This is a genomic window from Alteromonas ponticola (assembly GCF_012911815.1).
GTDB lineage: Bacteria > Pseudomonadota > Gammaproteobacteria > Enterobacterales > Alteromonadaceae > Alteromonas > Alteromonas ponticola.
In genome coordinates this window covers 57,672-115,342 of the sequence record NZ_JAATNW010000009.1, presented here as the reverse complement: position 1 = coordinate 115,342, position 57,671 = coordinate 57,672, and the positions used below count along the sequence as shown (strand labels likewise).

The 57,671-nt window shown below is 45.4% G+C and carries 55 protein-coding genes (2 of these 55 cut by a window edge); 25 read left to right on the top strand and 30 right to left on the bottom strand.

Translation table 11 applies throughout. The features are described 5' to 3' along the window. On the bottom strand, positions 1 to 524 hold the 5' portion of the coding sequence (fabR, locus tag HCJ96_RS15705) for an HTH-type transcriptional repressor FabR (RefSeq protein WP_169212044.1). 73 nt of this gene lie to the left of the window's left edge; the window shows 524 of its 597 coding nt (coding positions 1–524); it begins with the start codon at positions 522 to 524; its stop codon lies beyond the left edge, outside the window. A 179-nt stretch (positions 525 to 703) separates the two neighbouring features. Between fabR and HCJ96_RS15700 the strand changes: the two genes are divergently transcribed. The 3 genes from HCJ96_RS15700 (at position 704) to HCJ96_RS15690 (ending at position 4,041) form a co-directional block, all read left to right on the top strand. Beyond that, on the top strand, positions 704 to 1,831 hold the full coding sequence (locus HCJ96_RS15700) for an acyl-CoA desaturase (protein WP_169212036.1): 1,128 nt from the start codon (positions 704 to 706) through the stop codon (positions 1,829 to 1,831). Between the two features lie 169 nt (positions 1,832 to 2,000). After that, a complete protein-coding gene (sthA, locus tag HCJ96_RS15695; RefSeq protein ID WP_169212035.1) occupies positions 2,001 to 3,428 on the top strand; it encodes a Si-specific NAD(P)(+) transhydrogenase in 1,428 nt (475 codons plus the stop codon). Between the two features lie 34 nt (positions 3,429 to 3,462). Continuing rightward, positions 3,463 to 4,041, top strand: coding sequence for a uracil-DNA glycosylase family protein (locus HCJ96_RS15690; RefSeq protein WP_169212034.1), 579 nt, complete (start codon positions 3,463 to 3,465; stop codon positions 4,039 to 4,041). A gap of 28 nt (positions 4,042 to 4,069) precedes the next feature. Here the strand turns inward: HCJ96_RS15690 and HCJ96_RS15685 are convergent, their stop codons facing one another. Continuing rightward, complete coding sequence (locus tag HCJ96_RS15685) at positions 4,070 to 6,313, bottom strand: bifunctional diguanylate cyclase/phosphodiesterase (protein ID WP_169212033.1); 2,244 nt, start codon at positions 6,311 to 6,313, stop codon at positions 4,070 to 4,072. Positions 6,314 to 6,471: 158 nt separating this feature from the next. Between HCJ96_RS15685 and HCJ96_RS15680 the strand changes: the two genes are divergently transcribed. Continuing rightward, positions 6,472 to 7,368, top strand: a complete 897-nt coding sequence (locus HCJ96_RS15680; RefSeq protein WP_169212032.1) for a TIGR03899 family protein — start codon at positions 6,472 to 6,474, stop codon at positions 7,366 to 7,368. A gap of 45 nt (positions 7,369 to 7,413) precedes the next feature. On the opposite strand, the gene HCJ96_RS15675 is transcribed toward HCJ96_RS15680, so the two are convergent. The 10 genes from HCJ96_RS15675 to dusA all read right to left on the bottom strand — a co-directional run bounded on the left by HCJ96_RS15675 (position 7,414) and on the right by dusA (position 16,788). Further along, a complete protein-coding gene (locus HCJ96_RS15675) occupies positions 7,414 to 8,160 on the bottom strand; it encodes a phosphoadenylyl-sulfate reductase (protein ID WP_169212031.1) in 747 nt (248 codons plus the stop codon). Beyond that, positions 8,153 to 9,871 (bottom strand): assimilatory sulfite reductase (NADPH) hemoprotein subunit, encoded by a 1,719-nt coding sequence (gene cysI / locus HCJ96_RS15670; protein WP_169212030.1) that lies wholly within the window; start codon positions 9,869 to 9,871, stop codon positions 8,153 to 8,155. The genes HCJ96_RS15675 and cysI overlap by 8 nt, the downstream gene beginning before the upstream one ends. Next, complete coding sequence (locus HCJ96_RS15665; protein ID WP_169212029.1) at positions 9,871 to 11,679, bottom strand: assimilatory sulfite reductase (NADPH) flavoprotein subunit; 1,809 nt, start codon at positions 11,677 to 11,679, stop codon at positions 9,871 to 9,873. The genes cysI and HCJ96_RS15665 overlap by 1 nt, the downstream gene beginning before the upstream one ends. 109 nt (positions 11,680 to 11,788) lie before the next feature. Further along, positions 11,789 to 12,553 carry a TIGR04219 family outer membrane beta-barrel protein gene (locus tag HCJ96_RS15660; protein ID WP_169212028.1) on the bottom strand — a complete coding sequence of 255 codons (765 nt, stop codon included), beginning with the start codon at positions 12,551 to 12,553 and terminating at the stop codon, positions 11,789 to 11,791. A 4-nt stretch (positions 12,554 to 12,557) separates the two neighbouring features. Further along, the gene (locus HCJ96_RS15655) at positions 12,558 to 13,547 is read right to left on the bottom strand and encodes a DUF2333 family protein (protein WP_169212027.1); all 990 of its coding nucleotides are present in this window, start codon (positions 13,545 to 13,547) and stop codon (positions 12,558 to 12,560) included. A gap of 146 nt (positions 13,548 to 13,693) precedes the next feature. Then, positions 13,694 to 14,026 (bottom strand): hypothetical protein, encoded by a 333-nt coding sequence (locus tag HCJ96_RS15650; RefSeq protein WP_169212026.1) that lies wholly within the window; start codon positions 14,024 to 14,026, stop codon positions 13,694 to 13,696. Then, positions 14,023 to 14,229: a PspC domain-containing protein gene (locus HCJ96_RS15645; protein ID WP_169212025.1), complete on the bottom strand. Its 207-nt coding sequence runs from the start codon at positions 14,227 to 14,229 to the stop codon at positions 14,023 to 14,025. The genes HCJ96_RS15650 and HCJ96_RS15645 overlap by 4 nt, the downstream gene beginning before the upstream one ends. 59 nt (positions 14,230 to 14,288) lie before the next feature. Further along, positions 14,289 to 14,963 carry a phage shock protein PspA gene (gene pspA, locus HCJ96_RS15640; RefSeq protein ID WP_169212024.1) on the bottom strand — a complete coding sequence of 225 codons (675 nt, stop codon included), beginning with the start codon at positions 14,961 to 14,963 and terminating at the stop codon, positions 14,289 to 14,291. A gap of 385 nt (positions 14,964 to 15,348) precedes the next feature. Continuing rightward, positions 15,349 to 15,627: a hypothetical protein gene (locus HCJ96_RS15635; protein ID WP_169212023.1), complete on the bottom strand. Its 279-nt coding sequence runs from the start codon at positions 15,625 to 15,627 to the stop codon at positions 15,349 to 15,351. Positions 15,628 to 15,822: 195 nt separating this feature from the next. Then, positions 15,823 to 16,788: a tRNA dihydrouridine(20/20a) synthase DusA gene (gene dusA, locus HCJ96_RS15630; protein ID WP_246261481.1), complete on the bottom strand. Its 966-nt coding sequence runs from the start codon at positions 16,786 to 16,788 to the stop codon at positions 15,823 to 15,825. 536 nt (positions 16,789 to 17,324) lie between these two features. Between dusA and HCJ96_RS15625 the strand changes: the two genes are divergently transcribed. Together HCJ96_RS15625 and HCJ96_RS15620 are read left to right on the top strand one after the other, a co-directional pair. Beyond that, the gene (locus HCJ96_RS15625) at positions 17,325 to 17,867 is read left to right on the top strand and encodes a hypothetical protein (protein WP_169212021.1); all 543 of its coding nucleotides are present in this window, start codon (positions 17,325 to 17,327) and stop codon (positions 17,865 to 17,867) included. A 357-nt stretch (positions 17,868 to 18,224) separates the two neighbouring features. Continuing rightward, a complete protein-coding gene (locus HCJ96_RS15620; RefSeq protein ID WP_169212020.1) occupies positions 18,225 to 19,868 on the top strand; it encodes an ATP-binding protein in 1,644 nt (547 codons plus the stop codon). 60 nt (positions 19,869 to 19,928) lie between these two features. On the opposite strand, the gene HCJ96_RS15615 is transcribed toward HCJ96_RS15620, so the two are convergent. The 5 genes from HCJ96_RS15615 to HCJ96_RS15595 form a co-directional block, all read right to left on the bottom strand. Then, positions 19,929 to 21,512: a PH domain-containing protein gene (locus tag HCJ96_RS15615; RefSeq protein WP_246261469.1), complete on the bottom strand. Its 1,584-nt coding sequence runs from the start codon at positions 21,510 to 21,512 to the stop codon at positions 19,929 to 19,931. Beyond that, entirely contained in the window at positions 21,509 to 22,048 is a 540-nt protein-coding gene (locus tag HCJ96_RS15610; protein WP_169212019.1) for a PH domain-containing protein, read from the bottom strand. The genes HCJ96_RS15615 and HCJ96_RS15610 overlap by 4 nt, the downstream gene beginning before the upstream one ends. Before the next feature lie 99 nt (positions 22,049 to 22,147). Then, on the bottom strand, positions 22,148 to 22,684 hold the full coding sequence (locus HCJ96_RS15605) for a DUF3750 domain-containing protein (RefSeq protein ID WP_169212018.1): 537 nt from the start codon (positions 22,682 to 22,684) through the stop codon (positions 22,148 to 22,150). A 135-nt stretch (positions 22,685 to 22,819) separates the two neighbouring features. Continuing rightward, positions 22,820 to 23,662 (bottom strand): S-formylglutathione hydrolase, encoded by an 843-nt coding sequence (gene fghA / locus HCJ96_RS15600; protein WP_169212017.1) that lies wholly within the window; start codon positions 23,660 to 23,662, stop codon positions 22,820 to 22,822. 9 nt (positions 23,663 to 23,671) lie between these two features. Beyond that, positions 23,672 to 24,799, bottom strand: a complete 1,128-nt coding sequence (locus HCJ96_RS15595; protein WP_169212016.1) for an S-(hydroxymethyl)glutathione dehydrogenase/class III alcohol dehydrogenase — start codon at positions 24,797 to 24,799, stop codon at positions 23,672 to 23,674. Between the two features lie 98 nt (positions 24,800 to 24,897). On the opposite strand from HCJ96_RS15595, the gene HCJ96_RS15590 reads away from it, so the two are divergent. From HCJ96_RS15590 to HCJ96_RS15580, 3 genes are read left to right on the top strand one after another with little or no spacing between them, the layout of a single operon-like run. Then, positions 24,898 to 25,812 carry an acyltransferase gene (locus tag HCJ96_RS15590; protein ID WP_169212015.1) on the top strand — a complete coding sequence of 305 codons (915 nt, stop codon included), beginning with the start codon at positions 24,898 to 24,900 and terminating at the stop codon, positions 25,810 to 25,812. Next, positions 25,809 to 26,696 (top strand): acyltransferase, encoded by an 888-nt coding sequence (locus HCJ96_RS15585; protein ID WP_169212014.1) that lies wholly within the window; start codon positions 25,809 to 25,811, stop codon positions 26,694 to 26,696. Before HCJ96_RS15590 ends, HCJ96_RS15585 begins: the two co-directional genes overlap by 4 nt. Positions 26,697 to 26,699: 3 nt before the next feature. Beyond that, positions 26,700 to 28,007: a mechanosensitive ion channel family protein gene (locus HCJ96_RS15580; protein WP_169212013.1), complete on the top strand. Its 1,308-nt coding sequence runs from the start codon at positions 26,700 to 26,702 to the stop codon at positions 28,005 to 28,007. A gap of 41 nt (positions 28,008 to 28,048) precedes the next feature. Here HCJ96_RS15580 and HCJ96_RS15575 read toward each other — a convergent pair whose 3' ends face one another. After that, entirely contained in the window at positions 28,049 to 28,240 is a 192-nt protein-coding gene (locus tag HCJ96_RS15575) for a hypothetical protein (protein WP_169212012.1), read from the bottom strand. Between the two features lie 351 nt (positions 28,241 to 28,591). On the opposite strand from HCJ96_RS15575, the gene HCJ96_RS15570 reads away from it, so the two are divergent. Both HCJ96_RS15570 and HCJ96_RS15565 read left to right on the top strand, forming a co-directional pair. Then, positions 28,592 to 29,368 carry a DUF2884 family protein gene (locus tag HCJ96_RS15570; RefSeq protein ID WP_169212011.1) on the top strand — a complete coding sequence of 259 codons (777 nt, stop codon included), beginning with the start codon at positions 28,592 to 28,594 and terminating at the stop codon, positions 29,366 to 29,368. 168 nt (positions 29,369 to 29,536) lie between these two features. Further along, on the top strand, positions 29,537 to 30,346 hold the full coding sequence (locus HCJ96_RS15565) for an NAD-dependent epimerase/dehydratase family protein (RefSeq protein ID WP_169212010.1): 810 nt from the start codon (positions 29,537 to 29,539) through the stop codon (positions 30,344 to 30,346). Here the strand turns inward: HCJ96_RS15565 and HCJ96_RS15560 are convergent. Continuing rightward, on the bottom strand, positions 30,343 to 31,764 hold the full coding sequence (locus HCJ96_RS15560) for a sodium-dependent transporter (protein ID WP_169212009.1): 1,422 nt from the start codon (positions 31,762 to 31,764) through the stop codon (positions 30,343 to 30,345). The genes HCJ96_RS15565 and HCJ96_RS15560 overlap by 4 nt on opposite strands. Before the next feature lie 202 nt (positions 31,765 to 31,966). Then, positions 31,967 to 32,695 carry an SDR family NAD(P)-dependent oxidoreductase gene (locus HCJ96_RS15555; RefSeq protein WP_169212008.1) on the bottom strand — a complete coding sequence of 243 codons (729 nt, stop codon included), beginning with the start codon at positions 32,693 to 32,695 and terminating at the stop codon, positions 31,967 to 31,969. Between the two features lie 117 nt (positions 32,696 to 32,812). Between HCJ96_RS15555 and msrA the strand changes: the two genes are divergently transcribed. Continuing rightward, positions 32,813 to 33,349: a peptide-methionine (S)-S-oxide reductase MsrA gene (gene msrA, locus HCJ96_RS15550; protein ID WP_169212007.1), complete on the top strand. Its 537-nt coding sequence runs from the start codon at positions 32,813 to 32,815 to the stop codon at positions 33,347 to 33,349. A gap of 80 nt (positions 33,350 to 33,429) precedes the next feature. On the opposite strand, the gene HCJ96_RS15545 is transcribed toward msrA, so the two are convergent. Next, positions 33,430 to 34,578 (bottom strand): esterase-like activity of phytase family protein, encoded by a 1,149-nt coding sequence (locus tag HCJ96_RS15545; RefSeq protein ID WP_169212006.1) that lies wholly within the window; start codon positions 34,576 to 34,578, stop codon positions 33,430 to 33,432. A gap of 167 nt (positions 34,579 to 34,745) precedes the next feature. Here HCJ96_RS15545 and HCJ96_RS15540 point away from each other — a divergent pair, with 167 nt between their 5' ends. From HCJ96_RS15540 to HCJ96_RS15520, 5 genes are all read left to right on the top strand, one after another. Further along, positions 34,746 to 36,668, top strand: coding sequence for a metallophosphoesterase family protein (locus HCJ96_RS15540; protein WP_169212005.1), 1,923 nt, complete (start codon positions 34,746 to 34,748; stop codon positions 36,666 to 36,668). A 3-nt stretch (positions 36,669 to 36,671) separates the two neighbouring features. Beyond that, complete coding sequence (fldB, locus tag HCJ96_RS15535) at positions 36,672 to 37,202, top strand: flavodoxin FldB (RefSeq protein WP_169212004.1); 531 nt, start codon at positions 36,672 to 36,674, stop codon at positions 37,200 to 37,202. Between the two features lie 6 nt (positions 37,203 to 37,208). Continuing rightward, on the top strand, positions 37,209 to 38,015 hold the full coding sequence (locus HCJ96_RS15530) for a CLCA_X family protein (RefSeq protein WP_169212003.1): 807 nt from the start codon (positions 37,209 to 37,211) through the stop codon (positions 38,013 to 38,015). 138 nt (positions 38,016 to 38,153) lie between these two features. Then, complete coding sequence (locus tag HCJ96_RS15525) at positions 38,154 to 38,555, top strand: ExbD/TolR family protein (protein WP_169212002.1); 402 nt, start codon at positions 38,154 to 38,156, stop codon at positions 38,553 to 38,555. A 131-nt stretch (positions 38,556 to 38,686) separates the two neighbouring features. Then, the gene (locus HCJ96_RS15520) at positions 38,687 to 39,808 is read left to right on the top strand and encodes a flavohemoglobin expression-modulating QEGLA motif protein (protein WP_169212001.1); all 1,122 of its coding nucleotides are present in this window, start codon (positions 38,687 to 38,689) and stop codon (positions 39,806 to 39,808) included. Between the two features lie 75 nt (positions 39,809 to 39,883). Here the strand turns inward: HCJ96_RS15520 and HCJ96_RS15515 are convergent, their stop codons facing one another. Together HCJ96_RS15515 and HCJ96_RS15510 are read right to left on the bottom strand one after the other, a co-directional pair. Next, positions 39,884 to 41,401 carry a hypothetical protein gene (locus HCJ96_RS15515; protein ID WP_169212000.1) on the bottom strand — a complete coding sequence of 506 codons (1,518 nt, stop codon included), beginning with the start codon at positions 41,399 to 41,401 and terminating at the stop codon, positions 39,884 to 39,886. A gap of 142 nt (positions 41,402 to 41,543) precedes the next feature. Next, positions 41,544 to 42,329: a hypothetical protein gene (locus tag HCJ96_RS15510; protein WP_169211999.1), complete on the bottom strand. Its 786-nt coding sequence runs from the start codon at positions 42,327 to 42,329 to the stop codon at positions 41,544 to 41,546. Between the two features lie 255 nt (positions 42,330 to 42,584). On the opposite strand from HCJ96_RS15510, the gene HCJ96_RS15505 reads away from it, so the two are divergent. From HCJ96_RS15505 to HCJ96_RS15490, 4 genes are read left to right on the top strand one after another with little or no spacing between them, the layout of a single operon-like run. Then, complete coding sequence (locus tag HCJ96_RS15505) at positions 42,585 to 44,525, top strand: hypothetical protein (protein ID WP_169211998.1); 1,941 nt, start codon at positions 42,585 to 42,587, stop codon at positions 44,523 to 44,525. Continuing rightward, positions 44,522 to 45,520 (top strand): HlyD family secretion protein, encoded by a 999-nt coding sequence (locus tag HCJ96_RS15500; RefSeq protein WP_169211997.1) that lies wholly within the window; start codon positions 44,522 to 44,524, stop codon positions 45,518 to 45,520. Before HCJ96_RS15505 ends, HCJ96_RS15500 begins: the two co-directional genes overlap by 4 nt. Before the next feature lies 1 nt (position 45,521). Further along, positions 45,522 to 46,934 carry a TackOD1 domain-containing metal-binding protein gene (locus tag HCJ96_RS15495; RefSeq protein WP_169211996.1) on the top strand — a complete coding sequence of 471 codons (1,413 nt, stop codon included), beginning with the start codon at positions 45,522 to 45,524 and terminating at the stop codon, positions 46,932 to 46,934. Further along, on the top strand, positions 46,931 to 48,238 hold the full coding sequence (locus HCJ96_RS15490; protein ID WP_169211995.1) for a glycosyltransferase family 2 protein: 1,308 nt from the start codon (positions 46,931 to 46,933) through the stop codon (positions 48,236 to 48,238). Before HCJ96_RS15495 ends, HCJ96_RS15490 begins: the two co-directional genes overlap by 4 nt. Positions 48,239 to 48,278: 40 nt before the next feature. On the opposite strand, the gene HCJ96_RS15485 is transcribed toward HCJ96_RS15490, so the two are convergent. Genes HCJ96_RS15485 through HCJ96_RS15470 form a run of 4 tightly spaced genes read right to left on the bottom strand, consistent with a single transcriptional unit; the run spans position 48,279 to position 50,585 of the window. Further along, a complete protein-coding gene (locus HCJ96_RS15485; RefSeq protein WP_169211994.1) occupies positions 48,279 to 48,791 on the bottom strand; it encodes a YgjV family protein in 513 nt (170 codons plus the stop codon). 33 nt (positions 48,792 to 48,824) lie between these two features. Further along, on the bottom strand, positions 48,825 to 49,178 hold the full coding sequence (locus HCJ96_RS15480; protein ID WP_169211993.1) for a hypothetical protein: 354 nt from the start codon (positions 49,176 to 49,178) through the stop codon (positions 48,825 to 48,827). A gap of 29 nt (positions 49,179 to 49,207) precedes the next feature. Next, positions 49,208 to 49,957, bottom strand: a complete 750-nt coding sequence (locus HCJ96_RS15475; RefSeq protein WP_169211992.1) for a tRNA1(Val) (adenine(37)-N6)-methyltransferase — start codon at positions 49,955 to 49,957, stop codon at positions 49,208 to 49,210. Next, complete coding sequence (locus HCJ96_RS15470) at positions 49,947 to 50,585, bottom strand: NAD-dependent epimerase/dehydratase family protein (RefSeq protein ID WP_169211991.1); 639 nt, start codon at positions 50,583 to 50,585, stop codon at positions 49,947 to 49,949. The genes HCJ96_RS15475 and HCJ96_RS15470 overlap by 11 nt, the downstream gene beginning before the upstream one ends. 182 nt (positions 50,586 to 50,767) lie before the next feature. On the opposite strand from HCJ96_RS15470, the gene HCJ96_RS15465 reads away from it, so the two are divergent. Beyond that, positions 50,768 to 52,975, top strand: coding sequence for a S9 family peptidase (locus HCJ96_RS15465; protein WP_169211990.1), 2,208 nt, complete (start codon positions 50,768 to 50,770; stop codon positions 52,973 to 52,975). A 37-nt stretch (positions 52,976 to 53,012) separates the two neighbouring features. On the opposite strand, the gene HCJ96_RS15460 is transcribed toward HCJ96_RS15465, so the two are convergent. Beyond that, a complete protein-coding gene (locus tag HCJ96_RS15460; protein WP_169211989.1) occupies positions 53,013 to 53,387 on the bottom strand; it encodes a PH domain-containing protein in 375 nt (124 codons plus the stop codon). 82 nt (positions 53,388 to 53,469) lie between these two features. On the opposite strand from HCJ96_RS15460, the gene HCJ96_RS15455 reads away from it, so the two are divergent. The 3 genes from HCJ96_RS15455 (at position 53,470) to HCJ96_RS15445 (ending at position 56,842) form a co-directional block, all read left to right on the top strand. Beyond that, on the top strand, positions 53,470 to 54,471 hold the full coding sequence (locus HCJ96_RS15455; RefSeq protein ID WP_169211988.1) for a serine/threonine dehydratase: 1,002 nt from the start codon (positions 53,470 to 53,472) through the stop codon (positions 54,469 to 54,471). 4 nt (positions 54,472 to 54,475) lie between these two features. Then, the gene (locus tag HCJ96_RS15450; protein WP_169211987.1) at positions 54,476 to 56,119 is read left to right on the top strand and encodes an amidohydrolase; all 1,644 of its coding nucleotides are present in this window, start codon (positions 54,476 to 54,478) and stop codon (positions 56,117 to 56,119) included. Positions 56,120 to 56,278: 159 nt separating this feature from the next. Then, complete coding sequence (locus HCJ96_RS15445) at positions 56,279 to 56,842, top strand: hypothetical protein (protein ID WP_169211986.1); 564 nt, start codon at positions 56,279 to 56,281, stop codon at positions 56,840 to 56,842. A gap of 86 nt (positions 56,843 to 56,928) precedes the next feature. On the opposite strand, the gene HCJ96_RS15440 is transcribed toward HCJ96_RS15445, so the two are convergent. Both HCJ96_RS15440 and HCJ96_RS15435 read right to left on the bottom strand, forming a co-directional pair. Next, complete coding sequence (locus tag HCJ96_RS15440; RefSeq protein WP_169211985.1) at positions 56,929 to 57,468, bottom strand: hypothetical protein; 540 nt, start codon at positions 57,466 to 57,468, stop codon at positions 56,929 to 56,931. Between the two features lie 192 nt (positions 57,469 to 57,660). Then, on the bottom strand, positions 57,661 to 57,671 hold the final stretch of the coding sequence (locus HCJ96_RS15435; protein WP_169211984.1) for an MBL fold metallo-hydrolase. Its footprint extends 841 nt past the window's final position; the window shows 11 of its 852 coding nt (coding positions 842–852); its start codon lies beyond the right edge, outside the window; it ends in the stop codon at positions 57,661 to 57,663.

The window sequence follows — 57,671 nt, the reverse complement described above, 5'->3', positions numbered from 1 at the left end:
CGCAATGGCACATCAGCTTCAAGTGCTTCCGCTCCTGCGCTAAATACCAGTCTGACCATAGCTTCTGCTTGCAGGCTCGCCAATTGGTGATCAACGTTTTGCTGTTCAATAATGTAGTCGGTTAACTCTTCAATAAAGTGCTGAATTTCGCGCAATACCGCCATACGGTAAGCCGCTGACGTACCCGTATGTTCACGCAACAACAAACGAAACACGTTGGTATTTGCCGTGATAAATTCCATAAAGGTGTCAACCGAAGTATCTATGACCCCGCCGCCAGTTTCGATGCGACGCCTTGCTTGCCGCATTAATTGCCGTAAAGCCAGGCCAGCCTCATCTACTAATGTCAGACCGAGCTCATCAATATCTTTAAAGTGGCGATAAAAGGAGGTGGGCGCGATACCAGCGGCGCGTGAGACCTCCCGTAAACTTATTGCAGACAGGCTGCGGTTTTCATCCAGTAAGGTGAAGGCGGCATTAATAATATTTTGTCTGGTTTTAAGTTTTTGTTCCTGACGGCTCACTGTTGGCACTGCTCCTTAATAAATCAATGCAGATGATAACCTAAAAAATTGAATTCGTAAGGCAATTGTAGGTTTGACCCATTTCGCTAACTTAATTTAATAAATAATTAATTCGATAACCTTGCCTAACGCGCACGAAAACGTTAAATTAGCGTACAGTTGTAAGCTGAGATTTATACATGCAAAGACCTCCTTTAATTTTGACTAATGCTATCGTTTTTATCGTCACGGCCCTGATCGCCTTTGTCGGCGTCCCTGTTTGGGCGTTCGCGTATGGAATCGATACCGCAGAAATCGTTGCAGCTGTAGTGCTGTTTTTCTTTACCGGCATGTCGATTACCGCTGGCTACCACAGACTTTGGTCGCATAAAACTTATGATGCCAATATTATTGTCAGAGCTGTATTGGCGGTGGGTGGTGCGATGGCGCTGCAGAACAGTATTCTTCACTGGTCGTCAGACCACCGTGTTCATCATCGCCATGTTGATGATATTGATGACGATCCCTACTCGGCTAAGCGCGGCCTGTGGTTTGCCCATATAGGCTGGATGCTGCGTGAGTACCAGACCAAGCGCTATTCCGATTACAGTAATTGTCGAGACCTGCAAAGAGATCCGGTAGTGATGTGGCAACACAAGTACTACTTGCCTATTGTGCTGGCTGCAAATTTTGGTATTACCGGTTTTCTAGGCTGGTTGAACGGCGATATTCTGGGCATGATTCTGGTAGCTGGGGTACTACGTTTGGTACTGGTGCATCACGTCACGTTCTTCATAAATTCATTAGCCCACTTTTGGGGCAAGCAACCGTTTACTGACACCAATACCGCAAAAGACAATGGCATTATTGCACTGTTCACATTTGGTGAGGGTTACCATAATTTTCATCATATTTTTGAATACGACTATAGAAACGGTATCAAGTGGTGGCAGTATGATCCAACCAAATGGTTAATCCGTGGCTTGTCATTTGTTGGCCTAACAACAAACCTGCGTCGCTGCCCGGAAGAACGTATAGAAAAAGCCAAATTACAAATGAAATTGAAAAATGCCAATGATAAGTTGTCGCATCTACCCAATGCTCAGGAGATCCTGACCAAAGTTCACGAAGAGTATGATTTACTGATTGAACGAATGACTGAGTATTACACCACCAAGAAGCGTTTGGTAGCAATTAAACAAAAATGTCTGCAACGCAGCGTTGAGCGCCTCGAACTTGATTTTAAATACAAAGAATTAAAGCAGTCGCTGCAATTGCAAAAGCAGAAGTGGTTGCAACTGCATGATCTATCTTTAAGTATTGCGTAATTGCAATTTTATTCGCTGTTGAAGCCTGGCTACTTGCCAGGCTTTTTTTATTCTATTTTTCCGCTTACGAAAAAGTTGTGTTGTCTCAATAGCTTGATAAACTTCTCTCTAATCTCTATTGGAGGTCAATTCGTAGCAACCCTGTGAGTAAGTAAAGGTAAACGACGCCATGACTAAGAAAACCGCTGTCTCTAAAAAGCCCTATGACTTTGATGCCATCGTAATAGGAACAGGCCCGGGGGGCGAAGGCGTTGCTATGCAATTAGCAAAAGCTGGCAAAAATGTGGCTATTATTGAGCGCTACAAGTCGGTTGGCGGTGGTTGCACTCATTGGGGCACGATCCCTTCTAAAGCGCTGCGACATTCAGTAAATCGTTTGATTGAATACAATACCACGCCATTGTTTTCTGATAACCATACTAATCATACGCTGACTTTCTCTGAGGTAATGCGGCAGGCCAGTGGCGTCATCAAAAATCAGGTCCGTTTGCGCTCCTCTTTTTATGATCGCAATCGGGTATCGCTTTATCATGGCGAAGCCAGCTTTGTAGATAAAAATACGCTTAAAGTAGTACGTGCAGATGGCTCCGAAGACACACTGACCTCTAAACAGTTTGCCATTGCCACAGGCTCGCGGCCCTATTGCCCTGAAGACATTGATTTTAGTCATCCACGTATTTACAACTCCGACACCATCTTGTCCCTTGATCATGATCCGAAGTCCATCATCATTTATGGTGCAGGAGTAATTGGTTCCGAATATGCCAGTATATTCCGTGGTATGGGTGTTAAGGTCGATCTGGTCAATATGCGCGATCGCTTACTGTCTTTTTTGGATGCAGAGATTTCTGATGCATTAAGTTACCACTTGTGGAACAACGGCGTGGTCATTCGCCATACTGAAGCCTATAAATCAGTTGAAGGACGGGATGATTGCGTTATTTTAAATTTAGAATCCGGTAAGCGAATGCGTGCCGATTGTTTACTCTTTGCTAATGGACGCACCGGCAATACTGACATGCTGAACTTAAGTAACGTCGGCCTTGAGGCGGACTCTCGCGGTCAGTTAAAAGTGAATAAAAATTATCAAACTGAGGTGGATAATATATTTGCGGTCGGCGACGTTATCGGCTACCCGAGTCTGGCCTCAGCGGCATACAATCAAGGCCGTTTCGCGGCTGAAGCCATGTTGGAGGGGGCGACGGATGATCGCATGGTGGAAGATATTCCCACCGGTATTTACACCATTCCTGAAATCAGTTCGGTGGGTAAGACCGAGCAGGAACTTACAGCCCACAAAATTCCTTATGAAGTCGGCCGCGCCCAATTTAAGCATCTTGCGAGAGCACAAATAGCTTCAACCAAGGTGGGAAGCTTAAAAATCCTGTTTCACCGCGAGACCAAAGAGATTTTAGGGATCCATTGTTTTGGTGAACGCGCTTCAGAGATTGTGCATATCGGGCAAGCCATAATGCAACAAAAAAATGGAGGCAATACGTTGGATTATTTTGTGAATACAACGTTCAACTACCCAACAATGGCAGAGGCATATCGCGTGGCAGCCTTAAATGGTTTGAATCGAATTTTTAATGACTGAATCACTAAAAGCGTAAGGCTTGATAACCCACACGATGCCCAAAGAACCATTTCAAAACCTGATTAATCGCGCCAGACAATGTACGGTATGCGAAGCTGAGCTGCCACAACCGCCACGTCCAATATTCTCAGCCTCTGAGACAGCCAAGATCGTAATTGTTGGCCAGGCGCCGGGAATTAAAGCCCACGATTCATCCACGCCCTGGAATGATGCCAGTGGCGACAGATTGCGAGAATGGACGGGGCTTGATAGAAACCTGTTTTACGATGTCCGGCATGTGGCTTTAATACCCATGGGATTCTGCTTTCCCGGCTACAAAAATGGGGCTGATGCGCCGCCCCGAAAAGAATGCGCCCCAATTTGGCACGCACAGCTGCTATCCAGAATTGCACCAAAATTGATAATCCTCGCCGGGCGCTACGCACAGAACTATTACTTACCTCAATACCGAACCCTCACTGAGGCGGTGGCGCAACATAACCAGACCCATAGCAATATAATGGTTGTTCCTCATCCATCAGGAAGAAATAACCGCTGGCTAACCAGAAATCCCTGGTTTGCAGAAACTGTCTTACCGCGTTTAAAAGCGGTTGTAGCAGAAACATTGCGTTAACAAACAATTACAGAGTATAGGCCGCTGCTTAAGGCGACCCTTGTTCCCCCGTCCGCTCTTTTAGAAATGGCATCAGTTCAGAAAATGGCATGGGTTTGGCGAACAAATAACCCTGAGCTTCATCACAACCCAGTTTTAGCATATAACTGGCCTGTTCCCTTTTTTCTACGCCTTCCGCGATCGTCAGTAAGCCTAGCTTATTACCCAATGTCACAATCGTTTCGGCAATAACGGCACTTTTACCGGGGGTGATGTCATTCACGAATGAGCGGTCTACCTTTAACCGATCCAAAGGCAATTTTTGCAAATAACTCATGGACGAAAACCCCGTTCCAAAATCGTCTATCGCAATCGCTACCCCAAACTCTTTCAGCGAACGTAACGCATCAATTACAATTTGCGGTTCATCCATCACTACGCTTTCAGTAATTTCAAGTTCAAGCTTGCTGGGATCACAATCAAAACGCTTGATCACTGCCTTAACCTTGTCAATAAACTGCCTGTCTCTAAACTGCAAAATAGAAATGTTTACCGCGACGCGAAGGTGGCCAAAACCGGCATTTTTAAGCTCCTGAATACGCCGACACGATTCTTCCAGCACCCATTCGCCTATATCCACAATAAGCCCGGAATATTCTGCTAGCGGAACGAATACTGCAGGTGAGATATAACCACTTTCGGTGTCAGGCCAACGTAACAGCCCTTCCATGCCCACAACATTTTCAGAGACCAGATCGACCTGAGGTTGAAACCAAAGCTCTAATTTACGATCGGCAAAATCATTGCGTAACCGCCTGATCATATTTAACTGCCAGGTGGTTTTTTCTTCAATTTCCGGCGCAAAATATTCGAAATTTTCTGCGATATTCTTTTTTGCCCGGTTTAGTGCAATGTTGATGCGTTTGAGTACTTCAATACCACTTTGTCGCTCTCTACCCAGTTTATACAGGCCAATGGTGACATTAATTGGAATAGTGTGATCGCCTGCGCTGAACGAGGAGCGAAATACCTGATTCAAGCGTTTTGGGCTAAGTTCTTTTTCATCGCCAATTAAGCCAAATACATCACCCCCAATGCGACTTTTTTTAACTTTCTCATCGAATTCACTTTCTAATCGTTGCGCTACCGCTTTTAACAGTTCGTTACCCGCCTCCTGGCCTAAACCATCGTTGATGTCTGAAAAATGATTAATATCAACTAACACCGCGCAGGCATTTTCGGTGTCATACAGATGAGGTTTATCAAGCATATTGATAAACTCATTGCGATTTGGCAGGCGTGTCAGCCAGTCACGAAACGCGGCATTACGTAATTCATGAAATAAATAAACGTTTTCATACCCTACAGAAATACTGGACAAAAAGACTTCAAGCAGCTGCTTATCCATCTTGCTCAATTCACGGCTCATATTCACATACACTGCCGCTTCGAAACCCGAACTATTGATGTAAAGCACCGAGCAGGAAGGTTCGAAGATGTGATTTTTTACTCTTAGACACCGATTCACGTGCTCAACAATGTCTTCATTGTGTATTTTAGAAATAGGCTCGTTAATAAAGCTAGCGAAATCACCCGCCGCACCGAGCACGTAAACGCCGTCATCATCTCTATCCAGTACTGAGCCCGCACGGGCGCAGACCAAGCCTTCTGCGTCCAGTCCCATTAAGGAACTGATCTGAGTGACCACACCTTCGCAGAAACCTTTTACAGAATGTTCTTCGAGCAAGTTCGACGCCGAAGAAATGATTTTTTGCAGTCCTAGACGACTTTGATTGATGGTTAAAATCTGTTGATAAGAGCGAATTGATGAAATTATTGCGGTCAGTAACTTGCCACGGGTCAGCTCTGTCTTGGTTTTGTAATCGTTTATGTCATACGCTTTAATGATATGTTCTTCTGGCGCATAGCCAGGCTGACCGGTGCGCAAAATAATACGAGGCTCTGAAAGATCCATTTCTTCGCGAAGAAACTTCACCACATGCAGTCCAGCATCATCGGTTTCCATTACGACGTCCAGCAGGATAATGGCAATCTCGCGACCGTATTCATTAAGTATTGCTTTTGCTTGCTCGGCGGAATAAGCGTGCAGGAAATTCAGTTTTCTATCGTGAACGATTAAATCTGAGAGGGCCAGACGAGTTACGGTGTGAATTTCTTCATCATCATCAACGATTAAGATATTCCATACTTTGTATACTTTGGTATCTAATTCGCTGTGACTATCCTCATCGAGGAAAACCAGCTCATCATTTTCGTAATCAGTTTGCGACATCGTGTCTGAAACCCTCATTACCACTGTTAATCCATCCTACTCTTATGGGAGGTAATTGCAAAGTTTATACGCCAGTGCGATAGTGTAAAGTGTTAGTAGCAATACCTACTTAATACGTTGCTTTCCCGTTTTTCTGACTTAGTTTCGTTGACTTAAATATGAAGATAATTAGTAGCCCCAATTCGTCGCCATTAAATCAGGTAACTACTGAAAAAATAGACAAACCAGTTGAAAAGGCAAGTAAACGGGAAGAATCGGTCATTGCACCAGCTAATACAGTGCAGGATAAGATGAAAGCCATGTTTGTCAAAGTGGGAATTAAACCTGCTATGACGATGCATGACTACAAAAGCAGAAAGTCGGTGGTAGACAGAAGACGCGACATATTAGCATCGAATAAAATTGCCAATTTACAAAGCATTCTTAATTTCGCACTGGCAACGTCGGTGACCGAATCAGACACTGACACACTCGATCCGGATTGGTTTTTTGCCTTTACCAGTCTGGCAGAAAATATTTACTCACAGGCTATGCAGGAATTGTGGGGGCGTATTTTCGCGGCTGAAGTTGTTAAACCAGGTAGCTTTTCACTGCGCAGCCTGGAAACTTTAAAAGCGTTAACACAAAGAGATGCACGTCTGTTCACCCGAGCAGTGTCCATGGCGAGTTTGCGCGCGGGGGACCCGGTACCGCGAATTTTGGTCGGCTACCACCAGCGTAGAGGATTAAGCACGTTGTTGCGAAAGGTGCATCCGCATCAATTGAATCTTTCTGCACACGGTCTGTCATACCCCGACTTGCTGGCATTGAATGATATGAAATTACTTTACGCCAGTGAGATTGAGAGCGGCGAGTTGCAACCTGGTAACACGGTGCAGTGGCGATGCGGATCAAGCAGTTTTACCATTACCGCCAACCGTAAAGGTGTGGCGCTGGTGTATTATAAATTTACTGCGGTGGGTGCAGAACTGGCAAAGTTAATTACCAGACAGGATCAACCGCATTATTTAGCCGCAGTAAAGCAAATCCTTATGCCTTTCTTCACTATACAGTGAGTTTTTTCAGTGTGGGGAAAGCTTATAAATAGGTAGGCGGTGACGTTAAATGCCGTCGCCAAACTCATGTAAGCCACACTCTCTTTTCAGCCCAAAGAAGCGCGTATCCTGCTCTTCCATGCCTTCTTCGATGCTTCGAGTGGTATGCCAGTCGCCTATTGACACATACCCTTCTTCCCACAGCGGGTGATAAGGCAGTTCATGTTCTTTCAGATAGTAATGCAGGTCCTTATTGCTCCAATCGATAACGGGATACAATTTAAACTGACCATTTACTTTTTGCAGCACTGGTAACTTTTCTCTGGCATCTGACTGACTTCTGCGCAACCCAGCAAACCAGGTTTTGGCATCTAACTCAGCCAACGCCCGTTGCATGGGTTCAACTTTATTCATCTGATTGTACTTCTCAATCCCATCAACACCTTGTTCCCACAACCTGCCAAACCTGGCCTCCTGCCATGCGGCAGTCATTGGAGAACGATACACTTTTAAATTTAGCTGTAATCGCTCAGTTAACTGATCGGCAAACGCATAGGTTTCAGGAAAAAGGTAGCCGGTATCGGTCAGTACTACCGGGATCGCTGGCGCTGCCTGAGTAAGCAGGTGCAACATGACTGCCGATTGTGCGCCAAAGCTGGTTGATAGCACGTGGTTGGCGGGGAGATTTTTAAGCCCCCACGTTACCCTTTGTTGGGCCGACATGGTCTCCAGCTGTTGGTTTATTTCCACCAGCTCTGATGAAGAAATATCTAATGACAACGAAGCCACGGACGCAAGATTACCTTTACTCATAAAAGTCTCTGGCTGAATCAACTACGGGTTTGACAATATCTTTGCGAATCACAAAATCACCGAATGCTTCATTCGCATTGCGTTCTTGCGCCCAGCGACCAATAAGCTCATCCAGGCTAGCCATAATTTCCTGCTCGCTGATATTTTCGCGGTACATGCGCGGAATACGCGTACCCTCTCGATTGCCTCCAAGATGGAGGTTATACTTGCCCGGGCCTTTACCTACCAGTCCTACTTCAGCTAGCATCGCGCGACCACATCCGTTAGGACAACCTGTAACCCGAAAGATAATACTGTCATTTGCAACATTGTGCTTTGCCAGCAAACTTTCCAGCTCTGTTACTGCATCAGGTAAATAACGTTCGGCTTCTGCCATCGCCAGCGGACACGTCGGTAATGACACACATGCCATTGAGTCTTTCCGTTGTAACGAGGTATCAGCCTGGATCAGTCCATATTGAACTGCCAGTGCTTCGATTTTATCTTTTTGATCCGCGGGTACCCCAGCGATGATCAGATTTTGATTCGCGGTTAAACGAAAATCACCCTGATGCACTTTGGCGATCTCTGCACAACCTGTTTTTAATGGTTTATTGGGAAAATCCAGAATACGTCCATTCTCTATGAATACCGTTAAATGATGCTTGCCGTCGATGCCTTCAACCCAGCCAAAGCGATCGCCCCGTCCGGTAAATTCATAAGGACGGCTTTCTGCAAATGAAACCCCAGCACGTTTTTCGACTTCCGCCTTAAAGGTGTCAACACCCACTCGCTCAAGGGTGTACTTGGTTTTCGCATTTTTGCGATTAACCCTGTTACCCCAATCCCGCTGAGTTGATACGACCGCTTCAGCGACTGCCAACGTGTGTTCCAAAGGAATGAAACCAAAATCATCGGCCTTGCGGGGATAAGTGGTGGTATCGCCGTGGGTCATTGCCAGACCGCCACCTACCAGCACGTTAAATCCAATCAGCTGGCCGTTTTCAGCAATCGCAACGAAGTTGAGATCATTCGCATGTACGTCAACATCATTCTGTGGGGGTATTACTACCGTCGTTTTAAATTTTCTTGGCAGGTAGTTGTCGCCTAAGATCGGCTCCACTTCCTGTTCGGTGCTTTCCACCTTCTCACCATCAAGCCAGATTTCTGCGTAGGCTCGGGTTTTCGGCAACAAATGTTCACTGATTTTCGCGGCCCACTCCCACGCTTGTTGATGCACTTCAGATTCAACCGGATTAGAGGTACACAGAACATTTCGATTAACATCGCCCGCCGTTGCGATCGAATCGATACCCGTTTTATTTAATGTTTGGTGCATCATTTTAATATCAGGCTTTAACACACCGTGAAATTGGAAGGTCTGGCGTGTAGTTAAACGGATACTGCCGTAAATAGAATGCTCCTCGGCAAATTTATCAATAACCAGCCATTGTTCAGGAGTTATAACGCCACCGGGCAAACGGGCGCGCAGCATCACATTTTGCAGCGGTTCTAATTTTTGTTTAGCCCGTTCTGCTCGAAGATCACGGTCATCCTGCTGATACATGCCATGGAATCGAATCAGCTGAAAATTATCGCCGTTAAAGCCACCAGTAAGATCATCTTTAAGATCTTGCTCAATGGTGCCGCGAAGGTGACGACTTTCACGTTTTAAGCGTTCGTTGTCGGATAACTGCCCTTCTACAACATGTGGTGATTTTTCGTTACTCATTAGTAGACATCCTTCTGATATCGTTTCGCTTTGCGCAGTGCTAATACATATTCTTTTGCTTCTTGCTCAGATTTATTTCCGAACTTTTCGACGATATGCAACAAAGCACCTTCAACATCTTTGGCCATGTGCATGGCATCGCCACACACATAAAAATGGGCACCTGCCTCCAGCCATTCAAAGACTTCTTTGCCGTGCTCCATTAATCGATGTTGAACGTAAATTTTTTCTTTCTGATCGCGGGAAAATGCCAAAGTGATATTGGTTAACAGTCCTGACTTTTTGTAACCCTGCCATTCCACCTGATATAAAAAATCCTGGGTAAAATGCGGATTACCAAAGAACAACCAGTTTTTACCTTCTGCTTCTCTGGCATCTCTTTCTTGCATAAACGCTCTGAACGGCGCGATCCCCGTCCCCGGACCTACCATAATAATGGGCGTATCATCACTTTCTGGCAGACTGAAATGGTTATTCTTTTCCACATACACTTTAACTTCCTGGCCTTCCTCTACCCTTTCGCACAAGAAACCGGATGCTCCGCCCTGATGACGCTGCCCAAAGGCCATATAATCCACATGTGCTACGGTTAAATGTACCTCGTCTTCCACCTCAGCCTGGCTGGAAGCGATGGAATACAACCGTGGGGCCAACGGGCGTAACGCGTCAACCAGCTGTTGTGGCGCCAACTTACCTGGATGTTCGCGGACAATATCAATCAGTTGTCGTTCGGAAAGATAAGTTCTGAACGTCGCTGCATCATCCATCAACGATTTTAATGCAGAGGATTGCAGCTGCTCCTGATAGGCTTTGACGAAACCAGGATAACTCAGGGTAAGCTCAAGCTTCTCTGACAGTGCCTGGCGCAGCGACATTGACTCTTCTTTAACGGTAACCTGACTGTCGCCATTAAGTGAAAGTAGTGAGATGAATTCATCCACCAGTGCAGGAGCGTTAGTAAACCATACGCCAAGCGCATCCCCAGGCTTGTAAGTCAGCCCTGAATCTTCCAGACTAATTTCGATATGCCGGATATCTTTCACCGAATCTCTGCCGGTTATTTTTTGCGACTCAATTAAACTGGCCGCGAACGGACGTTGCTTGTCGTATTGGCTTGCGGGTTGTGAAACTGACGCCGACGATTCTGTGGTGACCTGTTGTGACGCGCCTGACAAATCATCTTTTAACTGTGTAATTAATTTATCTGACCAATCTGCTGCCTGCTGCTCAAAATCGACATCGCAGTCCGCCCGTTCGCATAATGCCTTTGCACCCAACGCTGCTAATCGGCTGTCAAAATCTTTGCCTGTCTGGCAGAAGAATTCATAGCTGCTGTCACCCAGACTTAGCACGGCATAATTCAACGCGGGCAGTTTCGGCGCTTTTTTACCACCAAGAAACTCGTGCAGTTCCATCGCGTCATCAGGTGCATCTCCTTCGCCATGGGTGCTGACAAACACCACCATGTGCGTTTCATTTTTGATTTGACGCGGTTTAAAGTCAGCCATACTAACCAACTTATTCGTATAGCCAGCAGCATCTGCTTTAGTTTTAAATTGGTGTGCCAATGCCTTCGCGTTACCTGTTTGCGAACCATATAAAATAGTTAGTCCAGGTGCTGAAGATGAGGATGCACTTGGCGCTACACTCGCAACTGGCGCACCAGAGGCTGACAGGCCAGCTAAATACCCACTTACCCAGGTAAGCTGCTGCGAATTTAACCCGGCGATCGCCTGGGTAATAGCATTAAATTGTTGCTCATTTAAGAGAGACGGCAGTACTGCCTTGTTTACTGAATTGTCTGACATAACTCGAAAGCCTTAAACTAATGGCATAAGGCTAACGAGTTTATCTAAATAGAGAAAAGAATAAATCTAACTTTTTAATAACCTAAAGTGATTAAAAAAGTGATCTTACTTAAAAGTGAATCTCTAAACCGGCGAATGCGCCGTCAAATTTCATATCTGCATAGACATCGTCAAGGTCTTCAATGTCTACATTAACTCGTCTGTAACCCAGTTGTGCTGTCATGTCCACGGCAATACTATCAATAAATGAATAGGCTAAGGCAACCTGAAAATCACTCAACTTATGATCATCAACGCTCAGATAAGAACCTTCTGCGTAAGCTGCTAAACCTGTAAAAGGTAGACCAACCTGGACACGAGAATAAAGCATAGGCACCACGCCACTAAATTCACGACGACCTTCAACCGCTGGTTCTTCATCTGTAGCCAGCGACGCAACGGACAATATACCATCTACATATTTGCCATTTAGTCCCACATCGAAACTGACTAAATCATTGTCAAATAATTCATAGTACAAAATAAAATCCGTGGTTGTCAGATCAGACACAGTCGCTACCGTGGTATTAGCGGTATAGGTGTTATCATTAAAAGTAAAATCGCTTTGCAGCGTGGTATCACCTTTACTGTCTAAAGAGGTATGGTTTATTTTAACATTTGGGATAAAAGGTAGCGGATGCTCAACGGCTGCATAAATTGCGGTGTTGGTTTCATCTTCAAAGTTAAAATTTGCCATTGAGTTGTTATCAGCAAAGCTACCCGAAGTTTCGGTTTGCCAACCTTGACCACCCACATAAAGTCCAGCTACCGTATCGGCCATTACCGGTGAAGCAAATAAAGCGATAAATGAAGTGGTGAGTAACGCTTTTTTCATTAAATTATCCTTGATTAAGTAGTTCTGATAATTCTATCAGGGCAGCATTGGCTCTTGAAATATAATTTGCCATAACTAAGGAGTGATTTGCTAACATCCCAAATCCGCCACCATTTAGTATCATAGGGCTCCAGACTGTCTGTTGCGTCGCCTCCAGTTCTCGGATAATTTGTCGCAAGCTGACCAACGCATTTTTATTTTCCAGGATATCAGCAAATTCAATCTCAACTGCTTTCAAAAAATGCAGCAACGCCCAGGTTGCTCCTCTTGCTTCATAAAAGTTGTCGTCTAACTTCCACCAACTGGTTTTAGTTCTTTTATCGCCGACGGCGGTCGATTGTCGTGCCCGTTTATCGCCGGCCAAATCAGTATTGTAACGAGCAGTTTCAACACTGGCACTCAGTCGTTGGGACAAGCTACCCATACGTTTTTCCACCTGCTTGAGCCACTCGCGTAGATTATCTGCTCGCGTATAAAACTGATGGTCGCCGGCTTCATCTTTTACTAATTCGCGGCGATACGCTTTAATAAGGTTGATCGCCGCTTTATACTCAGACTCAGCTGAAGGCAGCATCCAGCTGCGGCTGTCTATGTTAAATTTGGGCTGCGCTTTAACCAAAAACGAATTCTCCAGCGACTGTGATTGAGAGCGGCTAAAATCCTTCCGCATCGACAGCGCCAGGTCACGCACCATTTCTAGTACGCCAAACTCCCAAGCCGGCATATTATCCAGCAAAATTCCGGGTGGCATCATGTCATTGCTCAAATAACCACCGGGCTTTTTCATCAGCGTTTCTGAAACCGTAATCATAGTGGTAGTCATGGTATAACCGGCAATACGGGTATGTGCCGGATCACTGGCTTGGGCGCGAGTATTAGCGCGAACATCAAAAATTGAAGGTTGCAGGCTCCAATACCAACCAATTAACCAGAATAAAACAAACAGGATCGCGAGTGTGATAGATATGGATTTTGCAGTTAAATACTGTCTCATAGCGAGTTCTTCATCCCTAATAGCTGAGGTTTGCGCGGGCGGTTATGCAAACCATTGTAAAACAGTATTACGTGGTGAGAAGTAAATTGTTCACCGCCCGCTTGGTATAACTAACGCATCTGCGCAATGAAATATACATGAGTGTATCAGGATACCGCATGATTTGAATTATCTTTGCATAAGACGTAAATAGCTGCTGCAACCAGCAGAATTGGCCAAAATGCTCCCACGCCCATCGCAAGCAATGCTATTGCAGCCGCGCCCAGACCAATTATCAGGGCTCCGATAAGGCTGACCGCAATGATAAAGCCGATAATCACAAATAGGACGCCTAATGCAGCCACCGTCAGTACGCTCTCAAAGGGGGAAAGAATTTCGTCATCAAATACAATATTGACTCCCCACCAGCTATTCGCAACATCACCGAGACAGTATGCCAGGGTCAGGGCAATGATTATTGCAATTAAAAAGTTCTTCACAACTCTCTCCTTGGCAATAATATTACCGCGGCGACATACGCCAACACAGCTAGACCTGGTAAGAAAAATAACGATACCACCGCAGCAACGCGAACCCAAACGGCATCAAGGTCAAAGTAACGAGCCAACCCTGCACACACGCCTGAAATGACAGCATTGTGCATTTGTCTGTATACACGTTTTTGATTTGAAACTGTTTTCATGATGTTACCTCTACTCTATTTTGTGTGATGCCCGCTTGCGCGGGCGCATCGTTCAGGTGTTATGCAGCGTATTTCTGTTTTAATTCAGCCAGCTCTTTGTCAATATCATCGTTTGCAGTTAATTCACGAAACTGTGCATTTAACGATGTATCGTTGTCATCATTTCTGGCGGTCAGATCATACGCTTCCACTTGCGCTTCCAGGTTATCAATACGTTGCTCGTACTGTTCAAATCGCGCCATTGCATTTTCAATTTTATTGCTATGCTCAACGGCTTTTGCTTTAAGACGAACTGTTGCAGATTGCTTTCTGTTAGCCAGCGCCTTTTGTTTGCTGCGCGCTTCAGAAAGCTTACTTTGCAAACGGGATGTGTCGTCCTGCAAGTTAGTCAACAGCTCCTCAACCTGCGCCAACTGATCGTTGACGGCCGTGGCCTGTTCTGAGTACTTTTGTTTTTCCTGTAAAGCCGAACGAGCCAGATCTTCCTTACCTTTGCTCATTGCAAGTTCAGCCTTTTTCATCCAGCTGTCTGCTTCCAATTGAAATTTTTCCTGCTGTCTTTGAAAGAGCTTTTGCTGCGCAATATATTTTGCAGCTTCAGAACGAATTTCGACTAATGTTTCTTCCATCTCCTGGATAATCAGACGAATCACTTTTTCAGGATCTTCGGCTTTATCCAGCATGGCGTTAAGGTTTGCTTGTACAATATCGGTCATTCGAGAAAACATACCCATGATCATTCCTCCAAGAATTTGTGTTTTGCGTTTTCACAAGAATGATTACAATAGTTGTGCCAAACATTTTACTCATTGTTTTTTATAGTATTTTTAAAATTCCTGCATTTTTATTTTTATTCATTTCCGATAGTGTTAGTCAAATTAACCACTTTATGTTACGGATTTGACCAACTCGAATTTAGTGGGAAATGACTGTAATTGGATAGGTACGAACAAAAAAAAGCGGAGGGCTGTTCACCTTCCGCTTTTTTCAAATTGTGTTGCGTTTGATTATCGCTTAAACCAGTGCATTCCAGTGTAAAAAATCACAGCGCTTACGATAAAAGTCACAACGGGTAAAATTACCATAGTGAGTACGAACGCGGGCTGGAACATACCAGACCTACTGAGCTCGTTTTGCTGTCTGTTGCGCTTCAGAATTAGAAAGGGCTGCAAGCTCAGTGATTTCTACGCTACCTTTCACTTCATCTTCACTCAAAGAAAAGTTAAACGCAGTGTTAGTAATGCTTTGCTGTAACTTAGCTGACAATTCAGCCTTGGTCAGGGTAACTGCATTCTCTACAAACTGACCTACCGCACGTTCAACAACCGACTCCTGAGCATGTGCAGTTACACTACCTAAAGTTAATGCAGCGGCAGCAAAAATAGTAATGGGTTTCATAGTGGCATCCTTCGTTACGGTATTTCATGATTGAAAGTTAATTTGTAACTTAGGATAGCGAACACCGTGCCAAAAAAATAACCACTTGATTTTAAATAAAAAAACAATAATTTATCACGCCATCACAATTTTTAAACTTGTCTGCAAACCAAGAAATGACAAATTTAACCACTGCACTTAGTTAATTTGACCACTCTACTCCCGATTAAATGCTACGACTTGTTGTTGTGCCTGTCTGACCGCATCCAGTGCATTGGAAAGCAAATCCGGATCAGGGTTTTTACCCGTTCCGTTTTGGCTAAGGTAGCGCCGCCAGATCTTCCCCCCAGCCTGACCTTGAAAAAGGCCTAACATATGCCTTGCCGCATGCCAGGGTCGAAAACCGGTTTCGCTCTGTCTATTGATGTACTCTTGCATCTTAGCAACGACATCATCACGGGTAAGGGCTGGGTTACTACAGTTGAAAATAGTACTGTCCACATCGGCCAGCAAATAGGGATTGGCGTAAACCTCACGCCCCATCATCACGCCGTCTATTTGTTGCAGATGCGATTGCGCCTGAGCTAACGTTTTAACGCCACCGTTAAGTGATACATGTAAGTCGGGGTGTGCCTGTTTAAGCTGATAAACGCGCGGATAATTCAACGGTGGAATTTCCCGGTTTTCCTTAGGGCTCAATCCTTGTAGCCAGGCTTTTCTGGCGTGCACGATGAAAACCTCACAGCCACCTTCAGCGACTACTTCCACAAAGCGTGCGAAATCAGCGTACTCGTCCATGTCGTCAATCCCAATTCGGCACTTTACCGTAACCGGAATATCTACCACTTTACGCATTTCATTAATACAGGCAGCGACGGTTTCAGGATTCGCCATCAAACAGGCACCAAAACTGCCATTTTTGACCCGATCGGAGGGACAGCCGACATTAATGTTAACTTCATCGTAACCGCGCTCTTGCGCCATCACCGCACATCGGGCCATGTCCGCCGGATCAGAACCGCCAAGTTGCAACGCAACCGGATGTTCTTCTTCGTTGAACGCCAAGTAATCCCCTTTGCCATGAATAAGCGCACCGGTGGTAACCATTTCGGTGTACAACAAGGTCTGTTTAGACAGCAAACGTAGAAAATAACGGCAATGACGATCTGTCCAATCCAGCATGGGCGCTACGGAGAAACGGCGATCGATAACAGATGATGACTCTTTCAACTTAACCTCATAACTTAATTACACGCTAACAAGAATTGCTCATTAACTTTATTGCAGTTTTTAATTTCTATTCTAGGCTTTCGGTACCAAATCAAAGCCCATTATGTGGAGCGGAATTTAAGATGAGGTGCGACGAAACGTGTATTTTAACATTTCTTAATCACTTTGAAAGAATCGAATTTTTAATTTGATAGGAACAGCGAATTTCCAATTATGGGAGTCAAAGAAAATGATGACGCAATGATTCGAAACTGGCAGGCGTACTTCTTTTTCTGTAAACCGAAAAAAATTTCTTACTACGAGCGAATGTCAGATTTATTTACACCCTCCCCCTGTTCATTTTTTAACCACATGAAAACATTAAATATTTTTAATGGTGTGATTTATGCTTAGCCACTCTTGAATAAACAAGAGGAACTATATCTATGAAAATAATGAGAAAATTTAGCACGCTTATCGTTAGAGTAGCGTTAGTTAGTGGGATGTTCATGAGTCTTTCATCAGCACAGGCGGCTCTATTACTTATGGTCGATTTGAGCGTGGAAGATCGCATCACCATTAATGCTACCAACGGTCTGTCATCAGCGACGGTCAGTGGAAGCGATTTTACCGGCTTTTATCTTGAGAACTTTTTCGAAGCCGATAACAATGTAGTTTCCGCAACCCTGGTTTCGGGCGATCTCGTCAGTGCACAAGATGTCTCCAATTTGTCGCCGCAATTGTTCAGGGCGGGTGGTACGGACACAGGATTGAACGTGTTCAGTTACACAGCAGGGCCGTTTTCAAGCTTTGTTGCTGGACAAACAGCATTTGATGGGGCGGCTACCTGGGCAGTCTCATCCGCAGTATATCAGGATGCACTGAACGGAGCGCTAAGCGGCGATATCTGGTTTCCCGCGGACGATGACAGTGATCTAAGCACTGCTACACTTATCGGTCAGTGGGTGGTAGGCGTTGATGTTCCGGAAGCACCTACTTTTGCTTTATTCAGTCTGTTATTTTTTGCTTTTTCGCGTTCACGTAAAGCGTAACTGACGAAAATTTGGGGGGGGCGCCCTCCTAATTTTTACCTCCAGCCAAACACCTTACTTAAGCCAGAATGGTAGCGCGAACTTAGAGATTTATCCTTCGGGTGCGTAATTCACCTCGCGTTTTGATTGAACGTTATGAAATTAAATGCCATGCTACCGACTGGACGATGCTAATCGATGCGTGCCATTACACATTTTTTAGTGAAAGTTATTGATGTAATTATCCTGCGCCCGATGTTAGCAACTTTAATAGTTAAACTTTTAGAATTAACCAGCCCCGCTAACAGTATAAGTAAACGTTTAACGCGTGGTACGGCGGTGGGATAGTTTCCGTTACACAATCTATGGAATATATAGATGCCTCTATCGGCTGCAAAAGCGGTTAAGTTAAAGCTCCGAACTGCAGGTTTTAAAATCCTTGCCGGATTTTCTTTGGTCATTATCATTGCGGTTTCGACCTCTCTCCCAGCAAACCCATGGATTGCTTTTTGTTTCCCCATCGTTTGGCTGATTCTGTCTATTATGGCGTTAATCAAACCCGCCTATGCCGATTTTGCAGTTAAAACCTGGGTGTTATTGACAACGCCCGCAGCCCCGCTTCTCGTGCTAGCGAACGGCTTACTACCCGCAACATTGGTATCCATCGCAACCATTTTCCCAATGATGCTGGCTTCAGGGTGGTGGCGATTTATTCCATTGGTCTCGATCGCTTTTTGCACCTTTCTGGTTCCTCTGTCTGCGGTACCCTACGATGAAGCTGTGTGGATACGCCTGAGTATCACTAACATTGCCGTTGCGGTCATGGTTTATGCGCTGATTTATCATTTAGAAAAGGCATTAATTGCCAGTTTAAAACAAACAGCAGCCATTTCCGACGCATTAACCATGGCTAACCAAGCCAAGCAAACCCAGTCCAATTTTCTCTCGACGATGTCGCACGAAATCAGAACGCCAATGAACGGCATATTAGGATTGGTAGAGAGTGTTTTAAATCACCCAATATCGGAACAGCAGCGGCCTAAATTGGAATTGATAAAGCGCTCGGGGGTATCCCTCAACCGGATTCTAAATGATATTTTGGACCTGTCGAAAATGACCGCCGGGAAGTTAGCAATAGAACGACTTCCTACCAATTTAAGACAGGTCATTAACGACGTAATCGCAACCTATGTTGATTTAGTGGCAAGTAAACAGGTCACGCTGTCAGCCATGGTGGATCCTGCGCTTGAAAGTGCCCATATATGTGATCCCACAAGGGTTTCACAAATTTTGAGTAATTTGGTGAGCAATGCGATCAAATTTACGGACGAAGGCAGTATCCAGATAGAGGTGAAGGTGTTAAAGGCTGGCGAGCAAGAGCAACATCTTCGTTTTTTAATTACCGATACGGGCTCGGGCATGGACAATGAAAAGCTGAGCTCAATATTTGAACCCTACGTTCAGGCCAACCACTCTGATGCACGAAAATTCGGTGGCACAGGTTTAGGGTTACAAATCACTAAGCACCTTGTTGAGTCAATGGGCGGTAGCGTAAACGTTGAAAGTAACAAAGGTCAGGGGAGTAAATTTTGGTTCGACGTTTTGTTTGAGGTTGCACCTGCATTAACTCCGGCAGAAAGTGCAAATGAACGTGAATCAAACTTTCTTGAAGGAAATATCCTCGTTGTAGATGACAATGAGATCAACCGCATTGTCGTCAGAGAGATGTTAGCACAATACAATTTGAACATCTTTTTCGCTACAAACGGTGTGGATGCAGTGAAAGCGGCCACCTCTGACAATTTTCAGCTTATTCTTATGGACCTTAACATGCCCTTGATGGATGGTTACGAAGCGACAAAAGAGATCAGGAAACTGGGTAAAGATACACCTATCGTAGCATTTTCAGCTGCAGTGTTAGCGGAAGAGGTAGAACGCGCCATCGACGCTGGCGCCAATCAGCATTTAGCCAAGCCAATTAACCAAAATGAATTAGCAAAAGTTTTAAAAAAGTATCTCTAAAATACAAACGGTTGAGATGTTAGCTTTCGAGCGACCTTAATACGCTGTGCTTTGCTCCATTTACATCCATGACTTTCTGCTGCTCTCAGCTGCGTAAAGCGCAGAGTTTGCCATCTCCCACGCGTCTTTCTCAGATATAAAAGGAATGGTGACAGTTCCACTGGCTAACAATATTTTTAGCGTCGCAATCTGCTTACGTTGCATAAAGACGCTTTGTACAACAGAAATTTGCTGAACCTTGTACTTTTCCAGACATTGGTAATCCTGTCCCATTCTTCCGCTGCGGACATAAATATAACGCTGGTCGTAACCGTATCCCCAGCGCCACCAGCGCAATATTAGTATCAGTGTAAATGCAATACTAACGGCTAAGATGATACCCACTTCCTGCCACTGCTGATGATAAGCGGAAATGCTAATGAGTAATATTGCCAGTGGCCAAATCCAGCCTCCTAGCCAGAAGGTTAAAAACTGCTTACTCACACTTTTGTACTTTATTCTATAAATTTGGCTATCCGGCATAGCGCCATTTACCAGAGCACGTACCTCGGCAACTGTAACAGACGGGATGAGCAGTTTGGACGGCGACATTAGTTCAGCGTGCTGTTCTGTTCCCGTTGTATTTTGCTCAAAGTAAAGGTTGACGCGGCCGAGCAACTTATCCAACCAATCCTGTTTTGCCGTAATCACCTGAATTCTGGATTGTTTCATGCTGACTTCCTGCTTGCTTAACAATCCGCTCCGACGAATGTACCTATCCTGATCACGGCTTAAGGTATATCCATAGAGGGTCAGCAAAGCGCCACCAATGGAGAGCAATGCCAACAACGCGGTTAGGATCACGATGGCGGTAAGTGTATACAACCCAACCTGCCACCATGCGGCAGACTCACCACCTAACAGCTGATCGAGGTTTAACCCTTTAGACTGCAACCAGCTAAACACATATCCAGACGCATTGTCGTAAAATGGCGCAGCGGCGCCCAGCAGGATCCACACACGATTATTGGTGATCCCATGAATAATCAGATCTTTCATACTTCTTTGATTGACTATTTCTTCATTTTCTTCATTTGCATGGAAAGGGGCCGTGGGAACATCAGGCGAGCCATTTTGGGCATCAAACGTATTGGCTAACACATGCTTTTTTAGCTTTTGCGCGTACGCTAGCGGAACCGCCACTATCTTAGCTTCTTCGTCTGCGCTTCCTGCGGTATCAAACACTACTGAAGCAAATTTAAATGGCCGATAGTAAAATGGCTGCTCAACTTTCACGTTCTGTATGCGCCAGAAAGGCAAGTTAATGTGGCGGCGATTCAACACCCCGCTTTTTACTTCAATATGCTGATTGTGCACCCTGAAAAAGTAAAAATAATAACTAATCAACCCACTTAAAGACATCAGTGAAACTACACCAACTGCAGCGGAAATGAGGTATGACGCGCTGTGCATCTCAAACACGTTGGAGCTGATCGCTAAGGCAGGGATCACGTAAATCAAGAACTGGGCAAACTGTTTAATATTGCTGGCAGTAAAATATGCGATAGATATAGGCGCAAGACGTTGCCATTCACTGCCCATATCAATCTGACTATGTTGCTTTTGAGCACGACTGATGTCGTCCTCCAATTGCGTCCCGCTCATCGTGCATCCAGATCTTTATGATCAAGAATAAACTGTCTGAGCTGGACAGCCGTCGTCACAGGTAAACCCGGAATTTCGAAGGTGTGTGCGCTGCCCCCGGCAGAGAAAACCTGCAACCGCGCTAAACCTGCTAAACGCTCAAAAGGACCCCGTTTCAGTTCTATATGTTGCACACGTAAAATGGGCTGACAGGTCACTTTTCGAAACACAAGCCCCTTGTGTAAAATCAGATCCTGCTGGCGAATGGCATAGCGAATAAGTGGGTCTGCAAACCAATGGTAAGCAAAGGACCAGATCCCGAGGAAGCTAATTACGCCCAGCGCGAGCGGATACACGGAAAGGAGTTGAGTGGGTAATTGAAGCCAGGGCTGAAACCGTAGAATGCTTATCCCAATGCCAAGTATTGAAAAAATGACGACAACCGATATCAGGTTCATCAATCTGTATCGAGTGGATAATGGATGAGTTGCCACGACCCTGGCATCGGGCAACTGATCAGGTAAAACAGGCTCATTACTAAAATCGTTAATTTCCATTTACTCCATATCCACTAGCGAAATACGCAGAATAAAAGAAAAAACCGTTGGCGTCATGTTTGTTTAGCTGAATAACGCCAACCCTTTATACGAGGTATTTTAGCGGTCGGCAAATCCACTACCGTACGCAGAGAATGGTAACTCTAACCCCAGTTCAGGAACCTGCCTGGCAATCCACGCAGGGAACGTGTTGCTGTTCGGTCCGGGAAATACGCGATATTCATTTGCCCACGGGTAGCGAGCAATTGCGGTGTTAATTTGTGGGATAAGTTCGGCCGCTTTGTCCCCTTTGATGGAAAGTAACTTTTTCGGTTTAGCGCCGTACCAGAATTTATCCGGCGTTCTGGTTTGAGATTGTCGCAATGCTGGAAGACCGTCCTCTACGCGCCACCCCACGACTTCAAATAGTGAGTATTTGTCTGCGTTTGATTCCTTCAACGCAATCCAGGTATGCACAGCGATTAACCCTTTCCATCCATAAGCATCTGCCGCATACACCTCGATTACAGCTCTGGGCTCAACATCGGGATCGGGCGCGATACCCGCGGGTTCTCGACTGGCAGTTTGCCAGCCGTCGTTCGAGCAAGCTGACATCAGTAACGTGACTACTGTTAACAACAGGATCCGTAGATTCATTTCACTATTTACTCTTTTTGACGACACCGAGGTTATGATTACTTATTGATACTAATTTTAGTTTACCAGTAGACACGGTGATAGGGGAGCTGAGTCGAATAGGATTATTAAGGCTCAGCTCTCTGCTATATCAGGTTAAAGAATGCCTAAGTGGCTGGCGTGGAATTCAAGATGACTGCGAATGAAGGTAGCGATAAAGAAATAACTATGATCGTAGCCTTCATGCATATTCAGCGTGATGGGGGTGTCACTTTGCTGTGCGGCATTAAGTAATCGCTCAGGTTTTAACTGTTCTTTCAGGAACTGATCGCTGGTGCCCTGCTCAATTAATACAGGAATAGTGTGTTGTTTCTGGCTGATTAGCCAGGACGCATCGTATTGTTGCCACTTCGATTTATCGTCACCCAAGTAAGCAGATAATGCTTTTTCACCCCACGGACAACTCATTGGATTGGCGATGGGACTGAACGCAGACACTGAAACAAAACGATTGGGTTGGCGCAGGCCAATTACCAAGGCTCCATGCCCTCCCATCGAATGACCGCTGATGGCGCGCTCGCGAGTCACCGGTAACGCCGTCTCAATCAACGCAGGTAGCTCTTCAGTAACGTAAGAGTACATCTGATAATGCTGCTGCCAGGGGGCTTCGCTGGCATCAACATAGAACCCCGCCCCCAAACCAAAATCATAATCGCCGTTCTCATCATCAGGCACATTGTCACCACGTGGGCTGGTATCTGGCGCAACAATCGCCAGTCCCAGATCGGCTGCCCACTTCATGGCCCCCGCTTTTTGCATGAAGTTTTCATCGGTACAGGTTAATCCTGACAGCCAGTAAAGTACGGGAACCGGATTATCTTTGCTGGCAAAGGGTGGCAAAAAAACGGCAAACGTCATCTCGCAGTGAGTCATCTCTGAATGATGACGGTAACGAATATGTCTGCCGCCAAACGCTTTATTCTCGCTGATTATTTCCATTTTTATCCCTTAATCAAAGCTGACGACACTGCGAATACTTTTCCCTTCATGCAATAAGTCGAAGGCATGATTGATATCTTTCAATGGCATTGTGTGAGTGATGAACTTTTTAAGTGGGATCTCGCCATTTAAATATTGCTCAACTATACCCGGAAGCTCAGAACGCCCCTTTACGCCACCAAATGCGGTACCGCGCCAGACTCTGCCGGTGACCAGCTGAAAGGGCCGTGTACTGATTTCTTTGCCTGCACCGGCCACACCAATAATGACAGATTCTCCCCAGCCCTTATGGCAGCACTCAAGTGCCGAACGCATCACATCAACATTACCGATACATTCAAACGAATAATCGACGCCACCATCGGTGAGATCAACAATCACTTCCTGAATTGGCTTGTCATAGTCTTTAGGATTGATCACATCAGTCGCACCCAGTTGTTTGGCCAGTTCAAATTTATCGGTATTGATGTCGATGGCGATAATCTGTTTGGCTTTGGCCATCACAGCACCAATAATCACCGACAGTCCAATGCCGCCTAAGCCAAATACCGCGATAGTCGCTCCGGGCTCTGCTTTGGCGGTGTTGAGCACGGCACCCATGCCAGTGGTAACGCCACAGCCCAGCAGGCAAACTTCCTCAAGCGGCGCATCTTTATTGACTTTCGCCAGCGATATTTCGGGTAATACGGTGTACTCAGAAAAGGTAGAGGTGCCCATGTAGTGATAAATCGGTTTCCCCTCTTTTGAAAAACGCGTGGTGCCGTCTGGCATCAACCCTTTGCCCTGAGTCTCTCGAATTTTTCCACACAGGTTGGTTTTACCTGATTTACAAAATTTACACTCACCACACTCTGGAGTATAGAGCGGAATAACATGATCGCCCGGCTTGAGTGAAGTCACCCCTTCACCCACCGATGCAACCACACCACCCCCTTCGTGGCCCATGATGCAGGGAAACACACCTTCCGGGTCTTCGCCGGATAAGGTAAAGGCATCAGTATGACACACCCCTGTCGCCAGAATTTTTATGCGTACTTCACCCGCTTGTGGTGGCGCAACGTCGATTTTTTCTATAGACAGCGGCTTACCCGCCTCCCATGCAACCGCGGCATTACAGGATATAGTTTGGCCTTCCATTTCGTTCCCCATTTGATTTTAAGTAATAAAGTAAAGGGTCTATCGGATTTTTGATCAAGTTCGTTTACAATAACAACGGCATTTTTAAGGTAGTCAGCATGATTAAAAATATCGGACATCACATTATCGGTGGTTTATCCACTCTGTTGTATGTAATCAATACGGTGATATGGACGCTGCCCGTGATTGCCCTCTCCTTTTTCAAACTTGTTCCGATCTCACCCTGGCGTCGATTCATCTCGCATATCTTGGACGGTTGCGCTACGGCGTGGATTACGTTTAACAACCTTATTCAGAAGCTCACCAGCCCAACCCGGCTGCACGTAAAAGGGACCGATTCACTTGCGCCGAAAGATTGGTACCTGGTTATTGCAAACCACCAGTCGTGGGTAGATATCTTGGTATTACAGCGGGTTTTCAACCGTAAAATTCCTTTTCTTAAATTTTTTCTCAAAAAAGAATTAATTTTTGTGCCACTGCTTGGATTAGCTTGGTGGGCATTAGACTTCCCCTTTATGCGTCGATACAGCAAGTCATTTCTGGCGAAAAATCCACATATGAAAGGTAAGGATATGGAAACCACCCGGCGCGCCTGCGAAAAGTTTAAATTCAAACCGGTCAGCATCATGAACTTCGTTGAAGGCACCCGTTTTACCAAACAGAAACATTTAAAACAGGCTTCACCTTTCTCACACCTGTTGAAGCCCAAAGCCGGTGGCATTGCCTTTGTGCTCAGTGCCATGGGCGACCAACTACATAAGCTGGTTGATGTAACCATTGATTATCCCTCCGGCATTCCCACCTTTTGGGACTTTGTCAGCGGCAAGGTTCGCGACATCCGTGTCAATGTGAGCGTGACGCCGATAAAAGAAATTATGCAGGGCGGACTGATATCAGACAATTACTTTGACGATCCACAGGAACGCGTCAAATTTCAAGCCTGGCTCAACGAACGCTGGCAGCAAAAAGATAACTTGCTGTCGTCAGTTAACTCGACGCAAAAGCCATTATGAAAATCGTTTCACTGCTTATTTTTCTTATCCATACGCCCCTGCAGGTAATTAATCTGGCATTTTGGGGCAGCCTTATCATTTTGTTCGGGCTGGTCAAGCTGGCGCTTCCTATTCCCTCAGTTCAAAAATTTTTAGCTAACCTGATGCATCGTTTTTTGTTTGGGTTTGGTGCGGTAAGTGTAAAGATGGTTCGTATTTTTAATGACGTTGATGTCCAGATTGATGTGCATGGCGAACTGTCAAAACAGCATTGGTATTTAATTATGGCCAACCATTTAAGCTGGCTGGATATCATTTTGCTGATTGAGTTTGCTGCGAAGCGAATACCCGCACCGAAGTTTTTTCTCAAAAAAGAGTTAATCTGGATGCCCTTTGTGGGGCTGGGCGCATGGGCACTTGAAATGCCGTTTATGAGCCGATACTCGCAATCATATTTAAAAAAATATCCACACAAACGCGGACAGGACATCGAAACGACTAAGCGGTATTGTCATAAATTCAAAACCATGCCGACCACTGTGATTAATTTTGTCGAAGGCACGCGATTTACTGACAATAAGCACCAGTTGAAGCAAAGCTGCTATCAACATCTGCTTCCCCCCAAAGCGGGCGGAATTGCTTTCACACTGGCGACCATGGGTGATCTGTTTACCAACATTCTGGATATATCGTTGCTCTACCCACAAAATAGACATCATCCCATGTATGCTATGTTAAGTGGGCAAATGAAACGTATAGTGATCGATGTCAACATCATTCCACTTCCAGAGCAGGCGTGCGGTGATTACTTTAGTGACGCGGTGTACCGTCTGCAGTTTCAGGACTGGTTGAACGAACGTTGGGCAGCAAAAGATGCCCGCATAGCAAAAATCATGGAGCATTAAAGTTTGAGCATCGCGTCTTCAGCAAAAAGTGAATTTGTCAGTGCCTTGCAGACACTGCTTCCGTCCATAAGCACTGAGGACACCCTATACAACGTCATTGCTGTTAGCTGTATTCTAACTGTTTCCTTTATCTTACTCATGACGTGTCGGGTCATCTTGCGACCACAAATCGGCAGATGGGTTGAGCGTACCAAAAACACCTGGGATGATGCTTTGTTCGCGCACGGCTTTTTCCGTCAATTAATGCACTTAATACCTGCAGTCATTATCTTTATCAGCACCCCTGTGCTAATTGACGAAGTCGGCATTTTGCAGGGTTTTTTGATCAAAGCCGCCCAGCTTTACATGCTTTTCACCACATTGCTGGCCCTGTATGCGATTTTAAATACTCTGGAAGATAAATATAACGAGTCGCACCTTTCTCAGCGTGCATCTATCACCGGCTTTATTCAGGTTGCTAAACTATTTTTCGCCATCATGGTGCTGTTATTTAGCATTTCGCTCATCATTGAAAAAAGTCCACTGATTATCGTCTCCGGTCTAACCGCCTTGGCGGCGGTATTAATTTTGGTGTTTAAGGACACCATAATGGGCTTTGTCGCTGGTATCCAGATTGCAGCTAATCGAATGTTCAACACCGGAGACTGGATCCAGATTGATAAATTTGGTGTCGACGGTGAAATTCTTGAATTAGGGTTGACCAATGTAAAGGTGCAAAACTGGGATAAAACTATATCCACCATTCCCTCTTATTCGTTAACCAATGAGGCGGTGAAAAACTGGCGCGGCATGCAGATGTCCGGGGGCAGAAGAATTAAGCGGGCCATCCACATTGACATGCACTCGGTTAAACTGTGCAATGAGGAAATGCTTAAGCGGTTCAGCAAAATTCGCTACATCTCTGAATATGTGGACGACAAGATTGACGAATTAAGGGCATATCACAAAGACTACTCGATCGACGAGTCTGACCTGTTAAATACCAGAAAACTGACTAATGTTGGTACGTTTCGCGCTTATCTCGAAGCCTACCTCAGCAAACATCCCAAAATTAATCAATCGCTGACCGTTATGGTGCGACAGCTGCCCCCCAATGAGTATGGCTTACCGTTGGAAATATATTGCTTTAGTGCAGAAAAAGCCTGGGTTGAGTATGAAAAAATACAGGCAAATATTTTTGACCATGTACTGGCCATGATGCCCCTGTTTGACTTACGCGTATTTCAGCGGGACGCTCACTTGATGACGCCGCTTTCGTCGCCCGAGCCGCAAGCCACTCCGACTGAAAAAGAAAAAGGTGAAACGGATTAACGTTTCACCTTTTTCACTCAATAGCATAGGTGGTTACGGCGTTAGGATAGTGCGTAACCCATCAACAGACAGATAACCAGACCAGAAACACCAAAAAACCCGTACTCGATTTTTTCCTGCATGCCATGAGCCCCTTTCTTTGAACTCATCATACCCATAATAATGCTGCTTAAGCCCAAAACAAAGGCAACCAGACCAAGACCAAAGCCAATTGCGCTAAACCATTCGTTCATTGTTAAACCTCTAAGTACGGTAAAATAAAAAGCTGGCTATACGTTAAACGTTCACTTTTTATTTTTTAACTATTCACTTTTGCAAACCTACCGTGAACTATAGCACACGCACGGATAGTCAAAATTTCGCGGCACATTATGCATGAAAAACGGCAGGAAAGGTACATTAACCAAGCAAATAGTAATATGGTTAAAAAGACAATTTATTTTGTGACAAACCAGTATTTGGTCACATTCGCCAACCAAACCAAAAGGGTTCAAACCAACCTATTGAATTTTATGGTAAATATTTTTGGCTTAACGCTTGCTATCAGAGTGGTATACCAAATTTTCAATAAGTAGGGACTTCTCATGAAAACGTTTTTAGCTCTCGCTGTGTCTGCCGCTATCGTATCTTCACCCGTGTTCGCGCACTCCTCAGATTCAGATTGTGATGTTAATCTGGATGGCAATCTGCGCTATGACAAGGGCTTGCTCGAGGTTGAGACCGATGACGGCACAGTCTTCAGTATAGATAAATCACATAAGCTCTACGTAGACGGTAACGCATATACCCTGAACGCGAAACAACAGCGCGCCGTGAGCGATTATTATCAAAACATCAGCGATGCTATACCTATGACCGTCAATATTGCTACTGAAGGCTTGCAACTTGCCAGCAGCGCCGTATCTGAAGTCTTTGCGGAGTTGCTGGGTGATGACGATATCGTGCGTGACTTTGATGAACTATTCACTGAACTTAGTGACGAAATCAACACACGCTTTTATGACAGCGAAGGTGGCTATCGAGTGGACACCCGCGAATTTAACGATGACGATTGGATGAGCTCAACCTGGGAAGATCGGTTTGAAGAACGGGTCGAATCATTAGTAGAGCAATCCATCGGCCGCATTTTGATTTCCGTGGGTCAGGAGTTGGTTTGGGAAGGAGGCGATATTGATGCCTTCGCCAACAAAATGGAGCGTTTTGGTGAAAATATTGAAGACAAAGTAGAGCATCAGGCTGAAGCTCTTGAGGATAAAGCAGAAGAACTCTGCCACGTGTTGAGAAAAGCCGATAAGGCTGAAAACGAATTGCAGTCGCAAATCAGCCAGCTTGCCTCTTTAAACGTACTCGATATTGATTAATCCGGACCGCGAATCCAGCCAACTCAGGTATTCGGCTCAATTAGATCACACCGCATACAGAGAGGACGTTCGTCCTCTCTGTTTTCTACATAAATGTATTATCGGCTCCCATGGGCGATCACATCTGCATTACAATCAGTATAATTTATTATTTCTACGAGTAAGTGTATGACACAAAGTGTAACGCTCTGTGGTTGTGGCTGGCTGGGCAATTATTTACTGAAAGCGCTCGCTGGAAACTATGCTGTGCTAGGCACCACCCGTCATAGCAACCGTGCCGAACAGATTAAACACAATGGTGCCAGCGTGTTGTTTTTTCAGCTTGGCGACGATCCTGCTCAGCTATGTCAACAAAGTGAAAATGCCCGCGTGGTTTTAAATATACCGCCTGGCAGACGCAATCAGGATTTAACTGAATATACCCGTCAGATGTGTGCCCTGATTGATAGTTTTGTCGCCCACGAAGCTCGCCAAATCATCTTTATCAGCACAACATCTGTGTATGGTGAGAACGAACGAGTGGTAACCGAACATTCGGAGCTGATACCACTAACTGCGTCCGCCAAAGCTCATTGTGCTATTGAAAATCATCTGCGAAGGCTCGCTAACGAAAAAGCTACTGTCGTGAGATTAGCAGGGCTGGTAGGGCCTGATCGGCATCCGGCGAAATCACTTTCGGGCAAGCAGCTTTCACAGGCAAACAAGGTAGTCAACCTGGTTCATATTGACGACGTGGTCGCCGCATTAAAGAAAGTAATCGACCATGGCGCACCTGCGCAAACCCTGCACTTATGCAGTCAGGCACATCCCACCCGGCAAGATTATTACACCTGGTGTGCTGAGAAGATGGGCATTCCTGTACCAGAATTTGATGGTGAAGATAAACAGCTGAAAGGTAAGCAGATTGATGCATCCGCAAGTTGGCAATATTTAGGGCTGACGCCAAGATACGCCAGCCCGTTTGATATGATAATTTAACCGAAGAGGCTTATGCCGAAGTATTTCAACGCGACGGTGTTAACAAATATCACCAGCAAAATAACCGGGATAAAGGTGCCGACTGACACGTCTACGTATTTCTCAAAGAAGCTGCCTTTATATTGTGGTGCACCTTCGTCCAGCGCTTCATTAAAATTATGCTTCTTCCAGCGATAAATTACGAAGATACAAATTAACAACCCATTGAGGGGTAAAATGGTTTCGTAAAACACGTCGAACACGATATCAAAAAATGACTTTTGCGCGCCTGCATAACTAGTGAATGAGGTAAAGAAATCGCTGTAACCGAACGACATGGCACACATGCAAGCCAGCACTATTAATAATACACCTAGTATCATCAAAGCCGGTTTACGGTTTACATCTTTTTCGCTCATCAACGCAGCTACAGGTACTTCAAAGATTGACACCAAGGAGGTGATGGCAGCAAAAAATACCAGCAGGAAGAAAACACCCGCGACAATTGACGCCCCCATGTAACCAATAGTCGCTTGCAAGGCGAGGAAAATCTTGGGTAAGAACGTAAAGATCATGCCAATTGAAGATTCACTCAGTTGCGAAGGATCTGTCTGCGGGTTGAACGAGAAAATGGCCGGTAGAATCATCAGACCCGCAGTAAATGCCACAGCCGTATCGGTAATCGCCACCAGCTTAGCTGAGCCAGGAACATCAGAACGATTGTCAATATAGCTACCGTAAGTGATCATGATCCCCATGCCCAGTGAGAGCGAAAAGAACGCTTGCGCTAAGGCGCCATTGACGACTTCGGCGGTGATCTTGGAAAAGTCAGGGATCAGGTAGAATTTAACCCCGGCCATTGCGTTATCTTGCGTCAATACGAAACCGACCAGTAATAACAGCATCAAAAACAGTGAAGGCATCAGCAATTTTGCTGCTTTTTCAATACCTTCCTTCACCCCACCTTGCAAGATGAGGTAGACAATGCCGACAACGGCTGCCATATAACCGAAAATAGCCGGGCTGTTGATGAACTCGCCAAACATTTCTGGATTGGCCAACGCATCTAAATTTCCCATAAAGACTTCGGTAAGGTAGCCTAATATCCAAATGGTGATCACCATGTAGAACACGGCTATCATGAAGGGGGTGATGATGGAAAGCCAGCCGGCTAATTTCCATCCCGTCGAGTTCCCGCCAAGAATGCGGTATGCGCCTAAAGGATCCTTTTTCGCTTTTCGTCCTACTGACATTTCCGCCAGCATTACGGGTAAACAAATTGCAAAGACAAAGATGGCATACATCAATAAGAAAGCACCACCACCATTTTTCGCTGCACCGACCGGAAATCCAACCAGATTCCCTATTCCTACAGCAGAACCGGCTGCCGCTAAAATGAATCCAATGCGCGATCCGAACTGTTCTCTCGCCCCGCTCATACCCTACATTCCTCATAAACTTATTATTGTTGACTTGTTGGCCTGATAAATTGGCTGTTTCTTTTTTATTAAAGGTAAAAAGGTTTAACGCTAAGCGAGTTAGCGCTTAAACCCTATCAGGCTTCGGCATGTTAACAGCAGTGAAATGAAAAGTCTTGAGGTTCAATGCAAGTTCTTGCGCACGCCTTAGGTGGTCAGAGCTTTACCATGGAATGGCCTTGCCTTCCCAATCAAGAAAGTGGCAATGAGGGGGGGTGTGTAAATTTTTTGTAACAGAAAGCAATTGCTGTGCGGCAAAATCTGGGTCAAATAAATTTTCAGATTTAACATTGCCTTGAAAGGGTTTGGACAAATCAGTGTTCACCGTGCCAGGCTGATAGCTTACCAAAACGGTATTTTTCACTCGCCTTGCATATTCGATACTGGCCGTTTTAACCAGTTGGTTGAGCGCGGCTTTAGACGCGCGATAACCGTACCACCCGCCTAATTGATTGTCGGCAATACTGCCGACTCTAGCACTTACGCAAGTGATGCAGGCTCCATCTGCGTTAATCACGTTGATAAGATGTTTTAACCAGAGTGCAGGAATTATCGCGTTTACGCGGAAGTACTCTGCCAGCGCAGGCTCACTAATGTCCTCCAGTTTTTTTTCTGGGGAAAGCCGTTGTCCATGCAGAACCCCCACCGTAAAAAACACGCGCATTACGCGCAGTTTCTGTTGTTGCATCGACTCCATCAGTTTGCGTATTGATGCTTCATCAGCGGTATCCAGCTCTTTGGTAGTGACGTTGGCGGGCCAATCTGGCTGCCGTTCGAAAGATCGGGCAATGGCGATTAATTGCGTCTCCGGTTCCTGTTTTGCCAGTGCACTTACAAGCGCCCTGCCTATACCACCATTCGCGCCGATTACCATATTGATGGCCTGCATCATTTGATCATCCTAAATTTCGTTATTGCATAACTTACGCAATTAAAGTTTAACTGGATGCCTTGAAGTTATCGTATATAGAACCCACAGTGATGTTTTAGCAAAGAGGTTACGAAATTTATGCAAACAATTACCTTGGGTGGTGGCTGCTTCTGGTGCATCGAATCAGCCTTTAATAAAGTCGATGGTGTGGTAAAAGCGGAATCTGGTTATGCCAATGGCACCAAGGCATCACCCACGTATGAGGAGGTCTGTACCGGCTCTACAGGGCATGCGGAGGTTGTGCAGGTTACGTTTAATCCTGAAACATTGTCACTTCGCGAAGTGTTAGAAATCTTTTTTGCACTGCATGACCCTACGCAATTAAATCGGCAGGGCAACGACGTCGGTACACAATACCGCTCTGGAATTTATTACCACTCAGTCGAGCAAAAGCAGGCCGCAGAAAACATTATTCAGGAAATGACCGATGAAGAAACCTGGCCGGATCCAATCGTGACTGAAGTTGAAGAAGTAAGTAATTACTACTCTGCAGAAAGCTACCATCAGGGCTATTTTGAAAATAATCCACAAAATCAATATTGCGCAATGGTAGTGGGCCCCAAATTGGCCAAATTCAAAAAGACGTTTGCCAGTAAGCTAAAAAAGTCCGATTAAGGTATCTTCAAAAAGAGCGGAATCATGTCAAGCGACAGTGAGTCCGCTCTTTTTTATTTTTTACTTTTTACTTTTATTTTTTAATTAAACCATTGTGGATTGAGGGGAATCGAAAACAGTAGTGGTGCGAAGACTTTATAGTTGGCTTCACTGTCAGCACATTTCACGTTTTTCAAATAATTTTTCTTCCATGGATCGTTAATCATCCACAGTTGATCACCCATCACGGCTAAGCCTTCAATAGAAGCGTTATCCATTACATCTTTAGTTTCACATTCGCCGCTGGTGCTGGTGTTAGGCGCAGTGAAATAAAGAGGGATCTGTTTAGTGGCAAGTTCGTTTTCCGTATCAATTACCCACAATTCGTCGTCGTTGCGCGCGGCGGCTAATAAAAAACGCTTCTTTGATGCAGGATCTATATAGAACTCCAATCCATTAATAGGATGGTTGCCGCTGGAAAACGCAGGTAGCGCTAACCCAGCATCGCTTACCACAGCAAATTCGTTCGAAGACCAAAAATCGTCATCGATAGTTAAGCTGAATATACGGGGATTTCCCGCCGCATCTTTTTCTAATGCCAGGTACAGCTTGCCTTCAGGCGAAATTGCCATCCCTTCAATACCATCATTGGGAAAGTCACCCACGTTGAGGGCAGCAGGAAATTGAATGGGTCGGGCATGACTTAGTTCAATCTGACCATCAGTTTGCCTTTCCAGGCGCACCAATAAGGTAGGATAGTCGGTTGAACCGGTATTTTCATAGCGCTGCTGACACCTCGGCGTCAGCGCGCCGGTTCGGGTAGCGTCTTCGGTCACCGTATAAAACACATTGGAGTTATTCGGATCGACGACCAGCGCTTCATAATCAGGCTCGTCCATCAAATAATTTGCAAAGCAGTCTCTGCGAACATGGTATCCGGTATTAAATACCGGCGCTTTTGCGTCTAACTGAGCGGTTTTCGGATCGATTATATGCAGTCTGCGACGCTGTTCTTCCAGCGCACTTCCATCAGAAATAGTCACCAGTTTGCCCTCCCAGTGAACCAGACCTGACGGCTGCGGATCCCGCATCAAACTGCCATCCGCTTCGGTGATCCAGCGACCATTAAGTTCCACTGACTGCGTTAAAGCTGAGTCAGCAGTTACCATTTTTCCTTTTGCGTTCTCTGGCTCAGCACACCCCTGACAGCTGAGAAACACCCATCCCAACACTATTGCTCGTAAATTCATTCGACCTTCCTTTTAAACACGTTGAAATATTCTCCCATTCTTATTTCTCAGGCAAGCCCGGTAGCTTCACTCCACCATAGGTACCTAAATTTACAATTGTTTACTGATTCAATACAGCGGGAAGCTGTATTCATGATGACATTTGACTTATAGTTTTGCTGAACGGAATGAAGGAACATCTTATCAGCGAACAAAAAGCATTACCCATTGTGATTGCCGGCCCAATCTTGCGCCGAGTCGATGCCGAACGCATAGTGGTATGGGCTATTTCATCTAAGCCCTCCCAATTAGGCGTGAAACTATCGCATGGAAACACCGATGTTTCCATTGCGGCGCAAAACAACCGCTGTATTCAAATTGGCGAGCGTGCTTTCGTCTGGCTACTTGAAGTGAGTGTAACAACCCCTTTTAAACCCGCTGAGCGCTATCATTATGATCTTACCTTTGATAACGCAGACTACGCGACGTTGTGGAAAGGCGAGAAGCAGCCACTGCTTTATGCGACTGAACACCATTTCAGCTTTTGCTATCAACCTACGCTTACCAATATATTGCATGGCTCTTGTCGTAAGCCACATTTTGATGGCGATGACGCATTAATCCAGGCAGATAAACTGGTTGAACGCGAATTTTATAACAACGAACCACGACCAGATCTATTGCTTTTCACCGGTGATCAGGTTTATGCAGATGATGTTGCCGGCCCTACCCTGCAAGCCATTCAGCAAGTGACCAGCATGCTGGGTTTATATGAAGAATCACTGGAAGGTGCCGTGGTAAGTCACAGCGCCGAGTTACGTGAGCATGAGTTAAATTTTTATCAGCGCCAACAAATTCTACCGCAGATTGCCACTAACACAGCGCTATCCAAGCTATTTTTCGGAGCGGCGCAAAAGCCAGTCTTTACTTCAGTGAATGCGCAGAATCACCTTATCTCATTTGCGGAAATTATGGCGATGTACATCTTATGCTGGTCAGAAACGATGTGGGAATTTGTCCATTTTGATGCTTCCAAAATTAAGCAGGAATTCCAAACTCGGTTTAACGAAGAAGAGCCTGTTATTCGCGCATTTTCAAAGAATTTGCTCCAAGTCAGACGCGTCATGGCGCATCTGCCGACCATGATGATTTTCGATGATCATGATGTAACAGATGATTGGAATCTTACCCGAGGATGGGAAGAGGAAGTCTATAACCATCCATTTTCCAACCGCATGGTCGGCAATGCGCTGATGGCTTACTGGTTGTGTCAGGGCTGGGGCAATGCACCTGAAAATTTTGACGACATCGAAACATTCGCCAAGCAGGTATTTACTGGAAATCAGCTACACCAGCATGATGCCTTTATTACATTGCTCCATGAACATGAGCATTGGCATTTTAGTCTGGATACACAACCTCCACTTTATGTCATGGATACCCGCACTCGACGCTGGCGTTCTGAATCGAGCAAGCAAAAACCTTCAGGCTTAATGGACTGGGAAGCACTGTGTGAATTCCAGCAGGCGATTATTGGCAAGCCCAGTGTTATTGTTGTGTCGGCTGCCCCCATATACGGCGTGAAAATTATTGAAACGATTCAGAAAATATTTACGTTTTTTGGCAAGGCACTCACTGTAGATGCAGAAAACTGGATGGCCCACAGAGGGACCGCCAATGTGATTTTAAACGTGTTTCGTCATCTCAAAACACCGCCCAAGTTCATCATACTTTCTGGTGATGTACATTACTCGTTTGTCTACGATGTACGTTTGCGTTTCAGGCGCAACAGTCCGCACATAACCCAGTTTACCTGCAGTGGATTGAAAAATGCTTTTCCATCCGCACTGTTACAAAGACTGGATAAACTAAACCGCTGGCTGTATAGCCCGGACTCACCGCTGAACCTTTTTACCAGACGTCGCAACATGTCAGTTAGTGCTTGCAAACCCTACACTGGAAATACACAAACATTGCTCAACAAACCCGGAATAGGCCAGTTGTTGCTAACGCAGGACCACAATGTAAAACAGTGTAATACGTTGTGTAATGACGGAGAAAAGGTAGAATTCGCTATTATTGACGATGAGCAAACAAGAGGAAACGAGTAAGTAATGTCTTCACTGTCTATCGGCCTGTTCTATGGCTCTACTACCTGCTACACAGAAATGGCAGCAGAAAAAATTCAGGCACAACTGAACGCGCTTTTCGATGAGCAGGTGGTGAGTATGCATAACATTCAGGAAACCCCGCTGAAGCAGGCTGAACAATTTGACATTATTATTTTTGGCATTTCCACCTGGGATTTTGGTGAGCTTCAGGAAGACTGGGAGTCATGCTGGGAAGATGTGTACAAATTAGAACTTCGCGGTAAGACAGTGGCCCTGTTCGGTTTGGGTGATCAGATTGGCTACACCGATTGGTTCCAGGATGCGTTAGGTATGCTCCACGATGCTATATTACCCTTAGATTGTAAAATCATTGGTTATTGGCCCAATCAAGGTTACGATTTTGCCGAATCCAAAGCATTGTCTGAGGATAAATCGCATTTTGTTGGCTTATCTTTAGATGACGAAAATCAGTATGATTTAACTGACGAGCGTATTCACACCTGGTGCCACCAGCTGCTTGATGAGTTAAGTTAACTTTTGATGCCCAGCGATCAGCCCCGCCTGCACCGCGAATATTTCAGAAATGGCAATTCACACAGGGACGGCGCAGACGTTTCGTTTCAGGATATTAAAAAGCTCTTCCGCTTTAGGACAATTACTATAGGCCGTTGGGTCAACCCGGCAGAGCAGCAAATCGCCGCAAACCTGTTCTTTGATGCCTTATACGACCTGGCAGATATTTTACAGGTTAACGAGCAGGTCATTTCGTTGAACGGCAGCCTCTCGCTGGCATTTGGCAGTGGCGGACAAAAGCATGTCAGCGCCCACTATGATTCAGGCAAGCGTCAACTTTCTTTAGCAAAAAATGCCGGGGGCGGCGCGCTGGCCCATGAATGGTTTCACGCGTTCGATCATTACATTGCGAAAAAGGCGTTCAAGTCCGCCCAACCCAAAGACTTTGCATCAACGTTATGGCTTGCTGAGTCGCCGATAATTGCTCACCCCCTCAATCACAAACTAGATGCCTGCTTCCAGACTATTTTTCTGAATGAAACTTTTGAGCCGAATGAATTTGTTAATCGCAGCATGCAAGCAGACAAAGCCATGGGCATGTATTATTACTCACAACCCCAAGAGCTGGCTGCCAGAGCATTTGAGGCCTGCATACAGGACAACCCCATAAAGAATGCGTTTCTCGTTCAGGGCACGAAACAATCGGCAGAGGCTAGACTTGGTATCTATCCTCATGATATCTTGCGAAACCGAATACAAGATGCCGTGCATGATTATTTTGTACATTTAGGGGTGGGCGTAGCTCACACTGCCCAATATGCAGAAGGCAAATAAAGTTTTGGCAGATCAGTAAGTGAAAATTTCAAACTGATTTGAAAGAAAAGTAATCCAGTTTTGTAACAAAATACTATTTATTTTGATTACATACAGTATACTTAATCGTTCAAGTGTAAGAGAAGAAAGTACCGAGAGATGAAAAGAAAAAAGCATACTTCCGCCGATGACGAGGCGCAAATTGACATGACCCCCATGCTGGACATCGTGTTCATCATGTTGATTTTCTTCATTGTTACCACTTCATTCGTGAAAGAGAAAGGATTGGATGTAAACCGTCCTGAAAACAACACAAAAACGGACAAACCTTCTAAGTCATTATCAATCCGTATTGATGAAAATGGCACAATCATGATGAATGGTCGAGAAGTGGATATTCGTCGCGTAGTTGCGAATACTCAGACCTTCCTGGCTGAAAATAATACTGACTCTGCGGGTATCCAAGCGGATAAAGATACAGAGCACGGTGTTGTGGTTGAAGTGATGAACCAGGTTAAAATTGCTGGAATTGAAAAAGTTTCGGTACTGGTTAAATCGTAATTATATGTTAATTAAAAAAACCGCCTTAATGGCGGTTTTTTTATTTTTTAAGCTACCTTATTGCCAATTTAGTGTTGCTAATTTTTATTACACATCCGATAGTTGCCACTTAAATTGCAGAAGAGCCCCCCATGGATAAACAAGTTTATGCATTTGATGCCGCGCTTTACGACGAGTTAAAAGGCATCAATATCCTTCAGGCCGTAGCGCCGCTGAACTACCGCCTGGAAAAAACCACGTTCCTCGAATCAAACTACCGGTATACCCCTAAATTTGCTTATGCTGAAACTCAGGTTGACGTATTCTCCCGCAAGCGAGCATTGTACAACCTCCCTTTGGAAAACCTGACCAACCCAACGCTGATTAAACTGTACCAGCAGGTAATTCATTCGTATGCCGATAAGTTAGATCAGTTCCTCGCCGTCGGTACGCCGGATTTCTTGTATGACTCCATGCGTTACTATGGTGAACCCACAGTAAAAGATATTCGCAATGCGCACTTCATTCTTCATCTTCCTGATGAGCCGGAAGAAAATGAAAAAGAATACGACTCGAGTGGGATCAGTAGGTGGTTGACGGGTTTTGCCCAAGAGGCAGGCTATGAATATGAGATTGTATTAGACAACACCATGATCGCCAATGCCATGGTGTCCGATATCAAGGTAAAGATTAATCAAGGCGCACGCATTAAGGAAACCGAATTAAAAGCGCTGGCGCATCATGAGCTAGGCGTCCATTTAGCCACTACGCTGAATGCCAAGCAGCAACCACTCAAAATTATGACACTGGGTTCACCGGTGAACACCACAACGCAGGAAGGCCTGGCTATACTGTGTGAGTACTTGTCGGGTAACCTGACCTTATCCCGTTTGAAGGTGCTGGCAATGCGCGTATTAGCCGTAGCTTCGTTAATCAAAGACAAGCACTTTAATGAGACATTCTTATTGCTAAAAGAGCAATACCACGTCCCCGATGAACTGGCTTTTACAATCACAGCGCGCGTTTATCGTGGCGGTGGTTTCACTAAAGATTATCTGTATTTGCAGGGCTTCAGACAAATGCTCAATGCCTACGAGCAACGTACTGATTTTCATCATTTGTTGTGTGGTAAGGCATCACTTGAGCAGCTAGACCTCATTTCTGAAATGGTCAGCGAGGGATACCTGATTGCTCCCAAATTCATCAGCCCCGCAATCGAAAAACCCGCACAGTTAAGCGAAGTGGATAAATTTATTGCTCACGCGATAAAGTAGATATTGAATGCATGAAAATCAAAATACAAAAAGCCGGCAAAATTGCCGGCTTTGTTTTATAACTATTAGCGTTACTTATTCTTCACACGCTTTCCAAGTTTGTCCTTCATCGTAAGAACATTCATCAGTGTGCGTACCATCTTCAAAACGGGTGTATTTTTTCCAGTTACCATCACTATCATATTGGATGCTGACGTACGTATCACCTTCCCACCAGTATTGGCGCTTATACCAGTAGTCACTTGCAACTCGCACTTCCTCATCAAATTTATAGCCTAAATTTTCAGACTCGGAAATTAAATCAGCAAAGTCGAAGTCTTCGCTTCGCCCTTCAAAATTTACCCATTCTGATAGTCCGACAATATTCTCTTCGTACTGTCTGATGTCTGACAGATATTGCTTTCCATCCTGCTCATATTGAATATCGAACTCTCTACGAAAAACCGCCCCTGTAATTTCTGGTTCAGGGCATGCTTCGATTGTTGCAACATGAGTATCGCGCGGACTGTGATTCATTAATGAATATGTCACCTCTGACTTGACGACACTTACTTCTTCAGAGAAAGCACAGTTGTATCCTTTTACACTACCGCTGTAAATGAAGTCACTCGTTAAAGTATATTCACCGTCCCCCCACTCTGAGGAGAGTGCATCACGGTAGTAAATGGGGGTAACCACTTCTTCAAGCGTATCTGACATCATGTCTTCTCTTGAATAAAAGTTATCACCTTCAAAAACTACGACATCTCTGAACCAGTGCTCATCTTCATCGTCAGAATAATGAAGGTTAGTTCCTTTATAATATACGACTCGAACTTCATCAGCAGATGGATATTGCTCTTTTACCACACTCGTGTAAGACAAGCTTTTTTGTAATCCCTGTACAATTTCCTGAGCCAAGGCTTTAGATTCTTCATTACCTTCAGCAATGAAATCTTCGAAAATTTCATCTTCGCTGATGTTGTAGAAGCTGACCGTATTGTAGATAGTGCTATCAATTAACTGCGCAACACTGTCACGATTTTCCTGATCCGCCACCAGGGTTTCACAGTCGCTGATTGTGCTACCGTTCAACTCTTCTTGAATGCCCTGCCACAACGCTGTGGTTAAAGGCGAAATATGCAACAAGGTTTCATCAGTAATAGCGTCGAGAACCGGTGGCCGCACCATTTGATAGGCTTCCGTCACTTCGCCTAAATCTTCATCGATTGCACCCACAGGAACATCTACATACCAGGTTGAGTATTGCGCACACTGACGTTCAGTTTCAGACAGCTCTAATGAATAATCGCCCGCATCGCCAGATACAGCGCTGGGCTCGTCGTCATCTTTGACGCCATTACTATTAAAATCTATCCACACCGTGGCTCCGGATACATAGCCGTCAATGACTTTTCCGCCGACTGAATACGCAGGAGGAGTTGAATCTTCATCATCCGAACCTTCATCTGAAGAACCGTTATCTGAGGCATTTTCACTGGGAGCGTTGTCAGTAACCGGTGCGGGAATGACGTTTTCTTCTTTGTCGCTACTGCCACAGGCAGATAACAGGAGGGATACAGCGATCGCTGCGAGAGTATATGTTGTTTTCATTTTCTATCTTCCATGTTGAACTACGCGCACATTTATATGCAGATAAAAACATACCAAATTTATTTTTAATAAGGAAACATTATGTGGATAAAATTTAAGCTTACATAAAAAAGCCGCCTTAACGGCGGCTCACGTGAAATAATTATCTGCGTTTTCGCAAACGCACTAAAGACATTAACAATAACATTGCTGTTGCCGGTGCGAACACCTCTGCTGGGGTAACTACGTTTAACGCAGAAAACACAGCAGTCTGACTTTCGGTATACACCCCGACTCTGCCACCCGCAAATAGCAGATCGTCAAAATTAAAATTAATTACTGAGTCAGTCAGGTCTGGATTCTGATCTGATGGCGTTTGCGCAGACTGATCACCGGGGACCGCTTGAGTGGCGCCAGACAACGTAAGAGCAAAGCTATCACCCTCGCGTGAGAGTGAAAACGAGTACAAAGCTTCGTCGGTCCAAAACAGGTCGCTCCAATTCATCACCGTGTTGCTTACGCCGTTTTCTTCTTTGACCAGAAACAGCCCCGACTTACCGGTGATATCGCTCACTCCACCCTGGCTCCATCCCAGGCGATAGTGATTACCAGCATCCTGCCAATCAAACACGATACCTAAAATATCGTTGTCGTTACACGACCCTTCAGCGGGCGATGCACACGAGCTGTTGTTAGCATACGTAGGCGAAAACTGGCCGCTGAAGATAAAATTGTTGTTCAGTGAAAAGTCACTGATTAGCGAGCCAGATGAATTGCTCAGCTTAGTGGGGGTATTCGTCAGCAATCGCTTCCAGCCATCATTGTTGCTGATACGATTAGATGAGGGAGATAATTCGTAACTCCAGTTTTTAGTCTCAACCGGAATCACGGCTGCGGAGCTTACACTCGAAATACAAATTGCAAAAACTGCTGCAAACAACCTTTTCAAACCACTTCTCCACTTCTATTTTGCCTGTATTTTAATCAATAATTAATGTAAAGGCAATTTATCTTTCATGACTCACCTATTCAAGCCAATCGGCGCTTGCACCTTGTTCGGACAAGTGGTTAAAATCTGTCCCTACAGAGCGCACCTGTAACATTAATAATAACTATGCCTCTGTTTAAATAAAAACAAGTACAAAAATTTATGCGCTATTTTTCACTATTTTTAATTAGCTCCCTGCTTTGGCTAGGCGTTGGGTTGACGCCTACAGCCGGGGTTCTTGCTGCAAATTTGACTCATCAACAGTTCTGGCAAGCGTTTGAACAAACCTACGATCAGACGCTAACGGTGATGGAGACCCCGCAAACCCTGTCCAACGCAGCTGAAATCCTTAGCAAGTCGTGTTCGCAAACCATTTTAGCTCATAGCATTAGCCCCTATTTGCAAGAGCAGGCCGAATACTGGAAATACAACTACGGTATCGAGCTGAGAGGAGGCTTAACCAGTGGCGACATTGAATCCAGCGATATTGATGAACAAGGCAGTACCTATGTCGAGTTATCCTGGGACGTCCTGGACAACGGTTATAAAGAATTTCAGCATCGCAGCAAAGACTATCAACGACAGGCACAACTTGAGAAAGTGCTGCACGATATCCGTAAACAGACGTTTGACTATCGTTGCCGTGAATATCAGATAAACACCCGGTTTGATACGACGCTGTTGGATTTAAAGCGTACTTTACTCACCCTGATGGAACGTGTTTATGAAGTCGAGGAAGAAGCATATTTTAATGGTGATAGTCAACTCGACGAACTGCTGATATCGGAAGAGTCGGTAGTGCAGTTGCGTTATCAAGTGAGTCAATTGCAAATAAACGCGACCGACGGCAGTGAGGTGACCAACCCACCGCTGATTGACGTAGATATCGATGCAATTTTGACGGCATCAGCGCAAAATACCAGTCACTCCACGGCAGAAAGATTGCGCAGACTGGAGTACGTCGACGCCAATCCTTATCAGGACGGCGCCAGACTTCGTCTGTTTGTCAGAAAAGAACTGGATATTTTAGCCTCGCAGCGAGACGACCTGGTCGCGGGTTTACGTTTTTCAATTCCTTTAGCGTTTAAACATAAGGTCGATGAGTCAGTAAAACTTAATCAGCTTGAAAGAGATGCACAAGCGGATAAATGGGAGCGCAACCAGCGCACTAAGCAGGCTTATGCCAGTTTTCAGGACCAGCTACAACGGGTTATAACCCAAAAATATCGTTACAAAAGAGCCAATGAACGCATCCGCAGAGTGCTGGTAAAACGCACCATGGACGAATCATTACGCCCGTCCGCCGTAGCTGCCCGACTGAAGAACTATACAGAATCGGCCATTGAATTACTGGAAGCCAAGCGCGAATTATACGCGCGCATTAACAACATTTTTCTGGTCAGTCAGGTGCCGTTTTCTCCTGACAAACTTGCGCCTTCGCCCCGAGTAAAGTTGACAGAACGCCACCGTCCCAACCAGCGTTCGCTTTACATATGGTCACAAACATTCAATCAAATGAGTAATGCGCAGTTACATCTGTTATTACGCACCAAGCATGTTCAACGGCCGATTATTTCGTACTCAAAAAATACTCAGCTACCCAAGCTGTCCGCCTTCATTGCTGAATTATCAGCAAAAGGTAAGCCGGTTGAGTTGATGTTCAGCACCAACACGTGGATTCGAAAAGATAAGCGCGAAGATGCACTTGAACAGATTGGCAAGGCCCGGGCATACACAAATTCAGTTCACCTGGACGTTGAGCCGCAGGTGCTGTCCGATTATGCGCAAAACAAAATGGCGTATCAGCAAGACTATGTCGCCCTGGTCGCGGCCATCAGAGCTTCGTTCCCCGATCTTCAGTTGTCGTTATCGGTACCGTTTCACTGGCAGGAAGCAACGTATCGTCAATTACAACCCATGGTCGAACGCATGTATGTAATGTTGTACGAAACACCGGTGGCTGAGGTCATTAAACGCCGGGCTGACAAACTATTACCCTTTATTGGTAAAGATAAATTTGTCGCGGCGCTGAGAACCCAGGACTTCGCCAATGAATATGAACTTGAAAAAATGATCCGCTATCTCACTGAAGAGGGCGTAAACCAGTTTGCGATTCACGATGCAGAAGGGTTTATTAACTGGAAGACGTTGCCATGAAACTTCACAATAAAAAAAGTGTTCTGAATGCGGCACCGTATTCGCAACCACCCAGAAAGAAGACCCCGATTATCACCCAATGGCTTTATATAATCTTTTTGCTCGGCATCTGTGCTTATGTTGTCTATTTTTTATTGAAACAGGCGTTCACGATTCAAACTGCCGGAGTCATTGAAACCGAATCTGTGGCGGTAAAATCACCTTATTCAGGATTACTGACCCAGTTTGACAAACGCTTAGGCCAAGCGGTTTCGCGAGGGGACATTATTGGTACCATTTCGCCCGCGGAAAACTGCGAACCAGAAGACAATACCAAAGATGAAAGAGCGTTACGGTACCGAATACAAGACGCTCGGTTTGCCTTACAACTGTTAATCGACGAACACCAGATCGACCAGCAGGAATTTCAACGCCTGCAAGCGCAAGACAGAAAACTAAAACGAGCACTGGAGATCAGCGCACCGTTAAATCATGACAGCGACAAATTACGCGTAGTCCTGGCCAAGCAGGAAGCGGAAATTAAAATGGAAAGGCAGAAAATTAATGCGCTGGAAAGTCGCTACCAGGAACTCACAGAGCTTACCCCTCCCATTCAACCGGAACGTTGCCGTCCACGATCCATAATGGCCAACCAGTCTGGAACCATTGCCACACTGGCGGTAGTGAAGGGTGATGCAGTAAAAGCCGGTGAAACCTTGCTGACACTGACGCCAGAAGCCCCACAACTGACCCTCACGGCTTATCTGGAAGTCAGTGAATTTGATGATTTGACCATTGGTGATACGCTTTCCATTGTTTTGCCCGATGAGAGTAACTCCAGCGGCAAGGTCACTCAGATTTCGTCCTCGGCCAGTGGTCGCCAGCAGCTCGAATATGACGGTTACCGCCCGGTTTTGCCGCAGCTAAGAGTAACTTTAGTCCCTGTCGATGCAGTTGAAGCACAAAAGTGGGCACGCTTTAATCAATTTCAGGTACTAGTGGAAGGAGTGCAGTAGCATGAAAATTTACGGATTAACAAGCGAAGCATCCTTCATCCTTCCCAGTATTGAGACGTTATCGATAGATGATCTGCTGGACGATACTGCAACCGTCAAAGGTGCCGTATTGCATTACACACACAGTAACAAGGGCAAACTGCATCATTGGGTTCAGCGTATTCGACAACATCCCCATCCCCGCATATATCTGATGCCGCTGGCCCTGATTTACGAGACAGAAAAGCCACCTGCCTCTTTGCAAAAACAATTCGATGAGTGTGTGTCCGCTTCCCAACTAGTGAGCGCCTCAACCACCAAGAGTGCGTTATTTGAACGTGTCGCTCAATGGTTAGAGCGCGTTCCCAATCTGGATAAGGACACCGCTGATAGCAGCATTCCGTTTAAAATTCTGCGCCTGATGGCAAGTCGTAACAAACGCTTGGAACCTATATTAACCCCACACAATAATAATGGCTTTGTGTATCCTGCGATTGAAGGGTTATTCGAACGCAATGATGATAGCCCCAAAAACAGTCTGGATTTTCTGCATAAACAGCAGTTTCTTGGCCGCGAATTTTTCAAACGCGCCCATTTTTGCCCTACCTGTGACGGAGCATTCTTAAATTTCATTGAAACCTGCACCGACTGTGGTGCCGAAAACTTAAAGAAAGAAGAGCTGGTGCATCACTTTAAATGTGGTCACGTGGATAATTTGTCGAATTTTGAGCGCAATAATCAGCTGGTTTGCCCAAAATGTGATGAGCGCCTCAAACACATCGGCGTTGACTACGACAAGCCTTCGGTTGTTTACCAGTGCCGGCAATGCACTTTGCAATTTCAGGACCCGGTACTGAAAGTCCAGTGTTACTCCTGCGAAAGTGAAGCGAACATTGATGATGTCAATGTGGCCGATATTTACGCATACGAGCTTAGTGCCATCGGTTTAAACGCGGCGCTTTATGGCCTCGATGCATTGTTCACCTCCATTCTACAGACTGATTTGCAACTCTACAGCCATCGTGAATTTAAAAGTTTCATTCATATAGAAAAAGCACGCATTGGCCGCTACAAAAAATCCACCAGCTGCGTGGCCACAATTTACTTTGAAAATCTGGACAGTATTTTTCATCGTCTGGGCAAACGTACCGAGCAATTGTTTAAAGAAATCAGCGCGGTATTTAAATCCGTTTTCAGAGAATCCGATGTTATCTCGGCATTGAACGAGAGCGTATTTATTATACTGATGACAGAAACATCTGAAGAAAACGCCAATCTTGCGCTTAATCGCTTAAAAACGGCTATTCAGGATTTGTTTGCAGCGAATCTGGCGGCCAAGCTTTCGGTGGGCATTTTGACTCGCGTTCACCGAATTGACAGTGAAAGCGATTTAAACCTGATGCTGGAGAATGCGTTAAAGGTAAACCATAAATGAGCCTTGAGGGCCTGTTCGCGTTTGTCCAGAATCTGACCCTCGCACAGGTTTTAGCCTATTTCTGGCCTTTCTTTCTGTTGGACATGCTGCGTTACGTTATTATCGAGTCGCTGTTAATCGGTAAATTTTTGTTTAAACGCAAACGCAGAAGACAGCAACGCGCTAGCGCGCGTCATCAGCTTTTTATGGAACGCCCGCTCGTTTCGATAATTGTGCCGGGAAAGAATGAAGGAAAGCACATCCCAGCCCTTGCCAACTCGCTAACCCATCAAACGTACCAGAACTTTGAGCTTATCATTGTGGATGACGGCTCCGACGACAATACAGCACTCATTTGCCGACAACTGTTAAAGCAAGGCAAAATTGATCGTTTTTTCAGAAATGAGGTCAGAGGGGGTAAGGCATCCGGCGCGAATACCGCATTACGTTTCTCGCAAGGTAAATTTATAGTTCATATAGATGCAGACTCCCATCTGGCTGCCGATGCCATCGAGCAAATTCTATTGCCTTTCTATCTGGATGCCAGTGTGGGTGCTGTAGGAGGGGACGTGCGGGTAGCCAATGAAGATGCCAGTTTTGCTACGCGTTTGCAAACCATCGAATATATCAAAACGATTAGCGCAGGACGCGTTGCGGCTTCTGAACTGGGTATTTTACGCATTATTTCAGGCGCTCATGGCGCCTTCAGACGAGACGTACTTGACCAGGTGTACGGCTGGGACGTAGGGCCCGGTCTGGACGGCGACATTACGCTTAAGATCAGAAAGCTGGGATACCGTGTTGTGCATGCGGTTCACGCTGTGTGTTACACCAATGTCCCATCCAGGTTCACCAACCTACGCCGACAACGCTATCGCTGGGATCGCTCGCTGGTCCGCTTCAGATTGCGAAAACATTTAAACATGTTAGCCCCCTCGGCTAATTTTCGCAGCTCATCATTTTTCTCAATTATCGAAAACATTGTTTTTAACGTTTTTTTCGATTTCAAATGGATAGTCTACGTGGTTTACATGCTGTATACAGCACCCAGTTACCTCGGCTACGTGTTTATCATTAACTACTTTTTGTACTTTATCGCCAATATTGTCCAGTTTGTCATCGCCAGAACATTGATCGCACCTTCCTACCGGACGATTGACGGATTAACACCTTTTTTCCTTCCGCTGATGCCATTTTACACCGGACTATATTTACGTGCCGTGAGAACGTATGCCTATCTGATGGAATTTCTTCACAAAACGTCATACGACGACCCGTGGAATCCCTGGAAGGTTTCACGCATCGCCAAAAAAGAAAAATTATAAGGGGTGTTTATACCCATCCGCCGTGACGCTCACTCACACATCACAGCGAATCAGTTTTGAGCTTTTTGTCCTGCACCAGCTTGGTGATGATGCTAGTGAGGTTAGTGATGTTAAAAATTGTTCCAAATATACTGCCAACAGCAATTGCGTAAATTAAACCCAGTATTTCTGCCAGGATAAACCATTGACGAATGCGCGTGGCATCTCTGAGAACAATTGACCCTACGGTAAAAATAAGCGCGGAAGAGTAAGCAAAGAATATTAACCAGTCGTGATCCAGGATAAACCACTCATAAGCCAGAAACGCCAGATTGGCCGCAACAAACCCTATCAGCACACCCTTGCCACGATTTTTCAGGGCAACGACGTTTCTGATGCTGGCCAGCAGACATCCGATACCCGCAGCCATCGCATCCAGCATGAAGAAATGAATGCTGACGCAAAAAAGCGCGACCGCTGAGACCACCAAGTAGCGTTCTACGGTATTTTGACGATATCCAATAAAATTAAAAATTACCGCAAGAGCGCCAAAGCCCTCAGCCCAAAACTGCATAAACCAACCCTACGAAAACTCAAACTATACGTATCAACGAAGCTTGCTAATCATTGTATGGTCATTAGGCAGAGAAAATGATTTCAACACCAAATCGGCAGGATACGCAAATAAGCCAAAACGATTCCCTTTGGTATGGCTTAACACAACCGCATGTGCCGGCATAGACTCCATATCATGATGGCAAGGATCAAAAAGCGGAACATCATACTTGCCCAGCGACAAAATGGCTACTTTTTGTTGTTCATGATAGACAAAGCGTTCTGCCACAGGGTGTTGGAGGATGGCATAGACCTGAAATTTAGGTACACGCCACTCGGTGCCGCGCCATTGAAAGGGTTGAATCTGGATCCGCTTGACAATCTTTTCGATACACTCGGGTAACATGCTCGCCTCCGTGATGTAGCTTGATGCCTTTAAAAGTGCAGATAAAACTCCCTGCACAGCGTTTTAAATTCCTGACTATATTGCGCTTGCTGATTTCTGATAATTAATGTTTGCCTGTGTATTTGATACTGTTTATGCCGGTTTTCGGATTGACGAAATTTGAATGCGACCACATGAGCAGGCTTCAACTCGTTGTGTTGTATGGCTAACTCTGCCTCACAAATCAGATTGACGGCATTGGCAAGAGAAACAACTTCTGCTCGCCTGGCTGCAGGATACAGGCAGTAAAAAAAGCCGGTTTGGGAGAGATACTGCGCAACCCACCCCATTACTGTGGAAATCGATAGCCCACCGTCAATTCTTGCCAGCTTTCGCTGTGGGGTTAACTGCGTATACGCATTTGTGTGAAGCGTAGGTGACGCAAAATAAGGGGGGTTGGCGATAATGGATGCATACGGATACGCTGGTTTAAAGTGCATTAAATCGCCATGAACTGCGTTTAGGCGACGCGCCCAGGGAGACGCGTCAAAATTACGTTTTGCTTGCTCTGCGGCCAGCTCATCAATTTCAATGGCGTCAATCTGTGCGACTTTCGATTTTTGCGCCATCATTAATGCCAATATGCCGCTGCCCGTGCCTATGTCCAGTATAGGCCCTTCAGTTAGCGCAGGATTTGCCCAGCTGCCTAACACCAGACTATCCGTATTGACCTTCATCGCGCATTGATGTTGGTCGACCGCAAACTGCTTACACTGAAACACAGTGCGTTTAATCGTCATCAAAGACCTGAAGTTTTATCATTTTATGCGCTACCTCTATGGCTGAGACAGGTCGATATTTTTTTAACGGTCCCATCAGCAACATCCCCAGAACGGGGGCTATCGTTTGTGCAATATCTTCCAACGGCCGATTCTCGTGCCGTTCGCCAAGCAACAATGAAGGGCGCACCGCTGAAGCATTTTTCAGTTGTGACATCCCCATAATCGCGTTCTCTAATTCACCTTTAACCCGCAGATAAAAATTGCTGCTCTTAGCGTTAGCGCCAATAGACGAAATCCACACGAAACTTTTGCAGCGCTGTGCTCGAGCAAGCTGCGCTGCTACATGAACGTATTCAAAATCGACTTTGCGGAACGCTTCCTGACTACCCGCCTTTTGAATGGTAGTGCCTAAGCAACAATACACGTGGTCAACTTTGAAATAGCCTTCGTACTCTTGCAGAGCGTCAAAATTAATGACCAGCCAATTCACTTTTTTTTGTTCATGGGCTACCAGTGACAGAGGCATAGGACGGCGAACCAAACAAGTGACCTGCTTGTATCGCGGATCGTTTTGTAGTTGCCTGATTAGTGCTTTTCCGACCAATCCTGTTGCTCCCAGGACCAATGCCGTTTTAAATTGCGCCACCTTATGCCATCCTATTGCCAACAATAACGATAAATTTGTTGTGCGTTTTTGCTTATTTAGACCTGCACACTTATTACGTGAACAGATCACATAATAAAACGATTTAATATAATCTATCTACTTTTTACTTTTTACTTATTTAGTTATTACTAATTACTTTGCATCAACAAGACGATATTAGAATGAAAAAAGCCTTACTATGCGGAGCCATTATGCTCACCACGTTTGCCAATGCAGAACAACTCACTATTGAGCGGATATTCGAATCTCCCTCATTAGACGGTAATGCGCCTACGAAACTGAAAGTATCACCTGACTCTGAGCGGGTTACTTTTTTAAAGGGCAAAACGTCAGATTATGAGAAACTTGACCTGTGGGAATATCACATTGCGACCGGAAAAACGCGCATGTTGTTTGATTCAGACACACTGCAAAGCGGTGAAGTTGAATTATCCGATGAAGAAAAAGCCCGTCGTGAACGCATGCGTTTAAAGGGAACTGGCATTGTCAGCTACGAATGGTCAGCGGACGGCAAAGCGCTGTTATTCCCTCTTGGCGGCGATGTTTATTACCATAAACTGGGCGAACAAGGGGCTCGACGTTTACTTGAGACTGAAGCGTTTGAAACCGACATAAAGCTTTCGCCAAAAGGCAATTATATTTCCTACATCCGCGACCAGAACCTTTTTGTCAAACATATTGCTTCTGGCAAAGAGACTGCTATCACACAGGAAGGTGGCGGTGATATCAAATTTGGCATGGCCGAGTTTGTGGCTCAGGAAGAAATGAGCCGCATGACGGGTTATTGGTGGTCGCCTGATGAACGCTATATCGCCTTTACCAAAGTCGATGAATCGCCGGTAGAAGTGATTACCCGCTCAGAGATTTACGCCGATGAAATTAAAATGATTGAGCAAAAATACCCTGCGGCGGGTAAGGCCAATGTGAAAATTGCACTGGCCATTCAGCACATCGCAGACAATGCGCGACAGTGGGTAGATCTGGGTAAGAACGAAGACATTTACCTGGCTCGGGGAAACTGGATGCCGGATAGCAAAACGTTTACCTACCAGTGGCAAAGCCGCGATCAACAACAACTTGAATTACGTGCTTATAATGTTAAGGCAGAATCCCAGAAAGTGTTACTTCGCGAGCAAAGCAACACCTGGGTCAACCTGCATGATGATTTAAGCTTTTTGAAACAGTCACCGCAGTTTATCTGGGCCTCGGAAAAAGATGGTTTCAAACACCTTTACCTGATGGATAATGACGGCAAGCAGGTGCGCCAGCTTACTCAGGGTGAGTGGGTCGTAGATAAGCTCGAAGCCATCAACGAAAAGAAAGGGATGGTCTATTTTACCGGCCGCAAAGATACGCCCATTGAAAGCCACCTTTACTCTGTTCCACTTGCCGGCGGCAAAATTTCGCGTATTACCTCTGAAGATGGGTTTCACGATGTTGAATTCAGCTCAGATGCCGGTGTTTACGTAGATAGTTTTTCAACCGTCAACCGCCCGCCGCAGGTCAGCTTGCACAAAGCCGACGGTAACCAAATTACCTGGCTTGAAGAAAACAAGCTGGACGACGCGCATCCATTGACCCCCTATATGGCAGGATGGACAAAACCTGAGTTTGGCACTTTCCAGACTAAAGATAACGCTACCCTGCACTATCGCATATTCAAACCTGAAAACCTTGATAAGAAGCGCCCTGCCATCGTGTTTTTATATGGTGGCCCACATGCACAAGTGGTACAAAATAAGTGGTATGGGGGTCGTGGTTTACTCATGCAGCACTGGGTTGACCAGGGTTATGTGGTATTCAGTGTCGATAACCGGGGTTCCAACTATCGCGGCAAAGCGTTCGAAGATCCGATTTATAAAAAAATGGGTTCCATCGAAGTAGATGATCAGGTGGCCGGTGTAGAGTTTTTACGCACGTTACCTTATGTTGACGCTGAGCGGATTGGTGTGCATGGTCACAGTTACGGTGGTTACATGACACTCATGACTATGTTCAAAGCGCCTGATTATTTTGCAGCGGGTGTGTCTGGTGCACCGGTAACTGACTGGCGTATGTATGACACCCATTATACTGAACGCTACATGGGTAACCCACAAACCGACGATCAGGCTTATACCGACGCATCCGTGTTTCCCTATGCTGAAAACCTGAAAGGGCCACTGCTGATCTATCATGGAATGGCAGATGACAACGTGCTGTTCACTCACAGCACCCGTCTCTATAAGCACTTACAAGATCTGGCGATTCCATTTGAAACCATGGACTATCCTGGCAAAAAGCATAGTATCAAGGGAAAAGCCACCGGCATTCACCTGTACAAAACGATTACCAATTTCTTCAATCGTAATCTCAATCCTCAGCAGTAATCCTCTGGTTGAGCGTAATCATACGATTACGCTCCTTCTACCCAAATAACCTGTCCGCTAACATCTTTTGCACGCCTTGTGCGGCATGTTTACTGAGTTCAATTTTTAACGGCGAGTCTTGTCCTGAAACCCATAAGGTCAGTTCAGAATCGGTATCAAAATGCCCTGCGGATTCAACCACAAACTGGGTAATCGCGCGATACGGGATAGAATGATAATTCACCTTTCTGCCAGTTAATCCCTGCTTATCGATAAACATCACCCGACCAGAAGTAAAAATGACCAGATCGCGTACCAGTTTATAGGCCTTAATCACTTGCTCATTGTCGGCCAAAATAGCTGCTAGTTCTTCTCTCACTTCTTCGGCACTGGTTTCGCTGGCATTCCCCATTAAAGTATCTAAAAGCCCCATTTAGCCCTCCTTTTTCTTCGCTTTCATTAGTTACAGTGTTAGTGTAGCAACACAAACAGTTAAATAAATTACAACATAATCAATGGCCAGTATCTCTTTCGCTGACATTCAGGCAGCGCATCATCGCATCCAGCATAAAATTAAGCGTACACCACTTTTGGAGTCAACATTATTAAACCGGTGGTTGGGTCAGCGCATCATTTTTAAGGCCGATTGCTTGCAAACCGTTGGGGCATTTAAAATTCGGGGAGCGACTAATTTTGTTGCCTGTCTAAAAGAGCAAGGCAACTTACCTGACCATATCGTTGCTAACAGCTCTGGAAATCATGCGCAGGCGGTCGCCTGTGCCGCGAAAGAATTTGGTATCCCGGCGACGATTTTTGCGGCAAAAACCATTTCTGAAGTGAAAGCCGCGGCCACACGTAGTTATGGCGCTGAACTTAAGCTTTTCGAGACGCGCAAAGAGGCAGATATTGCAGTGGCTGAAGCGGCACGCGAGCCCGGTACAGTGTGGATACCCCCCTATAATCATGCAGATATTATTGCCGGTCAGGGGACCTGTGCATTAGAGGCAATTGAAGACGCCGGGCATGCTGATGCTATTTTTGCTCCCTGTGGCGGAGGCGGGTTGCTAAGTGGCTCGTTTATTACCGCGCGTGAACTGTTACCCAATGCCAAAGTCATCGGCAGTGAGCCTTTGCTGGCGAATGACGCGGCCCGCTCAATACAGAGCGGACAGATTGAAACATTGATGGAAACCCCTGACACACTCGCTGATGGTGCTGCCACGCCGTGTCTGGGTGACTTAACCTTTCCCTATATTCAACAACTCGACGAGTTCTACGAAGTCAATGAACAGCAAATCGCATACTGGACGCAGTGGCTGCAACATTTACTTAAACTGCATGTGGAACCCACCTGCGCTATGAGTATGGCTGCGGTGGTCTCGTGGGCCCTGTCAGCACCACCGGGGCAGACGGCAATTGTGCTCATAACAGGCGGTAACATCAGCCAGCAGTCGATGTTAAAAATATGGCAGACTGATTATTTACTGCAGCCACCCAACATTACTGAACAGGAGTAAGGCTATGCGACAAAAACTGGTTTTTTTATTACTTTTATTCGCTGGATTTTCGGCGAGTGCAGCAACCTTTGTCACTAACGTAAAAGGTTATACGCTGGACAATGATGGCACGCTGATCAGCTTTTCCTCACTTTTGATCAAAGATGGCAAGGTGCAGGCACTGGATCCTGACAGCCAGCCGGATGATGTCGAGGTAGTAGACGGTCAGGGCAAATATATGTTGCCTGGACTCATTGACGCCCACGGACACCTGTTAGGCTTAGGCGATAATCTACTAAAGGTCGATCTTCGTGAGACAACCAGCGAAAAGGACGCTGCCCGTGCCGTGTCGGAGTATGCGCTCGGCAAAGTGGATGTTAATTGGATCACTGGACGTGGGTGGAACCAGGAACTATGGTCTGACCGCGCCTTTCCGCAAAAAACATCTCTGGACAAACTAAATATTGATAAGCCTATCTGGCTTATTCGTGTAGACGGTCATGCGGGATGGGCAAACAGTAAGGCTTTAGCGATCGCGGGTATCGACAAATCAACCAAGGATCCTGAGGGGGGTGAAATTATTCGCGATGCTCAGGGTAACCCTACCGGCGTCCTTATTGATAACGCCATGGGGATGGTTGAAAAACACATGCCCTCTGAATCTGCACAGGTAATGGAGGCCCAGTTACGCGCCGCAGGTGAACATCTGTTGAGTCAGGGCATAACCAGCATGCATGACGCTGGCGTGGGTCACAATGTCTATACTTTTTACCTGGCTAAAGCCGTAGCAGAGACACTGCCGTTGCGCGTCTATGCCATGGTCAGCGCTACCGATCCCCAGTTGGGCAGCATTCTGGAACGTGGCAAAGTTATCGACCCCGATGGAATGCTCGTTATACGCAGCGTTAAGGCCTACGGTGATGGGGCGCTGGGTAGCCGCGGAGCTGCATTGCTAGAGCCGTACAGTGACGCTAAGCATCAGCATGGGCTTCTACTCACCGCGCAAGAGGATATGCCGGGGTTGTTTAATGATGTGATTGCCGCAGGCTTTCAACTTAACTATCACGCAATTGGCGATAAAGCCAATAGACTTGCCCTTGATCAGTTTGAAAAAACGTTCAGTGATGTCGGGGGGAAAGCGTTGCGTAATCGCATTGAGCACGCGCAGGTGATTGCAATTGATGATCTGCCACGCTTTGCAGCATTAGGTGTACTGCCTTCAATGCAACCCACTCATGCCACCAGTGATAAGAATATGGCTGAAGATCGCGTTGGTAAAGAGCGGATCAAAGGCGCTTACGCGTGGCAAACGCTGATTGATTCAGGCGTAAGAGTACCTCTGGGTTCTGATTTCCCAGTGGAACTGGCTAATCCGTTCTACGGTCTGCATGCTGCGGTGACCCGTCAGGATAGAGATAACCAACCCGTTGAAGGCTGGTATCCAGAAGAAGCGTTAACGGTTGAACAAGCATTTAGAGGCTTCACCTTAGATGCAGCATACGCCGCTCACATGGAAGATGAAATTGGCACCCTGACCCCGGGAAAATGGGCTGATTTTATTTTGATAGATCAGGACATTTTCGCTATTCCCGCTGAAGACATCTGGAAAACCCAGGTGTTACAGACTTGGATAGCGGGTAAAGCCGTATTCGAGGGAAATAAAAAGTAGGCAACTTTCACACTATTGCAGTGGTCGTGATTCACAGTTACGGCCACTAATTGAGCCATCGTGGGCGCGGTATACTTTAATGAAGATAAACAGATGTGTTACTCCCTTCTATTGCTGTTCTCATTGAATTGGAAATTTTGACAGGGGTAACACACTGATATGGAACAGTTCGACTACATAATTCCCTTTATAAGCATCATTTACGGTATCGCGATAGCGGACTTGTTATCGAGTGTTTATAGACTGGTTGAAGAACGCCAGCGGGTCAGGATGCATCCTATCCCTTTTATATGGGCGGCTGTTTGTTTTACTGCGATCATTAATGGATGGTGGGCGTTTTTCCAGATAATGGAAAATTTTACGGTGAAAAGTGCAGGTAATCTTTTTATATTAAGCTTTCTACCAACGTTAACCTTTTTGTTTAGCTCAGCAGTGCTACCAAGTCGAATAAGCTCTGAATGCGATTTATGGATGTTTTACCGAAAAAACAGGGTGATTTTTTTCGGTACATTCGCCGCTTATTTACTCAGTGTACCAACCATTTTGTATCTTTTGTTTGACCAATTTAATCAGCTTTACGTGATAAGTCAGCTGGTGGGTTGTTTGTTACTGATATTATGTATCTTGGTTGAGAGGCAGTGGTTGCACTGGTTAATTTCCCTTTATTTCGCCTACAACATTGCAGCAGGTTTATTCAATCAGACATTAAATAGTTTATCCTAGCGCATTAACCGGACGCTGAAATGGATAAGTTTGAAGGTAGAAGAGGGCAACAATGAGCGCCCTCTTATCGTATCCACGGATTGAAACTATTTAGCGGTTAGCAAACCAGGGAAACTTTGATTCGAAACAATCTTACCGATCAAATTTTGAACTGCAGGCATTAATGCCTGTGCGGTCTGATTGCACGCAGTTTCACCATAGAAACTTGAGGTAAACTCGTAGTTCTCAGAAACTGACAGGGAATTGCCATTATTTGAATTGATTGTAAGCGCTAAATTCCACTGTCCGCTCGCAGAAGAGAAGTCGATAGAATCTAACACTCCGGTCAATACTACTGGAGCATCAGCTTGGTAAACATTCGCCATTTTAAGTTCATCAACAAATGCTTTCTGAATAAACATCTCAAATGAACGACCGTCAGGAGTTTTGATGGGTCCTACACCGCGGCACATGATACTCGTCAAGCTTTTTTCAGCTGCGGTAAAGTCGCCGACAAATACATTCGCGCCTTCAATCGACTTGAGGGATGAATTGTTGTCAACTGATACCGCATATCTGTTAACCGAATAGGTTGAGCACCCAGTGAGAGCAAGCACGGCAACTAAAAGTCCAAATTTTTTTATCATTATTTTTCCTTTAATAGATTTTTAATATAACGTCAAAGGCGACATTAAAATTCAACTTATATCTGTTGAACCGCAAACAGTGTACGCAAACCTTACGCTATAAATCAATAAATCTAATTCACTGAGTTAATCCTGTTAGTCTCCGGTCGACCAAACACCTTACCAACAAAGATTTACGAGTTTGTTATTCATCTAATAAAGCG

Coding starts and splice junctions, on each gene's coding strand:
- cysI (WP_169212030.1), bottom strand. CDS start 9,871: ATGAGTAACGAAAAATCACCACATGTTGTAGAAGGGCAGTTATCCGAC.
- HCJ96_RS15485 (WP_169211994.1), bottom strand. CDS start 48,791: ATGCAGTTTTGGGCTGAGGGCTTTGGCGCTCTTGCGGTAATTTTTAAT.
- fldB (WP_169212004.1), top strand. CDS start 36,672: ATGTCTTCACTGTCTATCGGCCTGTTCTATGGCTCTACTACCTGCTAC.
- HCJ96_RS15665 (WP_169212029.1), bottom strand. CDS start 11,679: ATGTCAGACAATTCAGTAAACAAGGCAGTACTGCCGTCTCTCTTAAAT.
- HCJ96_RS15480 (WP_169211993.1), bottom strand. CDS start 49,178: ATGTTACCCGAGTGTATCGAAAAGATTGTCAAGCGGATCCAGATTCAA.
- HCJ96_RS15565 (WP_169212010.1), top strand. CDS start 29,537: ATGACACAAAGTGTAACGCTCTGTGGTTGTGGCTGGCTGGGCAATTAT.
- HCJ96_RS15525 (WP_169212002.1), top strand. CDS start 38,154: ATGAAAAGAAAAAAGCATACTTCCGCCGATGACGAGGCGCAAATTGAC.
- HCJ96_RS15490 (WP_169211995.1), top strand. CDS start 46,931: ATGAGCCTTGAGGGCCTGTTCGCGTTTGTCCAGAATCTGACCCTCGCA.
- HCJ96_RS15440 (WP_169211985.1), bottom strand. CDS start 57,468: ATGATAAAAAAATTTGGACTTTTAGTTGCCGTGCTTGCTCTCACTGGG.
- HCJ96_RS15700 (WP_169212036.1), top strand. CDS start 704: ATGCAAAGACCTCCTTTAATTTTGACTAATGCTATCGTTTTTATCGTC.
- HCJ96_RS15595 (WP_169212016.1), bottom strand. CDS start 24,799: ATGGAAGGCCAAACTATATCCTGTAATGCCGCGGTTGCATGGGAGGCG.
- HCJ96_RS15560 (WP_169212009.1), bottom strand. CDS start 31,764: ATGAGCGGGGCGAGAGAACAGTTCGGATCGCGCATTGGATTCATTTTA.
- HCJ96_RS15540 (WP_169212005.1), top strand. CDS start 34,746: ATGAAGGAACATCTTATCAGCGAACAAAAAGCATTACCCATTGTGATT.
- HCJ96_RS15615 (WP_246261469.1), bottom strand. CDS start 21,512: ATGAGCGGGACGCAATTGGAGGACGACATCAGTCGTGCTCAAAAGCAA.
- HCJ96_RS15545 (WP_169212006.1), bottom strand. CDS start 34,578: ATGAATTTACGAGCAATAGTGTTGGGATGGGTGTTTCTCAGCTGTCAG.
- sthA (WP_169212035.1), top strand. CDS start 2,001: ATGACTAAGAAAACCGCTGTCTCTAAAAAGCCCTATGACTTTGATGCC.
- HCJ96_RS15660 (WP_169212028.1), bottom strand. CDS start 12,553: ATGAAAAAAGCGTTACTCACCACTTCATTTATCGCTTTATTTGCTTCA.
- HCJ96_RS15635 (WP_169212023.1), bottom strand. CDS start 15,627: ATGAAACCCATTACTATTTTTGCTGCCGCTGCATTAACTTTAGGTAGT.
- HCJ96_RS15625 (WP_169212021.1), top strand. CDS start 17,325: ATGAGTCTTTCATCAGCACAGGCGGCTCTATTACTTATGGTCGATTTG.
- HCJ96_RS15455 (WP_169211988.1), top strand. CDS start 53,470: ATGGCCAGTATCTCTTTCGCTGACATTCAGGCAGCGCATCATCGCATC.
- HCJ96_RS15590 (WP_169212015.1), top strand. CDS start 24,898: ATGATTAAAAATATCGGACATCACATTATCGGTGGTTTATCCACTCTG.
- HCJ96_RS15445 (WP_169211986.1), top strand. CDS start 56,279: ATGGAACAGTTCGACTACATAATTCCCTTTATAAGCATCATTTACGGT.
- fghA (WP_169212017.1), bottom strand. CDS start 23,662: ATGGAAATAATCAGCGAGAATAAAGCGTTTGGCGGCAGACATATTCGT.
- HCJ96_RS15610 (WP_169212019.1), bottom strand. CDS start 22,048: ATGGAAATTAACGATTTTAGTAATGAGCCTGTTTTACCTGATCAGTTG.
- HCJ96_RS15500 (WP_169211997.1), top strand. CDS start 44,522: ATGAAACTTCACAATAAAAAAAGTGTTCTGAATGCGGCACCGTATTCG.
- HCJ96_RS15675 (WP_169212031.1), bottom strand. CDS start 8,160: ATGAGTAAAGGTAATCTTGCGTCCGTGGCTTCGTTGTCATTAGATATT.
- pspA (WP_169212024.1), bottom strand. CDS start 14,963: ATGGGTATGTTTTCTCGAATGACCGATATTGTACAAGCAAACCTTAAC.
- HCJ96_RS15465 (WP_169211990.1), top strand. CDS start 50,768: ATGAAAAAAGCCTTACTATGCGGAGCCATTATGCTCACCACGTTTGCC.
- HCJ96_RS15575 (WP_169212012.1), bottom strand. CDS start 28,240: ATGAACGAATGGTTTAGCGCAATTGGCTTTGGTCTTGGTCTGGTTGCC.
- HCJ96_RS15460 (WP_169211989.1), bottom strand. CDS start 53,387: ATGGGGCTTTTAGATACTTTAATGGGGAATGCCAGCGAAACCAGTGCC.
- HCJ96_RS15520 (WP_169212001.1), top strand. CDS start 38,687: ATGGATAAACAAGTTTATGCATTTGATGCCGCGCTTTACGACGAGTTA.
- HCJ96_RS15655 (WP_169212027.1), bottom strand. CDS start 13,547: ATGAGACAGTATTTAACTGCAAAATCCATATCTATCACACTCGCGATC.
- HCJ96_RS15570 (WP_169212011.1), top strand. CDS start 28,592: ATGAAAACGTTTTTAGCTCTCGCTGTGTCTGCCGCTATCGTATCTTCA.
- dusA (WP_246261481.1), bottom strand. CDS start 16,788: ATGCTGGATTGGACAGATCGTCATTGCCGTTATTTTCTACGTTTGCTG.
- HCJ96_RS15530 (WP_169212003.1), top strand. CDS start 37,209: ATGCCCAGCGATCAGCCCCGCCTGCACCGCGAATATTTCAGAAATGGC.
- HCJ96_RS15555 (WP_169212008.1), bottom strand. CDS start 32,695: ATGATGCAGGCCATCAATATGGTAATCGGCGCGAATGGTGGTATAGGC.
- HCJ96_RS15645 (WP_169212025.1), bottom strand. CDS start 14,229: ATGAAAACAGTTTCAAATCAAAAACGTGTATACAGACAAATGCACAAT.
- HCJ96_RS15605 (WP_169212018.1), bottom strand. CDS start 22,684: ATGAATCTACGGATCCTGTTGTTAACAGTAGTCACGTTACTGATGTCA.
- HCJ96_RS15685 (WP_169212033.1), bottom strand. CDS start 6,313: ATGTCGCAAACTGATTACGAAAATGATGAGCTGGTTTTCCTCGATGAG.
- HCJ96_RS15585 (WP_169212014.1), top strand. CDS start 25,809: ATGAAAATCGTTTCACTGCTTATTTTTCTTATCCATACGCCCCTGCAG.
- HCJ96_RS15620 (WP_169212020.1), top strand. CDS start 18,225: ATGCCTCTATCGGCTGCAAAAGCGGTTAAGTTAAAGCTCCGAACTGCA.
- msrA (WP_169212007.1), top strand. CDS start 32,813: ATGCAAACAATTACCTTGGGTGGTGGCTGCTTCTGGTGCATCGAATCA.
- HCJ96_RS15680 (WP_169212032.1), top strand. CDS start 6,472: ATGAAGATAATTAGTAGCCCCAATTCGTCGCCATTAAATCAGGTAACT.
- HCJ96_RS15475 (WP_169211992.1), bottom strand. CDS start 49,957: ATGACGATTAAACGCACTGTGTTTCAGTGTAAGCAGTTTGCGGTCGAC.
- HCJ96_RS15495 (WP_169211996.1), top strand. CDS start 45,522: ATGAAAATTTACGGATTAACAAGCGAAGCATCCTTCATCCTTCCCAGT.
- HCJ96_RS15515 (WP_169212000.1), bottom strand. CDS start 41,401: ATGAAAACAACATATACTCTCGCAGCGATCGCTGTATCCCTCCTGTTA.
- HCJ96_RS15690 (WP_169212034.1), top strand. CDS start 3,463: ATGCCCAAAGAACCATTTCAAAACCTGATTAATCGCGCCAGACAATGT.
- HCJ96_RS15450 (WP_169211987.1), top strand. CDS start 54,476: ATGCGACAAAAACTGGTTTTTTTATTACTTTTATTCGCTGGATTTTCG.